The organism is Pantoea sp. SGAir0175, from assembly GCF_043547855.1.
In genome coordinates this window covers 692,060-749,730 of record NZ_CP028081.1, presented here as the reverse complement: position 1 = coordinate 749,730, position 57,671 = coordinate 692,060, and the positions used below count along the sequence as shown (strand labels likewise).

General features: G+C 58.1%; 48 protein-coding genes and 3 tRNA genes (2 of these 51 running past the window's edge). 12 read left to right on the top strand and 39 right to left on the bottom strand.

The window, feature by feature from the left end; genetic code table 11:
* The 3 genes from nadR to serB form a co-directional block, all read right to left on the bottom strand.
* A protein-coding gene (nadR, locus tag C1N56_RS03425) for a multifunctional transcriptional regulator/nicotinamide-nucleotide adenylyltransferase/ribosylnicotinamide kinase NadR (RefSeq protein ID WP_394517127.1) crosses the window boundary here: on the bottom strand, nt 1–316 show its 5' portion. It extends 911 nt beyond the left edge of the window; 316 of the gene's 1,227 nt are visible here — the first part of the coding sequence; it begins with the start codon at nt 314–316; its stop codon lies beyond the left edge, outside the window.
* 221 nt (nt 317–537) lie between these two features.
* Entirely contained in the window at nt 538–1,920 is a 1,383-nt protein-coding gene (gene radA, locus C1N56_RS03420; protein WP_021506810.1) for a DNA repair protein RadA, read from the bottom strand.
* A gap of 13 nt (nt 1,921–1,933) precedes the next feature.
* The gene (serB, locus tag C1N56_RS03415; protein ID WP_021506809.1) at nt 1,934–2,911 is read right to left on the bottom strand and encodes a phosphoserine phosphatase; all 978 of its coding nucleotides are present in this window, start codon (nt 2,909–2,911) and stop codon (nt 1,934–1,936) included.
* Nucleotides 2,912–3,018: 107 nt separating this feature from the next.
* On the opposite strand from serB, the gene C1N56_RS03410 reads away from it, so the two are divergent.
* A complete protein-coding gene (locus C1N56_RS03410; protein ID WP_021506808.1) occupies nt 3,019–3,693 on the top strand; it encodes a YtjB family periplasmic protein in 675 nt (224 codons plus the stop codon).
* A gap of 492 nt (nt 3,694–4,185) precedes the next feature.
* On the opposite strand, the gene C1N56_RS03405 is transcribed toward C1N56_RS03410, so the two are convergent.
* From C1N56_RS03405 to C1N56_RS03265, 29 genes are all read right to left on the bottom strand, one after another.
* Nucleotides 4,186–4,674, bottom strand: coding sequence for a hypothetical protein (locus C1N56_RS03405; RefSeq protein ID WP_394517126.1), 489 nt, complete (start codon nt 4,672–4,674; stop codon nt 4,186–4,188).
* A 4-nt stretch (nt 4,675–4,678) separates the two neighbouring features.
* Nucleotides 4,679–9,082, bottom strand: a complete 4,404-nt coding sequence (locus C1N56_RS03400) for an RHS repeat-associated core domain-containing protein (RefSeq protein ID WP_394517125.1) — start codon at nt 9,080–9,082, stop codon at nt 4,679–4,681.
* Between the two features lie 2 nt (nt 9,083–9,084).
* Complete coding sequence (locus C1N56_RS03395) at nt 9,085–9,525, bottom strand: DcrB-related protein (RefSeq protein ID WP_058771505.1); 441 nt, start codon at nt 9,523–9,525, stop codon at nt 9,085–9,087.
* A gap of 281 nt (nt 9,526–9,806) precedes the next feature.
* Nucleotides 9,807–10,373, bottom strand: a complete 567-nt coding sequence (locus C1N56_RS03390; protein WP_206543655.1) for a hypothetical protein — start codon at nt 10,371–10,373, stop codon at nt 9,807–9,809.
* A 13-nt stretch (nt 10,374–10,386) separates the two neighbouring features.
* Nucleotides 10,387–13,086 (bottom strand): type VI secretion system tip protein TssI/VgrG, encoded by a 2,700-nt coding sequence (tssI, locus tag C1N56_RS03385; protein WP_394517124.1) that lies wholly within the window; start codon nt 13,084–13,086, stop codon nt 10,387–10,389.
* A 16-nt stretch (nt 13,087–13,102) separates the two neighbouring features.
* Nucleotides 13,103–14,560 carry a serine/threonine protein kinase gene (locus C1N56_RS03380; protein WP_058780950.1) on the bottom strand — a complete coding sequence of 486 codons (1,458 nt, stop codon included), beginning with the start codon at nt 14,558–14,560 and terminating at the stop codon, nt 13,103–13,105.
* Nucleotides 14,561–14,589: 29 nt separating this feature from the next.
* Nucleotides 14,590–17,199: a type VI secretion system ATPase TssH gene (gene tssH / locus C1N56_RS03375; protein ID WP_394517123.1), complete on the bottom strand. Its 2,610-nt coding sequence runs from the start codon at nt 17,197–17,199 to the stop codon at nt 14,590–14,592.
* Between the two features lie 54 nt (nt 17,200–17,253).
* On the bottom strand, nt 17,254–18,300 hold the full coding sequence (tssG, locus tag C1N56_RS03370) for a type VI secretion system baseplate subunit TssG (protein WP_058771453.1): 1,047 nt from the start codon (nt 18,298–18,300) through the stop codon (nt 17,254–17,256).
* Nucleotides 18,297–20,171, bottom strand: a complete 1,875-nt coding sequence (gene tssF, locus C1N56_RS03365) for a type VI secretion system baseplate subunit TssF (RefSeq protein ID WP_262264594.1) — start codon at nt 20,169–20,171, stop codon at nt 18,297–18,299. Before tssF ends, tssG begins: the two co-directional genes overlap by 4 nt.
* A gap of 2 nt (nt 20,172–20,173) precedes the next feature.
* Nucleotides 20,174–20,749 carry a type VI secretion system baseplate subunit TssE gene (tssE, locus tag C1N56_RS03360; RefSeq protein WP_021506795.1) on the bottom strand — a complete coding sequence of 192 codons (576 nt, stop codon included), beginning with the start codon at nt 20,747–20,749 and terminating at the stop codon, nt 20,174–20,176.
* Entirely contained in the window at nt 20,739–21,563 is an 825-nt protein-coding gene (locus C1N56_RS03355; RefSeq protein WP_264441994.1) for a type VI secretion system accessory protein TagJ, read from the bottom strand. Before C1N56_RS03355 ends, tssE begins: the two co-directional genes overlap by 11 nt.
* 16 nt (nt 21,564–21,579) lie before the next feature.
* Nucleotides 21,580–22,557, bottom strand: a complete 978-nt coding sequence (locus tag C1N56_RS03350) for a hypothetical protein (RefSeq protein ID WP_394517122.1) — start codon at nt 22,555–22,557, stop codon at nt 21,580–21,582.
* Nucleotides 22,558–22,567: 10 nt separating this feature from the next.
* On the bottom strand, nt 22,568–23,359 hold the full coding sequence (locus C1N56_RS03345) for a PP2C family protein-serine/threonine phosphatase (RefSeq protein ID WP_021506792.1): 792 nt from the start codon (nt 23,357–23,359) through the stop codon (nt 22,568–22,570).
* On the bottom strand, nt 23,356–25,176 hold the full coding sequence (gene tagH, locus C1N56_RS03340) for a type VI secretion system-associated FHA domain protein TagH (protein WP_394517121.1): 1,821 nt from the start codon (nt 25,174–25,176) through the stop codon (nt 23,356–23,358). Before tagH ends, C1N56_RS03345 begins: the two co-directional genes overlap by 4 nt.
* A gap of 516 nt (nt 25,177–25,692) precedes the next feature.
* Nucleotides 25,693–26,106: a hypothetical protein gene (locus C1N56_RS03335; RefSeq protein WP_021506789.1), complete on the bottom strand. Its 414-nt coding sequence runs from the start codon at nt 26,104–26,106 to the stop codon at nt 25,693–25,695.
* Complete coding sequence (locus C1N56_RS03330; RefSeq protein WP_394517120.1) at nt 26,103–27,095, bottom strand: hypothetical protein; 993 nt, start codon at nt 27,093–27,095, stop codon at nt 26,103–26,105. Before C1N56_RS03330 ends, C1N56_RS03335 begins: the two co-directional genes overlap by 4 nt.
* Nucleotides 27,096–27,244: 149 nt before the next feature.
* Nucleotides 27,245–27,727 (bottom strand): Hcp family type VI secretion system effector, encoded by a 483-nt coding sequence (locus C1N56_RS03325; protein ID WP_021313206.1) that lies wholly within the window; start codon nt 27,725–27,727, stop codon nt 27,245–27,247.
* 314 nt (nt 27,728–28,041) lie between these two features.
* Complete coding sequence (gene tssC, locus C1N56_RS03320) at nt 28,042–29,538, bottom strand: type VI secretion system contractile sheath large subunit (RefSeq protein ID WP_021506787.1); 1,497 nt, start codon at nt 29,536–29,538, stop codon at nt 28,042–28,044.
* A 2-nt stretch (nt 29,539–29,540) separates the two neighbouring features.
* Entirely contained in the window at nt 29,541–30,068 is a 528-nt protein-coding gene (tssB, locus tag C1N56_RS03315) for a type VI secretion system contractile sheath small subunit (protein ID WP_021506786.1), read from the bottom strand.
* A 79-nt stretch (nt 30,069–30,147) separates the two neighbouring features.
* Nucleotides 30,148–31,158 carry a type VI secretion system protein TssA gene (tssA, locus tag C1N56_RS03310; protein WP_394517445.1) on the bottom strand — a complete coding sequence of 337 codons (1,011 nt, stop codon included), beginning with the start codon at nt 31,156–31,158 and terminating at the stop codon, nt 30,148–30,150.
* Nucleotides 31,159–31,175: 17 nt separating this feature from the next.
* Nucleotides 31,176–31,889: a type VI secretion system-associated protein TagF gene (tagF, locus tag C1N56_RS03305; protein ID WP_021506784.1), complete on the bottom strand. Its 714-nt coding sequence runs from the start codon at nt 31,887–31,889 to the stop codon at nt 31,176–31,178.
* Between the two features lie 14 nt (nt 31,890–31,903).
* Nucleotides 31,904–35,533 carry a type VI secretion system membrane subunit TssM gene (gene tssM, locus C1N56_RS03300; protein WP_394517119.1) on the bottom strand — a complete coding sequence of 1,210 codons (3,630 nt, stop codon included), beginning with the start codon at nt 35,531–35,533 and terminating at the stop codon, nt 31,904–31,906.
* 3 nt (nt 35,534–35,536) lie between these two features.
* Entirely contained in the window at nt 35,537–36,778 is a 1,242-nt protein-coding gene (locus C1N56_RS03295) for a DotU family type VI secretion system protein (RefSeq protein WP_021506782.1), read from the bottom strand.
* Between the two features lie 19 nt (nt 36,779–36,797).
* Nucleotides 36,798–38,138 carry a type VI secretion system baseplate subunit TssK gene (gene tssK, locus C1N56_RS03290; RefSeq protein WP_058757167.1) on the bottom strand — a complete coding sequence of 447 codons (1,341 nt, stop codon included), beginning with the start codon at nt 38,136–38,138 and terminating at the stop codon, nt 36,798–36,800.
* A gap of 8 nt (nt 38,139–38,146) precedes the next feature.
* On the bottom strand, nt 38,147–38,644 hold the full coding sequence (gene tssJ, locus C1N56_RS03285) for a type VI secretion system lipoprotein TssJ (RefSeq protein ID WP_021506780.1): 498 nt from the start codon (nt 38,642–38,644) through the stop codon (nt 38,147–38,149).
* Between the two features lie 22 nt (nt 38,645–38,666).
* Nucleotides 38,667–39,263, bottom strand: a complete 597-nt coding sequence (locus C1N56_RS03280; protein WP_031279568.1) for an SH3 domain-containing protein — start codon at nt 39,261–39,263, stop codon at nt 38,667–38,669.
* Between the two features lie 865 nt (nt 39,264–40,128).
* Complete coding sequence (gene yjjG, locus C1N56_RS03275; RefSeq protein ID WP_058771442.1) at nt 40,129–40,809, bottom strand: pyrimidine 5'-nucleotidase; 681 nt, start codon at nt 40,807–40,809, stop codon at nt 40,129–40,131.
* 20 nt (nt 40,810–40,829) lie between these two features.
* The gene (gene rimI, locus C1N56_RS03270) at nt 40,830–41,270 is read right to left on the bottom strand and encodes a ribosomal protein S18-alanine N-acetyltransferase (RefSeq protein ID WP_058776442.1); all 441 of its coding nucleotides are present in this window, start codon (nt 41,268–41,270) and stop codon (nt 40,830–40,832) included.
* Nucleotides 41,242–41,652, bottom strand: coding sequence for a DNA polymerase III subunit psi (locus C1N56_RS03265; protein ID WP_031279565.1), 411 nt, complete (start codon nt 41,650–41,652; stop codon nt 41,242–41,244). Before C1N56_RS03265 ends, rimI begins: the two co-directional genes overlap by 29 nt.
* A 106-nt stretch (nt 41,653–41,758) precedes the next feature.
* On the opposite strand from C1N56_RS03265, the gene rsmC reads away from it, so the two are divergent.
* From rsmC to C1N56_RS03245, 4 genes are all read left to right on the top strand, one after another.
* Nucleotides 41,759–42,790: a 16S rRNA (guanine(1207)-N(2))-methyltransferase RsmC gene (rsmC, locus tag C1N56_RS03260; protein WP_058757169.1), complete on the top strand. Its 1,032-nt coding sequence runs from the start codon at nt 41,759–41,761 to the stop codon at nt 42,788–42,790.
* Nucleotides 42,791–42,934: 144 nt separating this feature from the next.
* Nucleotides 42,935–43,021: transfer RNA gene (locus C1N56_RS03255), tRNA-Leu, on the top strand.
* A gap of 31 nt (nt 43,022–43,052) precedes the next feature.
* Nucleotides 43,053–43,139: transfer RNA gene (locus C1N56_RS03250), tRNA-Leu, on the top strand.
* A gap of 28 nt (nt 43,140–43,167) precedes the next feature.
* A tRNA-Leu gene (locus tag C1N56_RS03245) sits at nt 43,168–43,254 on the top strand.
* 89 nt (nt 43,255–43,343) lie between these two features.
* Here C1N56_RS03245 and C1N56_RS03240 read toward each other — a convergent pair.
* A complete protein-coding gene (locus C1N56_RS03240) occupies nt 43,344–43,628 on the bottom strand; it encodes a DUF1435 domain-containing protein (protein WP_058757170.1) in 285 nt (94 codons plus the stop codon).
* A gap of 229 nt (nt 43,629–43,857) precedes the next feature.
* On the opposite strand from C1N56_RS03240, the gene C1N56_RS03235 reads away from it, so the two are divergent.
* The 3 genes from C1N56_RS03235 (at nt 43,858) to C1N56_RS03225 (ending at nt 46,454) form a co-directional block, all read left to right on the top strand.
* Complete coding sequence (locus tag C1N56_RS03235; RefSeq protein WP_021506772.1) at nt 43,858–44,952, top strand: GGDEF domain-containing protein; 1,095 nt, start codon at nt 43,858–43,860, stop codon at nt 44,950–44,952.
* 147 nt (nt 44,953–45,099) lie between these two features.
* A complete protein-coding gene (fhuF, locus tag C1N56_RS03230) occupies nt 45,100–45,894 on the top strand; it encodes a siderophore-iron reductase FhuF (protein ID WP_222951628.1) in 795 nt (264 codons plus the stop codon).
* Nucleotides 45,895–45,989: 95 nt separating this feature from the next.
* Nucleotides 45,990–46,454: a YbaK/EbsC family protein gene (locus C1N56_RS03225; protein ID WP_058757173.1), complete on the top strand. Its 465-nt coding sequence runs from the start codon at nt 45,990–45,992 to the stop codon at nt 46,452–46,454.
* Here the strand turns inward: C1N56_RS03225 and C1N56_RS03220 are convergent.
* The 4 genes from C1N56_RS03220 to C1N56_RS03205 form a co-directional block, all read right to left on the bottom strand.
* Entirely contained in the window at nt 46,451–47,671 is a 1,221-nt protein-coding gene (locus C1N56_RS03220) for an MFS transporter (RefSeq protein WP_152390457.1), read from the bottom strand. The two genes, C1N56_RS03225 and C1N56_RS03220, sit on opposite strands and share 4 nt — an antisense overlap.
* A gap of 229 nt (nt 47,672–47,900) precedes the next feature.
* Nucleotides 47,901–48,884, bottom strand: coding sequence for a nucleoside hydrolase (locus C1N56_RS03215; RefSeq protein WP_166711096.1), 984 nt, complete (start codon nt 48,882–48,884; stop codon nt 47,901–47,903).
* A 12-nt stretch (nt 48,885–48,896) separates the two neighbouring features.
* The gene (locus tag C1N56_RS03210; protein ID WP_371221564.1) at nt 48,897–49,919 is read right to left on the bottom strand and encodes a LacI family DNA-binding transcriptional regulator; all 1,023 of its coding nucleotides are present in this window, start codon (nt 49,917–49,919) and stop codon (nt 48,897–48,899) included.
* Nucleotides 49,920–49,994: 75 nt separating this feature from the next.
* Entirely contained in the window at nt 49,995–51,383 is a 1,389-nt protein-coding gene (locus tag C1N56_RS03205; RefSeq protein ID WP_211725794.1) for an MFS transporter, read from the bottom strand.
* A 585-nt stretch (nt 51,384–51,968) separates the two neighbouring features.
* Here C1N56_RS03205 and C1N56_RS03200 point away from each other — a divergent pair.
* Entirely contained in the window at nt 51,969–52,523 is a 555-nt protein-coding gene (locus tag C1N56_RS03200) for a histidine phosphatase family protein (protein WP_021506764.1), read from the top strand.
* Between the two features lie 15 nt (nt 52,524–52,538).
* Here the strand turns inward: C1N56_RS03200 and C1N56_RS03195 are convergent, their stop codons facing one another.
* Complete coding sequence (locus tag C1N56_RS03195) at nt 52,539–53,492, bottom strand: YncE family protein (RefSeq protein ID WP_021506763.1); 954 nt, start codon at nt 53,490–53,492, stop codon at nt 52,539–52,541.
* Nucleotides 53,493–53,907: 415 nt separating this feature from the next.
* Between C1N56_RS03195 and C1N56_RS03190 the strand changes: the two genes are divergently transcribed.
* The gene (locus tag C1N56_RS03190; protein ID WP_021506762.1) at nt 53,908–54,927 is read left to right on the top strand and encodes a glycosyltransferase family 32 protein; all 1,020 of its coding nucleotides are present in this window, start codon (nt 53,908–53,910) and stop codon (nt 54,925–54,927) included.
* Here C1N56_RS03190 and C1N56_RS03185 read toward each other — a convergent pair.
* The gene (locus C1N56_RS03185; protein WP_394517118.1) at nt 54,901–55,824 is read right to left on the bottom strand and encodes a LysR family transcriptional regulator; all 924 of its coding nucleotides are present in this window, start codon (nt 55,822–55,824) and stop codon (nt 54,901–54,903) included. The genes C1N56_RS03190 and C1N56_RS03185 overlap by 27 nt on opposite strands.
* Before the next feature lie 120 nt (nt 55,825–55,944).
* On the opposite strand from C1N56_RS03185, the gene C1N56_RS03180 reads away from it, so the two are divergent.
* Both C1N56_RS03180 and opgB read left to right on the top strand, forming a co-directional pair.
* Nucleotides 55,945–56,334 carry a tautomerase family protein gene (locus C1N56_RS03180; RefSeq protein WP_021506760.1) on the top strand — a complete coding sequence of 130 codons (390 nt, stop codon included), beginning with the start codon at nt 55,945–55,947 and terminating at the stop codon, nt 56,332–56,334.
* Between the two features lie 210 nt (nt 56,335–56,544).
* Nucleotides 56,545–57,671: the 5' portion of a phosphatidylglycerol--membrane-oligosaccharide glycerophosphotransferase gene (gene opgB, locus C1N56_RS03175; RefSeq protein ID WP_127834570.1), read on the top strand. The gene runs 1,174 nt beyond the window's last position; 1,127 of the gene's 2,301 nt are visible here — the first part of the coding sequence; it begins with the start codon at nt 56,545–56,547; the stop codon falls past the right edge of the window.

Here is a 57,671-nt window from a genome sequence, read left to right as displayed (position 1 = left end):
GATCGCGCGGATCGTCATGGCCCATGATGATGTGCAGCTCATCGACCTGGCTACAGGCGCGCTGGATCAGGTAGATGTGGCCAGTGTGCAGCGGATAGAACTTCCCGAACACCACGCCCACGGTTTTGTCGCGACGCGGGAATTCCAGTCCGAGAAAACGGTGCAGCGCTTCCAGCTTCTGCGCGCTCGGGCTTTTGATTTTGGCATTCAGCAACTGGCTCAGATAGCCTTTGGTCATCCCGCTGGCATCAGCCACCTGCTGCAATGTGTGTCCCTGCTGGCGAATCGCGGTTTTCAGATAGTCAAACGATGACATGTGGTGCCTCCTGCATGGAATTAGAGGGATGGTGCGCGCGGGCCCTCACCCCGGCCCTCTCCCGCCAGCGGGAGAGGGGGAAAATCCTGAACAGAGCGATAAATGGCAGATCAACGCCGTACTTCCCGCCTCTCCGATCGGTTCCCTCTCCCGCAAGCGGGAGAGGGTTAGGGTGAGGGAAAAGGTGGAGCCACAAGCCAAACCTCCCCCAACAACCCGCCTTACAGCTCGTCCAGAATCGCCAGCGCATCCGCCAGCTTCTTCGCGCTATACACCTTCATACCGTCAATGGCCTTCTTCGGCGCATTCCCTGCCGGCACAATGGCGCGCTTAAAGCCGTGCTTGGCCGCCTCGGAAATGCGCTCCTGGCCGCTCGGTACCGGACGAATCTCCCCGGCCAGCCCGACTTCGCCAAAAATCACCAGATCCTGCGGCAGCGGGCGATCGCGCAGGCTCGACACCATCGCCAGCAGCAGCGCCAGGTCTGCACTGGTCTCGGTGACTTTGACGCCGCCGACCACGTTCACAAATACATCCTGATCGGCCATCTGCAGACCGCCGTGACGGTGCAGCACCGCCAGCAGAATCGCCAGACGGTTCTGCTCCAGTCCAACCGCCACGCGGCGCGGGTTGCCCATCATCGAATGGTCCACCAGCGCCTGAATCTCAACCAGCAGCGGGCGCGTGCCCTCCCAGACCACCATCACCGAACTGCCGGAGGTGATCTCATCGCCGCGTGACAAAAAGATAGCAGACGGGTTACTGACTTCGCGCATGCCCTGCTCGGTCATGGCAAAGACGCCCAGCTCATTCACCGCACCAAAGCGGTTTTTGTGGCTGCGCAGCGTGCGGAAGCGCGAATCGGCATCGCCGTCCAGCAGCACCGAACAGTCAATGCAGTGCTCCAGCACCTTCGGCCCGGCCAGCGAGCCATCTTTGGTGACGTGACCGACCATGATGATCGCCACGCCGCGCGTCTTGGCGAAGCGCGTCAGGTAAGCGGCGGTTTCCCGCACCTGCGCCACGCTGCCCGGCGATGACTGGATCTCCGCCATGTGCATCACCTGGATCGAGTCGATCACCATCAGCTTCGGCTGCTCCTGCTCGGCGATCAGGCAGATCTGCTCGATGCTGGTTTCCGACAGCATATTGAGGTTTTCCGTCGGTAATCCCAGACGATGGGCGCGCATCGCTACCTGCTGCAGCGACTCTTCGCCGGTGACGTACAGGGTTTTCATCCCTTCCGCCAGCTTACACATCACCTGCAACAGCAGCGTTGATTTACCGGCACCAGGGTTACCGCCAATCAGTATCGCGCTGCCCGGCACCACGCCGCCGCCCAGCACGCGGTCAAACTCTTTAAAACTGGTCGAGAAACGCGGCAGCGCTTCCAGACTGATCTCCGACAGCTTCTGCACCCGGCTGGTGCCGGCGCTACCGGCATAGCCGCTCAGGCGCTCATTGCGCGCGGCCGCAGGCGAGGCGGCAATGCGCACCTCGGTAATGGTATTCCAGGCGTGACAGGCGCTGCATTGCCCCTGCCAGCGCGGATAGTCAGCGCCGCATTCGTTACAGACGAAGGCGCGTTTTGCCGCTTTGGCCAAATCAAGTCCTCAGTTAACGCTCTTCGTGAATCAGGCTGCCGGTGAGAATGCAGAACACTCCCATCAGGTCAGCGTGGCGGATAATCACTTCCGTCTGCTCATTCACTTTGGGTTTAGCATGATAGGCGATACCCAGCGCCGCAGTTTTAATCATCGGCAGATCGTTAGCACCATCGCCAATTGCCACGGTTTGTTCCGGTGCGATGTCAAAGCGCTGGGCCAGACTGTTCAGGGTATCGGCTTTAAATTGCGCGTCGACGATTTGCCCCAGCACTTCGCCGGTCAGCTTACCGTCACGCATTTCCAGTTCGTTGGCCACCGCAGCGGCCAGATGCAGCGTCTGCCGCAGGTGATCGGCATAGAAGGTGAACCCGCCCGAGGCTATCGCTACCTGCCAGCCCAGCGCCTGCAACTTGTGCACCAGCGTGGTCAGGCCCGGCATCAGCGGCAGCGTGTCGCGTACCTGCTTCAGGATGTTGGCGTCAGCGCCGGCCAGCTTTGCCACGCGCTCACGCAGGCTGGCTTTAAAATCCAGCTCGCCGCGCATCGCGCGTTCCGTCACTTCCGCCACCTGCTCGCCACAGCCCGCCAGTTTGGCGATCTCATCGATGCACTCGATCTGGATGGCGGTGGAATCCATGTCCATTACCAGCAGGCCTGGCGTTTTCAGATGGGGGATTTTGCCGAGCGGCGCTACATCAAAGCCAGCCTCATGCGCCAGCTTGCTGGCACGCGGTGTCAGCGAGCCCGCCAGCCGGATTACCTGATATTCATCGACATTCCACGCGCTGACGATCACCATCGCCGCGCCCAGCTGATGCTGATAATCGGTCAGTTTTTGTTTATCGAGCCCGCGCCCATACAGTAACCAGCCAGTCCGACCGGCACGGTAATCCAGCGGCATCACTTCATCACCGCTCAGGGAAAGGGGTAAACCCGGCCAAAGAGAGACATCGGCGGGCAGATCGCACCAGGTAAGACGATTTGGCATTACAGCTCCTGTAGGGACAACAAAACCACGCAAGAGGCTACCTTGTCTGCGCGGGTTCTGGCAACATAATTGCCAGCCTTTCTGCTGTTACGTCACACGGGTTTCTGATGGTCAAAACCGCACTGAAATTTCGCCTGCATCGCACGGTGATCGTTCTTATCTCGCTGGCGCTGTTAGTGGTGCTGATGCAGGGCGCGTCATGGTTTAGTCTTGGCCATCAGATGGCCCGTTCCGAACAGGTCGAGGAACTGGCGCACACGCTGACGCGCCAGGTGGCGTTCAGCCTGAAACCGCTCATGGATAACAGCGACGATAACCGCACGCAGATTGAAGCCATCCTGAATCAGATGACGGATAACAGCCGTGTGCTGGACGCTTCGGTCTATGCCGACGACGGCAGCCTGGTGGCCCACAGTGGCGAGAGTATTAATGTGCGCGACCGCCTGGCGCTCGACGGTAAACGTGCCGGTAGCTATTTCAATCATCAGATTGTCCAGCCGCTGGAAGGGAAAGAGGGTCCGCAGGGTTTTCTGCGTATTACGCTGGATACCCATGTGCTGGTGACGGAATCGCGTCAGGTAGATAACACCACCAATATTCTGCGCCTGATGATGCTGCTGGCGCTGGCGATCGGCATTATCCTGACCCGTACCCTGCTGCGCGACCGCCGCACCCGCTGGCAGCAATCACCGTTCCTGCTGACGGCCAGCAGAACGGTGAAAGAGGATAAAGAGGAAGAGACGGCGGCGGAGAGTGTGGAGACGGAGAGGAAAGAGGGTTGAGTTCATTTGGGCAGTGCGGTCTGATCGCTTGCTGAAACGAGGTTTAACACCGGTCGGGCGATGACAGTCGGGATAGAGGCGGCTGCCTGATCCTGACGGCGGGAAGTTAAAACAAAAAAACCGGAGGATCGTTAAGAGCTCTTTCGGCTTATTCTAATTTTTTCTTATTTTTTCATACCGATAGGCAACATCGACTAATACCTTTATCACTCCATCCTCATCTGGCCAATAAAAAATGAAAAGTGGATAACCTGGCATATAAACCTTTGGCTCCTTTATCTTAATCATTTCTTCGCTCAATAGTGTCATTAGAAAAGGTCTATCTATAAAATACTGCATTCATCGTATTACCGTCATCATCTCTAATCAGCTTATTCATTTCAAATTATTAAAATAAATAATATTTTTTGCAGAAGCCGAAATCATCCGTTACATGATGAATGCTATGGTGATGAAATAATTTTTAGCCACCTTACTTCAGGAGCGAATGGATTAATCCCCCTTGATGTTATTCCATTCGCAATACTCAACCCATTTTTTATCTTCAAACCCTTTTCGATAATTACAGACAATCGTCCCTGTACGATTATGAGGATCATAAGCAGCATCAACGTGCCCCCATGCCCCTGACACTGGAAGCTCAGCCGTAAATTCATCACTAAACCATTTTCTTAACCCTCGGGTAACATTACCTTCAGGTTTTTTTTGTTCACCCATCAAAAGCTTTTCAGGTGAGAATCGCCAACTACTAAGTTGAGAATTAATGTCATTAGGCTGCAAAAAATCAACTATAATATAAATATCACCAAACTTCCTGTCACCTTTAAGTATGGTTCTATACGATACAGTCTTATTTTCTTTTTTTTCAGGCCACCCCTCCCACTTTACATGAAAGTTATCAAATAAATTTTTTTTTGTTACCTCTGGACCCAACATCAATGAGTTTTTAAATGTAATAATTCCCTTCTCTAAGTCGAACATAATTTTACACTCCAATATCAAATGGTAAACCTATGGGTTCCAGGACTGTTTTATAATTAGATATAAAGAATTGCGTCCCACCACCGCTCCCAAATCTTCCACTATCCTGGGATAGCGCTTGTCCTGTACCAGCAATAGCGTCTCTTTTAACTCTATACATCTGGATCTTACTTCTAAAACCATATTTCTCATGAGGCAAAACTTGCAAGCTTTCCCATAAACTTTGTCGACTATTTCCAGCCGCATCTAAAGTTGCTTTATCAAAATAAAAACCAGACTGCCCCGGAGCTCCTCCATATATAATTTCACCTTCCTTCAACATCGTATTTGACCACGAGTCCCGACCTTTATAAATCCCTCTTCCCTGCCACTGTCGACCAAATGCAGCCTGATTATGGTCGTTAGCTTTAGTTGGCCGGTTGGGTTTGCATTTTCTCAACCCCCATGGATCAACCCACCCCAGCGCATTCGGCGCATACTGGTACAGATTCAGCCCACCCGCCAGCCCTATCGGGTCCTGCTGCGTAAACCGCGCACTGTCCGGGTCGTAGTAACGAAACAGATTGTAGTGCAGTCCGGTTTCACGGTCCAGGTACTGGCCCTGCATACGCAGGTTCTGGTCGTAGCCGGGCAGTTGCTGATGAGTTTCGCGCAGCAGCTTGCCCCATGCGTTATTGATGCCTTCCCAGCTGATGCGGCCTTCGCTGTCTGTCAGGCGTTCCGGCATGCCGTTAGCGGCATTGTGGAACCAGAAAATCTCCGCGCCCTCATTGCCGTCAATACGCGCCAGCGGTTCATAGCTGTTTGCGTCGCTGTATACGTAGGTCAGTGGCACTTCGTCGTGTATTTCCTGCAGCAGACGAAAACCGTCCCAGACGAAGCGGGTGAGGGTCGCTGCTCCGGCCGGCTTGCCGTGCAGCAAACGCTGCACGCGCTTGCTGATGCGGCGCCCGAGCGGATCGTAGCGGAAACTCACCTGCACCTGAGGCTTGTTGCGATCGCGCGGTTCGCTGACGACTTCGATCAGGCGATGCTCGTCATCATAGCGGTAGCGCCAGCGCGTCTGACCATCATCCTTTTCACTGGTGCGGCCGTGCACGTCGTAGCGCCAGCGGATGCCGTTCATCTGCGTAACACGATTGTGCGTTACCGCTGCTGCCGCGCTGCCGTCCAGCGGATTGCCCGCGCCATCCCAGCGCCACGTATCATTACCGGGCTGTGCACCTTCCTGCGCCAGCAGACGGCCCGCACTGTCGTAGTGCCAGAGCGTCTGGCTGAAAGGATTGTCGTCGCGCTGTTCGCGGATCAGGTTGTTGCCGTAGTCGAAATCACGCCGGCGCGAACAGCGGCGCGGTGCCGGGCGCTGTGCTTCGCCGTCGAACACATCGCGACGCACCAGCCGACCCAGTCGATCGTAATCGCTGCGCGTGGTCAGTCCGCCCTGACTGCGGCTCAGCTCGCGGTGCAGTGTATCGCGCGTAAATTCGCTGACCGGCAGGTTATCCAGCGCGATGCTCAGCAGATGGCCGCTGCCGTAATACAACTGTTTCAGCTGGCGGCCATCCGGCAGCGTCAGCGCAGTGCAGTTGCCCAGCGCGTCGTACTGCCACGCCAGGCTGCCCTGATCGCCCTGCTCCGCTATCACGCGACCAGCCTTGTCATACGCAAAGGTAATCGCCTGCTCGGCTTCACGGCTCCACTGGTTTTCCCCCAGCGGCAGATGCTGCGCCACGCTTGCCAGCTGGCCCGCCGCGGTATAGTCATAGCGCGTCTGACCTTCCGGGGTGATGCGCGCCATGAGTTGCCCTGCCGGGCTGAAGGCGAAGCGGTGCGTAATGGCCTGCGGGTGATCGGCGGCGAAAGTGCGGGCAACTGCGCGTCCGGCGGCATCGTAGTCATAGCGTGTTGCCACACCGTCCAGCCCGACCTGCGCCAGCAGCAGCGAATCTGCGCCCCATTCGAAGTGGTAGCTTTCACCGTTCTGATTTTGCAGCGAGATTAAACGTCCACGGCTGTCCCAGCGGCGCTGCACCTCTTCGCCCTGCGCGTTTCGCGAGAGAGTCAGTCTGCCGGCCTGGTCGTAAGCGAATTCGCTGCGTTTACCGTCTGCCGAGGCATACGCCACTGGCAGACCACGTTCGCTCCACTCCAGACGTTCTTCCCAGCCTTCAGCACGTTCCATCTGCCGGGGCCGCCCGGCGGCATCATAGTAGTATCGCGTTTCTTCGCCATCGGCTGCTGTAACACAACTCAACCAGCCCAGCGGATGATAACGGTAACGCGTAGTCTGGCCGGAGCAGTCCGTCTCGCGAATGACCTGCCCGGCATCGTTATACTCACGGCGATAGCGATTGCCCGCCGCATCAATCTCTTCTGTGATCAGCCCAAACTCATCGCGCAGATAACGCGTGCTGTGCCCGAGCGCATCGACCACCCGTTCCAGTCCGTGATGAATGTCGTAGTAATAACGGATGGCAGCGCCGCCAGGCTGGGTGATGACGCTGGGCAGGGCACGATGCGTTAACCACTCTGTGGTCTGCGCATTGCCATCGGCATCCTGCTCTTCAATGCGGTTGCCGAGCTCGTCGTAGGTAAAGTTCACCGCATGGCCGAGCGGGTCAATTCGGCGCGTCAGCAGTTCATTGTCATCCCACTCGTAGCGCCATTGCTCGCCGCGCTCGTCGATGAAGCAGGTAATTAATCCCTGTGCATTCCAGTGATGCTCGCGCTGCTGCCCATCGTAAGTAGAAACGCGGGTAATGCCCGCCGCGAGATCGTACTGCATACGGCAGCCATCGCCGCTGCTGGTGCGGTTTTCTATCACCCGCCAGTGATCAAACAGCTGCCAGCGATACTCGCTCTCCAGCCCGCCCGGCAGGCGGTGCCATACCATCAGGCCATCCACGTTATAACGGAAACGGCGCGTCTCAATGCCTGCCGCATCGGTGACGCTGGCCAGCTGGCCGTGATCATCAAAGCTCCAGCGCATCAGCGGCCAGTGCTGTTCACCGTCAAAGTGACTGGCAGCGGTAACGCGTTGCGGATGGCGTTCGTCGTTGTAGTGCAGCGTCACGTCAATCGCCAGCGGTTCATCATGGATGCGCACCAGCCGGCTCTGCTCATCCCAGCCCATCTCCAGCGCGTTGCCGTACTCATCACTCAGCGAGGCGAGACGCAAGAGCTGCGGGTTTCTGGCGGTGGGTTTGTACAAGCGCCAGACCGCGCCGTCATCGTCAGCGATTGCCACGTCACCGTGCGCATTGCGTCGCACCATCAGCCCTTCGCTGATACTGTAAAGCACCTCTTTTTCACCGGGCAAGGCAAAACGCAGTTCGCGGCCGTTGTCATCAAACCAGGTGGCCTGATTGCCTTCCAGCGTCAGATAGCTGTCGAACACCGTCGACCAGCCACGGCCAAACAGGCCGACGCGCTGCGTCAGACTGTTATAGCTGCGCTGCCAGCGCAGGGGAAAACGTCCCGGCAGCGAGAAATCACGCTCGGCATCATCATTCAGCACTTTCACGCCGGTAGCGGCATGTACCGGGTGTAGCGCGGAAAATATCGCGTTGATAGACATATCGGCCAGCATGCCGCCACCCGCCATTGCCAGCGCACACGGCATATTTTTCAGGATCTGACCAGGGCGACCGCGGATCAGCGACAGGCCGATCATCGCCAGCGCCAGTCCCGGCTGTTTGCCGCTTTTGATATCCCGCACCGTTAGCGTTTCACCGCCAATGATGACGTTGGCTGAAACATCATCGCTGATGGTCGCGCCACAGGTGGTGCGATCTTTAGCACGTGCCGCCGGCTGGCCGTTGATGAATACGCTTTTAGATCCTTCAGCGAGATACTGTGGCCCGCTGTGTTTCTCGCACGCAACTTTATCCTGTTCCAGCGGCGAGGTACCTGCGGCAGCGGAGGCAATCGTCGGCTGCCACATCGCCCCGGCGAACTGGTCGGCAACCGCCAGCAGTTTGCCGGCATAGTCGGCAAAAAATCCGGCCGACTGCGCTTCCGGTGGTGGCGTATCGCCTGCCGTCAGTTCGCCTGCCGCGCGAGCCGCCGCTAAGCCATTGATGATCACATTATCCGAACCGCTGGCAATGACACCCGCAGGCGACGGCGGAAACAGCATGTCGCCAATACCATCCGCAGCCGCGCTGATGTCGTCCGTGATACCTGCCACATTCGCCACCGCACCCGCGATGATACCGCTCAGCAGACAGCTACTGCCTACCGCCGCCAGCGCACCCACGCCAACCAGCGGAGCGGCTACGGTAGCCACACCGGCAACAATCGCGCCCATCGCGGCGTAGACCGCACCTTCAGCGACGATACTGGTGATATCGGCGAAAATACTGGAATGAATGATGTCATCGCCCTGGCGGGCCGCGTGCTTATCCATAATTATCCCTTCCGTGGGGCGTTCAGTGTCAGGCTCTGTTTGAAGGCATGCCAGCGTGCCCCGTCTTCTTCATCAAAAGGCCGCATGGCTGAAAAAGTAAATATCATCAACGTATTGGTTTCAGGCACGTTTACTGCCAGCTGACGTTGCCACAGTGCCTGCCCGTTGCGATCAAAAGCCGTTTCCACTTCGATGGCGCGCAACGTGTTGTCGGCTCCCGCCAGCACGCGTGTAAATTCGCTCTGCTCTACATGGCCCATCTGGCTGCGCAACGTATCCCACTGACGATGAAACTCCTGCTCAAAATCGCTGCCTTCAGCGATTGGCCCACGACTGACGATCAGCGCCAGCCCGGTGGCTTCATCGCGCAGAATATTCATGCTGGTGTCCTGCCAGCCAGCCGGAAACAGGGCGAACGCGCCCTCGTTGAATTGGTAGTGCATGTTGGATATCCGTTAGAGGAAATAAGTAGAAGTTGTGGGAAATATTGGCTGGTGAGTTTTGGAATACTCAGCTTAACGTTTATTTTTCGAAAAAATATACTTCACCATAAATGGAAAGCAAAGAGTAATCTAAAAAGATTAGAATAAGGCTGGATGTTTGAGCACATCTTTCGATTATTTTACTCACACCTCAATTTCCTTGTACCTAAAAAGACACCGCTCGGTTTGCACAAGCAGCGCCTTTATTCTCAACTCACTGATAAAATGCAGGAAAATGAAATTCAGTCATCTATATTAAAGACCATCATGATATGACTAACTTTGCCGCGCTCAATTTGGAATAAAATACGTTTTCCATCACCGTCATAATAGAGCCAGTATTGATTATCACTATCATCCACCGCGCCACTTCCATACTTACTTTCCAACTGCACCTTGCTATCGCCAACTGAAATGCCTCTGGCCGTTTTGACACCCGGCTTATTAAGGGTTATCTGTGCAATTATGTAACTATCTATATCACGATTCTGCTTATCCCATAGTAAATTAGAAGAATAAACATCGTAACCATCGTAATGGTGTTGGTAATATTTGTAACTACTTTCGCCGGAAGGTATTTCCCCCGTAAAGCTCTCGCTGAGTTGAACCCCTGCATTTTTCTTTGCAGATTCATTCCACGTAGCCCCTAATGCAAAAGGATGATTGTTAATTTGCACGGTAAAATCTGAAGATGAGATAGGTGAAATTGCACTTGCATGATTAATAGTTGTCTCAGCAGCATTTGCAGTGAAGATTGATGCTGACGCAATAAAAATCAGTAAATACATTTTTTTAAAAAAAGAAATCATCCAACCATCCTTCTTATTTAAATTCCGGAACATCATATGAGAGATTTGCATTCGGAAAACTATCAAACATTCTCTTCATACTTTTAGTTTGCGCTGTCGCCCAGTTAACATCAGTTGCATATTGGTGTGTACCTGGAGATGCAGGATTCCAGCGCATTTTATACAATGTATTTTGACCTGATCCAACAAATTTATCTGATATCCACTTTGCGCCGCCATCAATAGCTTTTTCTGGAGTTGTCCAACCTTGTTTATACGCGTAATTTGCTCCTGTATTTACAGCGTTACCATCAAGCGCACCAATGCCATACATATTGTAAACTTTGGTACCATTAACCATTACACCTTTAGCAAGCTCACTTGTGCCATTACCGGTTTCCAGTGCAGAGTGTGCTGCCAGGTAAGCCTCGTTTATATTATATTTTTTTGCCGCGTCAAGGTAAGTTTGCTCCTGTCCGGCAAGAGTTCCTTTGCCTTTAAGGAAATTACTCATATCATCTTTACTAATCCCAGAAGATGATGATAAATCAACAAATTGATATTTGTCTGTTCCATCCATATGGTTGGCAGGATCGACATACTTTTTGATGTCAGCTTCAGTTGCTGGGACAAAACCTTTTTTGGTATTGCTCCACTTAACTGGGGTTGCTTTAAGTCCCTTTTGTTTCTTGACCATATCATCTACAGAATAATCATACTTACTCTTTTTATCGGTGGAACCCTCTGTTTTACCTACACTAGTATCTTTAGATTTTTCTGCAGCTTTCGGCGCAGCCGGAGCCGCCTGTCCTTTCTGTTTAGGGGGGAACAGATTCTCCACCGCTTTACTGATATTCTGTTTGTGATCGGCACCAGGCGCACCGGTGCCGGGCTTTGCACCGTCAGTATTCAGGTTCAGCTTGCCGCCGGACGTTGTAATGTGGCCATCGCCCTGCACGAAAATATTGAAGCCTTTACCGACGATATTAATGTGGCCGTTAGCGTTGAGTTCAATGGCGCTTTCACCGCACTCCAGACGCAGCTTGGTGCCGGATCCCAGAACATAGGTATCAACTGCCGCGTCCAGCTTGCCTTGTCCGGTCAGGAGCTCCTCGCCGCCTTTGATACCGTGTACACGGTTGGTCTCAACGCGGTACAGCTCATTACCGCCAGCATAATGGCTGTGGTTGTTGGCGACCGAGTGGCTGGCATCGTTTTTAACGTGCGTATCCATGTTTTTCTGCGCCTGGATCCAAAGATGCTCCTCGCCCGCCTTGTCCTCGAAGCGCAGCGCGTTTGCCGTGTCCGCCGTGCCGTCCTTCGAACGGCTTAAAAACCCCATCTGCGTCGCCGCCGCCGGCAGCGCCCACGGCGGCATGCTCGCCTCGTTGTACACGCGACCGATGATCAGCGGCCGGTCCGGATCGCCGTTGATGAAGTCCACCACCACCTCGTCGTTCACGCGCGGGATCTGCACGCCGCCGAAGCCCTGGCCCGCCCACGCGCTCGACACCCGCACCCAGCACGAGCTCGTGTCGTCGCCCTTCGCCAGGCGGTCCCAGTGGAACTTCACCTTCACCCGGCCGTAGCGGTCCGTCCAGATTGACTCTCCCGCCGGGCCCACCACCTTCGCCGTCTGCGGACCGTGCGTCTTCGGCCACGCCGTCGCCGGCTCCGCCCGGTACGTCACCGACGACGGCAGCACCGTGAACGCGATGTTGTGCCGCGCACCGCCGCCGCCGCTCGCGTACCCGTTCTCCTCGAAGTCGTACCGCGCCGACGTCACCAGGTACTCTCCGTTGTCGCTGAAGTGCGGCGCGTTCACGATGCCGAACCGGTACCCCGGCGCGATGCCCGTCGCCGTTCCCGTTCCGCTCACGCTGTGGTGCGCCACCTGCCACACCTCCTGGCGGATGCGCGTGTAAAACTCCCCGTGGCTGTGGTCGACAAAATGGCCCGGCCAGTCGTACACGTCCACCGCCCCCGGCACCGGCGACACCGGATTCTGCCGCGCCTGCAGCATCCACGCGTTCGGCTTGCGGAAGTCGTAGTCGTCCGTGCTGTACATTCCCGGCGTCACGCTCTCGCACAGCGACCACTGGCTGATGCCCTCCTCCGTCACGCTCCCGCCCGACGCCGTCACGTGGTACGGTATCGTCTCATAGCCCGCGAACGCCTCGTGCTGGTCCGCCCCGTCGCACAGCACCATCACGTGGCGCTCCGCCTCGTGGCGGAACCAGTAGTAAATCCCCTCCAGCTCCATCAGCCGGCTGATGAAGTCGAAGCTGCTCTCCTGGTACTGCACGCAGTACTCCCACACCCGGTAGCTGCTGCCCAGCCGCGTCTCCACGTTCACCCCGTTCTCCTGCAGCAGCGTCTGCACTATCTGCGGCACCGTCTGACCCTGGAATATCCGCAGGTTGCGGTCGCGACGCATCGGCCACAGGTCCGGCTCCACCCGCAGCTGGTACACCGCGTAGCGCGTCCCGCTCAGCTCCTCGTTGCGCACCGCCACCCGCGTGATTTTGCCGTTGAGGTAGCGCGGCGACAGCAGGCTCTGCGTCGGCAGCGTGAACGTGACCGGCTGCCCCAGCAGCGCGTGCCGGTCGATGCGCGCGTCCGTGGCCAGCAGCTCGGCGTTCAGCTCAAACGACTGCGACAGCGCCTCGGCGCCGGTGAGTTTCCAGAACAGCAGGCCGTCCATCGGCAGCTGCGCGGTGATGCGTGAGAACATAATAAATCCCTGATGATTAACTGTGTGGATCGAGCAACCAGACGCCTTCTTCGCTGATGGTCAGCGTTTGCTCGCGCGTGCCGCCCTGGCCGCTGATGGCAAAGGTATAATTGCCTGGCGCCAGCTGCAGCGCGGCAAAACCGTTGGCGGCAGGCACCAGCGCCTGCGGTTTGCCATTCACCTGGACGCGTTCGCCCTGCTGCAGCTTGATGTAAACCTGCGCAACCGGCTCCGGCGGCGGAGCAGGCTGCGCCTCCGCTTCGCGCGGTTTTTCCGGCGTTACCGCTGCCGTTGCGGCTGGGGCTGACGACGCTGAAGGTGAAACTGCCGGATCAGCAGCTGGCGCGCTGTTTTGCACCGTCTCTGCTGGCGCCGCAGGCTCATCGCCCCCGGACATCAGCAGCCCCACGCACAATCCAACCAGCACGCCCGCGGCCACCAGTCCCGGCAGCGCAAAGCGATGGCGCAGCAGCGATTTCACCGGCGAAAGCGTTTCGGCTTCGTTCGCCTCTTCCACCGGCACCAGCATGGTGCCCGGTCCGCTGATTTTGGCGCTCAGCAGCGGTTCCGGTTCGCGCTCTGGCAGCGCCATCAGCCCGGCAAAAGCATCAATATCCTGCGGCCGATCTTCCGGTTTGAGCGCCAGCGCACGGTCCACCGCCGTCAGCAATGCCTGGGAGTAGCCCGGCAGGCGGCGCGCGGCCAGCGGCTGGTAGTTATCTTCGATGCTGCGCACCACGCTCACCGGCGGTGGCGCCCCGGTGATCAGCGTGTGCAGCACCGCGCCCAGCGCGTAAATATCCGTCCACGCGCCCTGTTCGCTTTCGTCGTTATCGCTGTATTGCTCGATGGGCGCATAGCCCGGACGCAGCATGGTTTCGCTCTCATCCGACAGGTTACCAATGGTTTTACGCGCAGAGCCAAAATCCAGCAGCACCGGCTCGCCGCTGCTCTGAATCTGGATGTTATCCAGCGAGATATCGCGGTGCAGGTAACCGGCGTCGTGGATGGTTTTGATCGCACCCAGCAGCGGCGGCAGCAGGCGACGAATCCAGGCTTCATCCACCAGTTGCGGATTGCGCTCGCGCAGGTTCGATAAGGTGGTGCCGCTGTAAAACACCGTGCCCATGTAAGCGGTGTCGTTCTGCACCCAGAAACGCAGCACGTGCAGCAGATTTGGATGGTTGAAGCGGGCCAGCAGGCGCGCCTCCTGAATAAAGCTGTTCAGCCCGGCATGAAAGGTTTTGCTGAAGCGTTCGCTGCGCAGCACCAGATTCAGGTCATCGCTGCGCACCGCCAGCGAAGCCGGCATAAACTCTTTGATGGCGATATCACGCTCCAGCTGATGATCCCAGGCACGATAAACAATGCCAAAGCCGCCACCACCGATCACTTCTTTAATTTCAAACTCATTGAAACGGTAACCCACCGGCAGAGCGTTGGGTACGTTGAGGGGATTATCGTGTTCCGACATTTTCGAAAACTCTCTGATCACTAACGGCTTTAGACATCGAACTGGCAAACAAACTCGCCCTGCTCACAGCGTACCTGCACGCGACGATAGCGTTCATCGCGGGCGTGGGCGCTGAGCAGCATCTGGCTCATCTGCGGCAACAGGGTATTGGTAAGGATGGCGTCGACCATGCGGCCACCGGACTCCACTTCCGTGCAGCGCTGCACGATCTGGCTGATGACCGAATCGTCAATCTGCGCGCTGATGCCGTGGTTATCGGCGAGGCGCTGAACAATGCGGCCCAGCTGCAGCCGGACGATTTCCGCCAGCATCGCGTCGCTCAGCGGGTAATACGGCACCACCAGCAGGCGACCCAGCAGCGCTGGCGGGAAGACCTCCAGCAGCGGTTTACGCAGCGCGGTGCTCAGCGCTTCCGGATCCGGCATCAGCTCCGGATCGGCGCACATCGCGCTGATCAGCTGCGTACCGACGTTGGAGGTCAGAATAATGATGGTGTTACGGAAGTCGATATGGCGCCCTTCACCATCCTCCATCCAGCCTTTATCGAACACCTGGAAGAACAGTTCGTGCACATCCGGATGCGCCTTCTCAATCTCATCCAGCAGCACCACGCTGTAGGGACGACGCCGCACCGCTTCGGTCAGCACGCCGCCTTCGCCATAGCCCACGTAGCCCGGCGGTGCGCCTTTCAGGGTAGAAACGGTGTGGGCTTCCTGAAACTCGCTCATGTTGATGGTGATGATGTTCTGCTCGCCGCCGTACAGCGACTCGGCCAGCGCCAGCGCGGTTTCGGTTTTGCCGACGCCGGAGGGACCGCACAGCATAAAGACGCCGACCGGTTTGTTCGGATTGTCGAGGCGCGCGCGTGAGGTGCGCACGCGTTTGGCGATCAGATCGAGACCGTGACGCTGGCCAATCACGCGCTGGTTGAGCGTATCGGCGAGATTGAGCACCGCGTCGATTTCGTTTTTCACCATGCGCCCCAGCGGAATCCCGGTCCAGTCTGCGACCACGGCGGCCACCACGCTGGCATCCACGGCGGCAAACAGCAGCGGCGCTTCGCCCTGCACCTGCTGCAGCTGCTGTTGCGTCGCGTCCAGCTCATCGCGCAGCGCGGCTTCGCCCTCCGTCACGCAGCGCGCCCGCAGGGCAATCAGCTGATCGACCAGTTCACGCTCCTGCTGCCAGCGCTGCTGCAGCGCATCGCGCTCGGTTTCCAGCGTCGCGCGCTGCGCGGCAACCGCCTGCGAACGCGCCGCATCGCCCAGCCCGACTTTGCTTTCGCGCGCAATGATCTCCGCTTCAATCTCCAGCGCGGCCAGACGATGCAGGCAATCTTCCAGTGCCGCAGGCTGTGCGCCCTGGCTCACCGCCACGCGTGCGCAGGCGGTATCCAGCAGCGCCACCGCTTTGTCCGGCAGCTGGCGCGCCGGAATGTAACGATGCGACAGCTTCACCGCCGCGCTGACCGCCTCATCCAGCAGCAGTACCTGATGGTGCTTCTCCAGCGCGCTGACGGTGCTGCGCAGCATCAGAATCGCTTTGGCTTCATCCGGCTCCTGCACCTGCACGGTCTGGAAACGACGCGTCAGCGCCGGATCTTTCTCAATGTACTTTTTGTATTCGGCCCAGGTGGTGGCACCGATGGTGCGCAGCTGGCCGCGCGCCAGCGCCGGTTTCAGCAGGTTAGCGGCATCGCCGGTGCCCTGCTGGCCGCCGGCACCGACCAGCGTGTGGATTTCGTCGACGAACAGCACAATCGGCGTCGGGCTGGACTGCACTTCATTAATCAGCGCCTGCAGGCGCGCTTCAAATTCGCCTTTCATGCCGGCACCGGCCTGCAGCATGCCGATATCCAGCAGCCACAGCTGCACATCCCGCAGCGGAGCCGGTACGTCGCCAGCGGCAATACACAGCGCCAGGCCTTCAACCACCGCGGTTTTGCCAACACCCGCTTCGCCGGTCAGCAGCGGGTTGTTCTGCCGGCGACGCATCAGAATATCCACCATCTGGCGGATCTCTTCATCACGGCCGGTGACCGGATCGATGCGTCCTTCGCGCGCGCGCGCGGTGAGATCCTGCGCGTACTGCGCCAGCGTGCTGGTGCTGGCTGCCGGTGCGGCACTCTCGGTGCCCGGCTGTGCCACCAGCGCCTGCTGTGCCTCTTTACTGCTGGCGAGCAGCGTGTCGAACTGCTCCAGCAGCGCATCAGCATTGATACGGCCAAACTGGCCGGAGATGCCTTTCAGCACGCTGGCGAGGTTGAAGGTTTTGAGCATGCCAATCAGCAGATGGCCGCCGCGAATGCGCGTCGCACCGTACTTCAGCGAGGCGTAGACCCAGGCGCGCTCGACGGCGCTGTCGATGTGTTCGGCGAGATCGGAAACCGCGCTCGCACCGCGCGGCAGGCGGTCGAGCGCCGCGACGATATCCCGCGTCAGCGCGTTTTCATCCAGTGAAAAATGGCTGATCACCCGCTGTAAGTCGCCATCCTGCTGCTGCATCAGCTGGTGCAGCCAGTGCACCAGCTCAACATAAGGATTACCGCGCAGTTTACAAAAGGCGGTGGCGCTTTCCAGCGAGGTAAATAACAGCGTATCCAGTTTGCCGAATAACACGGCACGGCTGATTTCTGACATATCGGGTCTCTTTAATGAAAGAAGCAGGCTGTGTAACAGGGAAAAGCGATTGGGCTAGCTTGCGGCTGCCTCAACCTCAAACATGAAATCTTCGCGATCCTGCGGCTGTGGCGCGTGTCCCAGCCAGCTGGTGTAGCCCAGCCGGGCATTGCCTCCCAGCGTGACGCTTTGCACCTCTTCCGCCGCCAGGATCAGACTGAGGTCCCACTGCATCTCGATGCCGAGATAGTGACGCACCCAGTCGCGCACTTCCCGCGCGCCCGGCGCATCTGGCAGAAAGTGGGCATACTGCTGCGCGCTCAGCGGACCGAGCCGCAGGCGAAAACGGTGCTGCACATCGCGCACCGCCACACCCAGGAACGCCGATTCGCCCAGCCGCGGCATCTGGCGTCCGGCCCCCAGCCGCGCCTGATCACGCGCGTCCAGCGTCAGCCACTGCGGCACGTTCTGTGCCAGCTGCACCGGTACGCCAAAGTAGTGACGCAGAATGCGCACCAGCCCTTCAGCGTCGTGACCGTGGCGGCTAAGATGGCCGACCAGCATCAGCCGCGCATGCAGGCTGAGCGAACTGGCCTGCTGCTGCGCCGGTAAACCGATGCCGGCCAGACAGGCGAGGTAATCGACAAAGCGGCGGTTATCGGCGCGATCCAGCGAGACGGCCGGCTGCGCATCGGCCCAGGCGCGATAAAACAGCAGCGTGGCGCGATGGTGAAAGATGTCGGCAAACGCCGCCAGGCTGTGATCCTGATGGTGCACGATGCGCTCATGCACATATTCCGTCAGGTGGGTCGGCAGCGGACCGTTGGGGCCAAACAGGCCAAAGCTGTAAATCGCCACGTCATGGCGCGCGTCCTCTGCGCGCGGCTGCACGCTGGCCAGCGTTGCCGGGGCAAACGCCAGCGACGGTTGCTGACCAATGCGCAGCGCTTCGAATTTCGGCAGCGGCGCGCGTCCCAGCGGATAACGCTGGCCGCCCTGCGCATCCAGCCGGCGCAGCAGCTGAAACAAATCGTAGCGCCACGGTGCCGCCATCACTGCCTGCCAGAAATCGTCCGGCAGCCGCTGAGCGCGCTGCAGCGGAATGATCTGCGCCTCGCTCATAGCAGCGCCTTCCTGCCCATGCGCGGCGGCCAGTAGCCCACCTCGCCGCGCTGCTGGCTGTTGAGGGTGAATTCGGTAAAGCTATTCAGCGCCACCAGCCGGCCGCACACCCGCTCCAGCACGCTGCCAAGCAGCCACGGACTGGCACCGGAGAACGCCTGTTCGTCGACCTCCAGCGTGATGCTGACGCCGCGCGCAAACACTACCGGGCCCGGTTCCGGCACCCGGCGGTTGACCGCGCTGAGCTGGCAGTGGCGAATACCGTCAATCTGGCGCGCCACCGCCGCTTCGGCGAGATTAGCGTACAGGCTCAGCAGCTGGCGCAGCGCGGCGGCGCCCTGGCCGTCGCTGCTGTCCATCAGGCTCAGGTAGTTCATCTGCAGGTGGCTGATCAGACGCCACGCGGAGAGCCCTTCGGCCAGCGCCGGACGCGGCGGCGTCGGGCCTTTACACAATTTCAGCTGACCGACCGGGATCGAATCCGGCATGACGAAATTGCCCTGCTCCTGCTGCAACAGCATCAGCGGCAGATCGCGGCTGGTGCAGAGCACGTCTGCCGACAGGTAGCGCATGTCGTCGCGCCACGGCGTGTGATGCTCATCCACCAGCGACAAAAACACTTCCGAGCCGATATAGCCGGTGCGCGTGCCGTAACGCTGCGCCTGCTCAGACAGCGTGCGCTGCTCACGGCGCAGCGAGAAATAGGCACCGTAATCGCCGTCGTCGCCGCTGAAGGTGCTCCAGAACGGGCGGAATAACTGCTCTTCGCGCTTGCCCTCAACGGTGGCGAACAGCCGCTGCACCGAGTGCACTTCGTAGTCCAGCGGCCGGATGTTATCCACCACCAGATGATATTCGTGCTGGCTGTCGCTGACCTTCAGGCGCTCGGCCGTTTTGGGAAACAGGTTGATCACCGGCGTGCAGTGCAGCGCCAGATGGCTGCTGTCCACCACGCTTTCCAGCGCGCTGTCAGCCTTATCCAGCAGGATGATAATGTCGAATTCCTGCGCGTTATCGCAGCGGCGCAGAAACGGTGCCAGCTGGCTCAGGCTGATGAACTGGAAGCGCGCCGGAAAGGCAAAATACTCCTGCAGCAGCCGGTAGCCGTCGAAGTTACGCAGATCGTCCGGCAGCAGCGCCTGCTCTGGCGCAAAGCCTTCCTGCTGTAACGCGTCATCCGGCAGCACCTGGCGCAACGGTTTCTGTTCGACCGATTGCAGCACGATGCCGACGCGGTGCTGCATCAGCAGCTCCAGCAGTTTCTGCGCCTGAATGTCCGGGCCGCTGAGATACAGCATTAAATCGGCGACATTCAGCTGGCTGAGCGACGAGATGCCTTCGCAGGCGATACGCACGCGCAGCGCGCTGGCGGCACCGCGACCGCTGAGCTTCAGTTCGCCCAGCGGCAGATCGCCCGGCACGCCGCCGAGTGAAACGTCGCTGATGCGCAGCGGATGCAGCGTGACATCGTGCGCCGTGGTGTAACTGCAGGTGACGCCGCTTTTTTTCAGGTGCTGGCTCTCCATCATGGTGCCGCGCGGCACGTGGAAGCCATTGCTGATGTCGCCTTTGCGGCTGTCCGGCGTGAGCTGTGCAATCGCCATCGACGGCGTAGGTGACAGATAAGACGGCGCAATCATCTCCAGCAGCCGCTGCGAAAAGCGCGGGAACTCGGCGTCCATTTTGAGCTGCACGCGCGACGTGAGGAAAGCAAAGCCCTCCATCAGCCGCTCAACGTAAGGATCGGCGACTTCGATGCCGCGCATTCCCAGCCGCCCGGCGACTTTCGGATAGCGCGCAGCGAACTCCGCGCCCAGCTCACGCAGATAGGCCAGTTCGCGGTTGTAGTAGTCGAGCAGTTTGCTGTCCATGATTAACCTGCATCCAGTAGTTCAAAATGACCGCTTTCCAGATCAACCTGGGTGCGGAACAGAAACTCCAGCGGATAAGGCACGCACCACAGGCGGCCTTTGATCTCAATCGATAACACGTTGTGCAGGCTGAGCGACTTCAGATCGCTGACGCAGCGTACCTGCAGCCCCTGCGGCAGAATGCGCGGCTCGAAATGCAGAATGGCATCGGTCATTTTGCGCTGCATATCCTGCCATTCGATGTCGGAGATATTCTGTCCGGCCAGCGGCGCCACGCCAAAATTCCACACCGAGCGCTGCACTTCACCAAAGGCGCTGAGATCCTGCTGGGCTTCGTTGTTGATGGTGTTGAACAGCCACTGCAGATCGCGCAGCACGTGGCGGCGCAGCGTGCTGTGGGAAATCAGCGTGGTGTTGCTGGCTTCGCTCTGCTTGTCCGGCGCGTTGTCAGTCAGACGATCGAGTAACGAGGATTGCAGCTTGTCGCGCGCGGTTAGCGCATCGCGATTTTTACGCGCGCGGAAACCGCCATGCAGCTGGGCATAGCCATCGTTGTGCGAGCTGTTATCACGGCTCATCGCTGCCGCCTGGCTGGAACGCCAGCTGCTGCAGCGTCAGCAGCGGATACTCGCCGCTGTCGCTCAGCCACAGCTTCTGGCCGTGGCCGGTAAACTGGCTGTCATCGTGGCCCAGCGGCTGCCATTCCGTAACGCTGGCGCGCAGGTAACACTCATCCGCCCCCGGCAGCAGCGGATAGCGCACCGGGATCTGGCAAATCTGCTCGCTGCCATCCACCAGCTGCACGCGCGTATGGCGCCAGACCAAATCGGTCACGCTGGCGGGTGCCTGAAATTCCATCTCGCGGATCGCGGCGAACGGAATCCAGTAATAGCGGCCGTTGGCGATGGCTTCGCACACCGGCCCGAAGCGGCTGTCGCCGTCCATCAGCCACGCGAAGTCTGTCGTCTGTTCCTGCTGCTGCAGCTGGCCCGGATTGGCTTCGGCCTGCGCCAGCGCGGCGGCACGTTGCTCCGCACCCAGCGCGAAGTCACCGCGGATGTCGGCGGTCAGCGCAGCCAGCAGGCTTTCACACCACGCCCACGCGCTGCCCGGCAGTTGCGGCTGCGCCTCGCCGCGCAGTACCGCTTCACGCTGCTGCTCACCGGCAATGGCCTGCTGCAGTAAGTTGACGGTCGGCTGCGCCTGGGGCGTCAGCGCCAGCCACGATTGCAGCTGGGTTTGCGCGCGCGTCCAGTTACCCGCCAGGCACAGCAGCTGCACAAACGCCGCGCGCAGGTCGGCATTGGCCGGGCTGGCCTGAATCTGGCGGGTGATATCGGCGAGGTTCTCGGCCAGTGAGGCACTGGCCAGGCGCGATTGTAACGACTCCATGCAAACTCCTTTTGCGTCAGTTAATGGTGCGATAAACCGCGGCGGCGGGATCTTTCAGCTCCGGATGCAGCTGCTCTACCAGCTGGACTTTCAGCGGTGCACTGGCGCTCAGCCACGGCGACCACACTTTGCGCACTTCCTGCAGCCGTGCGCGCAGTGCGCTCTCATCGGCGGCATCGCTGGCGGGCATCTGCACCACCACCTGATCCGGTGCCTGCCAGCCGTTGAACTGGCTGCTGAACGGCAGCACCAGCCAGCTGTCTGGCGACTTCTCGTTGCTCAGCACCATGCGTTCGCTGTTGACGGTAGTGATGCTGAGCTCGGCGCTCTGCTGTTTGTTATTCAGGCCGGCAATCGGGAAGCCCTGCAGGAACGTCACCACTACGCTTTTCGCCGCGCCGTTGCCCATCTGCGTCAGGCTGCTGCGGCCGCTCAGCCAGCCATCCTGACCGCAGCTCAGCCCCTGTTTTGACGGCACGAACAGCGCGCTGGTCTGCGCCGGATGCTGCCACCAGGTGCGGAAGTGACAGCCGTCGAGCAGGCTGAACTGCAGCCACGGCGTGGTATCGGCCTGCGGCGAGTTGAGCACCGGCGCGGCAGGGGCAACCGCAGCGGTCTCAGGCGGCTGCACGGGCGCGGGCGGCGGCGTTACCACCGTTTGCCACTGCTGCGCTTTGGCCGCGCTGCCGCTGGCGATCGGGTTGCCGTCATCATCATTGAGCGCCCAGTTGAGCTGCTGCAGCGCTTTACACTGCGATGCCATCAGCCCGGCGACGCGCGGCAGAAAATCCTCCAGCGCCGCGACGTTTTTCGCGCCGTGGGTGACGATGCGCAGATCAACATTGCGCTTACACCAGCTCGCCAGCTGGTTATCTTTCACGTCATCAATCCAGACATCCAGTTTCTGTGCCGGGGACTGCACGATGCGATAGTTCTCAGCAAATGCGTGCGTGCTGAGCAGCAGCGCAGCCAGACCCAGTAATCCATGTTTCATGTTGGCGTTCTCAATCTCGAAGAGGGAAAAACTGCGCCGCTTCGGACAGCGAGTGCAGTAAGGTGGTGTCCTGCGGTGAGCCAATCCAGACGGCCAGCGCGCTGAAGTTATCCTGCTGACCATTATCCGGCTGACCGTTGCGGATGATTTGCTGCATCAGCGTCAGCCACTCTTCCGGCGTATTGACCATGTGCAGCGACTGCTGCATCTGCTCCAGCGTCACGCCGTGCCAGAAGCCATCGGTGCACAGTAAAAAGGCGTCGCCGTCTTCTATTTCCACCACATCGCTGTAGCTGGCGTCGCGCTGCTCATCGCCCATGCCGAGGGCAAAATAGAGCAGGTTACTGTTGATACCTTCGGTCTGGTGACCGGCATCTTTCATCTGCTGCACCAGGCTATGGTCGGTAGTCACGTGGTAGAGGTAGCCGCGGCGAAACAGATACAGCCGGCTGTCGCCCGCGTGCGCCCAGTAGGCCAGCTCGTAGTCACGGTCGACAAACAGGCTGACCAGCGTGGTGCCCATGCGGCTGTGCTCGCTGCTGGCTTTCTGCTGCTGGCGAATCGCGTGATTCGCGTGGTTGACGTAGTTGCGAATCGACTGCGCATCCAGGTGCGCGTTACCGTCGAACGCCTCCATCAGGCTGCTGCGCGCGATGCGGGCGGCCACGTCGCCGCCGGGAAATCCTGCTACGCCGTCGCACACCACGAAGCAGGCTGAGCGTTCACCGATTACCTCACCGGTTTGATCCTGATTGCTGGCGCGGTCGCCCTGATTCGACGTGGAAGCAATGGTGATATTCATGCGTCATCCGTGTGGGTTTGTGAATCTTTGTACTGATTAACTTCCAGGTCGTAGGCATGCAGGAAAGCTTCGCCGAACAGGGTATGGAAATCGTCCTCAATCTCGCCCGCCGTCTCGCCGTAGCGCTCAACAAAATGCTCCCACAGCGCGGCTTTGCGGCTGCCCGGCAGGCCGAGGCGCGACAGCGATCCCGCCTGGCGTGCTTCCTCTTCCAGCTGATCCGGATTAAAGGATTGCAGCATCGAAGCGATAATGGCGCGGATCCCGGCGATCATGCCGAGCTGATGCGCCTGCAGATCGATCAGCGCATCACGCACCGCCTGACGCGGCGGCATGAAGCCCGGCATACGGCTGCCAAACATCTGCATCAGCACGGTTTTGCCGGACGGCAGCAGTTTGAACGGGTTGTTGGCGTCATCAAGGATCACCGTCATATCCGCTTTGACGCCACGCTTAAGAATCGAGCGTGACGACAGCAGCGCAACGGTGCCCTGCGAGAACATGCTCAGCATCTGGCCAAACTGCAGCATCTGCTCACGGTCGAACTGCGGCGTGGGTTGCAGATCGCGCAATCCCATGCCTTCCAGCAGTGCATCCAGCAGTTCGCCTTTCAGCGCGTCGCCGCTGCTGTGGCTGGCTGTCGCCTGGCTGGCGGGTGCCGCGTTCTGATGGCTGGAAGCCACCGGATCGATACGCAGCCGCCCTTTCGGCGTCGGCGACGGTACACGTTGCACCGCCTGCGGCGTGGGCAACGTAATACCGCCGTAATCCATCTGCGGCGCAACCGTCTCCGGCTGCTCCGCCTGCGGTTCGATCAGCGGCGGCGTGGCCTGGGTTTCGGTGTCATCAAACAGTGGCGAACTGCTGAGATCCGCCAGCCCGACCGGTGCCGTCTCCGGCGAGGGTTCACTGGGCGTTTCCGGCTGGACGTCGGGCTGCGGCTGTACCGTCTGTGTCGGCGCAATCTCCGGCTGCGCGAGCGGAACCGCATTACCCATCATCAGGCCAAGCGGATCGTCGTGGTTGCGCACGTCGCTGCTGCTCTGGCTGCCAAACAGGCTGAGCGGATCGAGCTCGGTAGCACTTTCGACCTGCGGCTGCGCGGCGGCATTCTGCTGCGCCGACAGTGTGCTGGGGGTGCGATCGTCGAAGATACTTTCCTGCGCGAACAGCGCATCGCCTTCATCGAACAGGCTGGTGTTTTTCGGCTGCTGGCCAATATCCAGCGGCGCATCGTTCACCAGCTGAGCCAGCGGATCCTCCGGGTTGCGATCGAGGCTGGCCGGCGCGGTGAGCGGATTGGCCTCCGGCAGCACCTCGGCCGCTGCTTTGCGCTTCGACAGATCGTCAGAGATCGAGAACTCTTTGGCGAGGCTGTCCCAGATCTCGCTGGGGATCGCGGCGGTGCTGGCATCTTTTTCCGCTGGTGGCGCATCAGCCATTACCGCCGCTTGCACCACCGGCTGCGGTGTCAGCGTGGCGGCCTGCGGCTGCTGCGCGCCGTTGAGATCGTTGACCAGCAGCTGGTAATCATCGATGCCCAGCACGTCGCCATCCTGTAATTCCACCTGACGCCCGCGCTCCAGCGGGATGTCATTGAGCAGCACGCGCGTCACGTTGCCCCGGTTGGTGAGGCGGCATTCGCCAGCGGCGGTGATGTGCACAATCGCCTGCAGGCGAGAAATGGTGCGATCGTCATCCGGCAGCACCAGATTGTTGTCTACTCCGCGGCCAATGGTGCCGCCGGGCGGCATAAAGTCACAGCGGGTTTGCGGCGGCTGGTGGCCGGGTTTAGTCGTTATTATCGTAAAGCGCATAACGGGTTCCTGCGGTTAGCGGTTCGGCATCTATATTGCGCGGCTCTCGGGGAAAGACGCGAAATATAGGAAGCGGGTGATACGATACTGTGTGCGATATAAGGTGAATGACGCTGTACTTTATAGCGCGATGCGCTGTGTTATATTTGTCATTTAGTCTTTGGGTGAGCTTTGAAATGATTGCAATTTTGTAGCGGCACAATGTATTGCGCGATAAATCGCGCCGCTACAATATGTGCGCGGTGCAGTGTCAGTACACCGGCTCAAGACAATCAGCCGGGATGTAGCGACAACTGATTTATTCAATATTAACAATGAAAGCAGACATATATAATTCTGAAAACTCCATTCAGCATCCTGAAGAAATCAGTTTATATACTTATAAATTCAAATAGTCGCAGCACCCATAGATAACACCAGCAAACCTGTTATTGATAGTAATTTATCTACAGTGGTTTCTATAATCATTGTCTTCGCAACTTCAGAAACTATGCTCATCAAAGATGCTGCAAGTGATTAACTATAATAGTGCCTCCAGATTATAAACCCCACGCCTCCACCAATCATGAAAAAGGCAGTAACCAGGTTTAAAGTATGCAGACGTAGCAACCAGTTTATTTTTTCTTTAGGCAGGGACTGAATGAAATCATAGGTTTCCTTGTTTACCCTTTCATTCCTTTTATGATAGAGCATGACACCTTTATAAAGATAAGCAAAATAAGCTATTTTAAGCGGATGAAAGGATGCGCTAAAGTAAGAGGAAATGTTCGTCGTGATGTCTAGCTGAAGATTTCTCTGTCGAAATTCAGACAAAATAACTTCGAATTTTTTGATATTTCTTCTAAAAATCACATAGCCAGAAATTTGTAAAACGATCGATAAAAGAAAAGAAAATACAGATAGAAAAATTAAAGCATCAGGAAAATTCATAAAATTTTATCCATTGTAAATCCTGTTAGCCAACCACCTACCTCGCCAGCAACATATCCACCTACAGCAGCTCCAACCAGTGAGCATGTAAGATAACCTATCGGTCCAGTACCTATTCCCAAAGCAACGCAAACAAACTGACCTGAGGCTGCACCAAATGTACCACCATAAACGCTTGCCATTGTACTCGCTGCAAATTTAGCGTATTCGGTTACGGCAACTTTAGCACACTCATTTTTCCGGTCCACCGTACAAGCCTGATAGACCTCATTCGTCGTATTTAAGGCACCAAATCCTACAGCTACCAACCCCCCGGCTTTCATAAACTTAGCTGCTTTCGCTGCACCATCTACGTAGGTTGAGTAGCCACGAATTGCTCCCACTCCAGCGGTTTGCCAGTCGTGCACAATGGATGAACTGGACAAATTCAATGCATGTTTAATTTTATCGTAGGGTCTCAAATTCAGAATCAATCGCGAAGCGCGATTGAGCAGCTGTTCGAGTTCGCCAAACAGACGGCGACGCTCAATAAAAAACTGCTCACCAAATAGCGTGCCTGCCGTCAGGTACTGATTGCGATAGGCATTTTCAATTGCAGTAAGTTTATTTGCTATTTCTGAGAAGTATTTCTCGCCTGCATCACCGATCAGACCCGAAGCTTGATCCATATAATTGGTAATAGCAGCGATCGAAGCATAATGCCGGTTGAAAAAGTCAGCCTCATCCACGGATAGATGTGCAAGACTATTGTTGGTTGTCGCTTTTGCCGTTGCCAGGGCACTCATCGCCGCAGGATGATTGTTTCCTTCCGGATCAGCAACGATCAGGATTTGTCCCGGTTTAGCCCATGCGACATCAGCATTTAACTGCAAAAAGTAATTTGCCGCCGGCATGTTGCGCGTACCGTACAGCCACATCGCTTGCTCGGTGAGGCTTCCAGGGCGTTGCACTACACAAAATCCCGGTTCGATGGAAGTTTTACCTGTCATCACAATCTCCTTTTGCAGTTAAATATTTATTTAGTTAAAAGATAATCTTATTAACATCTCCTCTGTAAGTTATATCCCGCTCAATTATATTTTCAGATAAGCATTCTGAAATATTTATAGCGGCCCCACAGGGCCGCTTAATAAAGCAATTATGCTTCTTTATTTTCTTTGATGTTCCAGCCAGCGCTGCTTTCAGCGCCTTTACCACCTGAAGAGCTCTGCTCCCAGTATTGCTGCTTCACTTTGGCAGCCTGGAACGCGTAAGTCACGCTCAGGGTATCGCCATTAGCAGCACCGGTATAATCAACTTTTGACACCAGCACATCTTCCAGTGTGATACGTGCGTATTCAATCTGTGTGCCGCCTGCTTTGCATACGGACAGCTCTACTTTGCTGATATGCTTACCGCTGGCGCAATTTTTCAGGATTGCAGTGGTGGATTTGTCAATCAGTGCATTTACGCTCAGGTCAGCAAAATTTACTTTACCTGCACCACCGCCGCCGCCAACAGACATATTACCCGGCTGGTTAGCACCCCAGTTGAAAGAGGTAATATCAGTCCAGCCGGTGTGGTTGGAGTCTTTAGACTCGCCGGTCACACCATCAACTTTTAAAAACATATCAATAGCCATAATTATCTTCTCTTGCTTGATTTACGTTCTGCTTTGATAAAGCATCGTTATGGCAAACAGGAAAGCATGGGGCTGAATAAAACAGTCCATATTTTACCTCTGCCTCGTTTTCTGAATATCGCTACATGGTTTATTCAGAGAGTGTTTTTATTGTCCCACTGGATGGAGCAATAAAAAATAGTGAATCCTTTAGTTCCTCGATATTAATATCGAAACGTGGAGCCGGCTCGCAAATAAGCGTTTCGCGTCTGCACGGTAACTGCAAAGCTTTGTGAGAATTCAGGCCGCCATACATGACGGCCTGATACAGTCAATCAATTCTCATTCGATTTGAGTGAAGGCAGTTTCGATACCAGACGCAGTGACACCGTCAGGCCTTCCAGCTGGTAGTGCGGACGCAGGAAGAATTTTGCGGCGTAGTAGCCCGGGTTATCTTCCTGCTCTTCCACGCTCACCTCGGCGGCAGCCAGCGGCTTGCGCGATTTGGTTTCCTGTGACGAGTTCGCCGGGTCACCGTCGACATAGCTCATCACCCAATCGTTCAGCCAGCGCTCCATTTCATCACGCTCGCGGAATGAACCGATCTTGTCGCGCACGATACACTTGAGGTAGTGCGCGAAGCGGCAGCAGGCAAACAGATACGGCAGGCGTGCAGCCAGACGTGCGTTGGCGGTTGCATCGGCATCATGGTATTCCGCAGGCTTTTGCAGCGACTGCGCACCAATAAAGGCAGCAAAGTCGGAGTTTTTGCGGTGCACCAGCGGCATAAAGCCGTTTTTCGCCAGCTCGGCTTCACGACGATCGCTGATGGCAATCTCCGTCGGGCACTTCATGTCTACGCCGCCGTCATCACTCGGGAAGGTGTGGCACGGCAGGTTTTCAACCGCACCGCCAGACTCGACGCCGCGAATCGCAGTGCACCAGCCGTACTCTTTGAACGAACGGTTGATGTTGGCTGCCATGGCGTAGGCGGCGTTGCTCCAGGTGTAGCCGTTGTGATTTGAGCCATCGGTCTGCTCTTCAAAATCAAAGCTATCCACCGGATTGGTGCGTATGCCATACGGCAGGCGCGCCAGGAAGCGCGGCATGACCAGGCCGAGATAGCGGGCATCTTCCGATTCACGCAGGCTGCGCCATGCGGCATATTCGGTGTTCTGGAAGATTTTGGTCAGATCGCGCGGGTTCGCCAGCTCCTGCCATGACTCCATCTGCATGACGGTCGGCGCGGTACCGGTGATGAACGGGCAGTGTGCCGCCGCGCTGATACGCGCCATTTCGCCCAGCAGCTCCACGTCCTGCGGGCTGTGATCGAAATAGTAATCGCCCACCAGGCAGCCAAACGGTTCGCCACCGAACTGACCGTACTCCTGCTCATAAATCTTCTTAAACAGCGGACTCTGATCCCAGCCAGCGCCTTTAAAACGCTTCAGGCTGCGTCCCAGCTCCTGCTTGGAGATGCTCATGAAACGGATTTTCAGCATCTCGTCGGTTTCGGTGTTATTCACCAGGTAGCTCAGACCGCGCCACGCGCTTTCCAGCTGCTGAAACTCTTCATGATGAATAATCTGGTTGATCTGCTGTGACAGCTTGTCGTCAATCTCAGCGATCAGCGCCTGGATGGTGCGATAGGTATCATTCGAGATGGTGACGGTGTTTTCCAGCGCCTGCTGCGCCAGCGTCTTCACGGCACTTTCGACGGCTGCACGCGCCTGATCGCTGGTTGGACGAAATTCTTTGTTCAGCAGGGCGCTGAGTTCATTCTCGCTGTAGTGCGAAGCGCCCTGTTGCTGCTGATGCGAAGACTGGGTCATGATTACTCCTCCTTACCTTCAGCGCTTTCATCCTGCTTCGGCAGATGGGTCAGCGCTTTCAACAGCGTTGGATCCTGCAGAATCTTACCGATCAACTCTTCCGCACCGTTTTTGCCGTCCATGTAGGTCAGCAGATTCGAAAGCTGGGTACGCGCTTCCAGCAGGTTGCTCAGCGGTTCGACTTTGCGGGCAATCGCATCCGGTGAGAAATCGTCCATGCTCTCAAAGGTCAGTTCGACGTTAAGTTTGCCTTCGCCGTTGAGCGTGTTATCCACCTGAAACGCCGCGCGCGGCTTCAGCGCTTTCATGCGCTCATCGAAGTTATCGATATCAATTTCCAGGAATTTACGCTCATCAAGGCTCGCCTGCGGCTCGAGTGGTTTACCGACCAGGTCCGCCATGACGCCCATCACAAACGGCAGCTGAATTTTGCGTTCCGCGCCATAAATTTCCACGTCATATTCAATCTGAACGCGAGGCGCGCGATTGCGGGCAATGAACTTCTGCCCACTGGATTTCGTTGGTGCCATGGTTTTCTCCATTAAGGGTGCGCGGGTAAAGTTTCGCAGGAGGCGCGCAGGTCTCGCTGCGTTGAGTTGTTACGCTCGCTTAGTCGCGGCGTCCAAAGATATTTTCCAGCTGATGCACGCCGTCTGGCGCCAGATCGCGGATGATGTCCATAAAATCGAGCTCAATCAGCCGCTGTACGCGGTCGATCATCAGCGGTGCCGGATGGCTGGGTTCGTGCTGAGCAAAGTAGTGCTTCACCTTCTCCAGCATCAGCTGCGCATCGGCGCGCGAACTGAGCTGCACGCTGCGCCAGTCAGCCGTGCGAACCGCTGCGGCGGGCGCGGCGACGCTCGGTTCCGGCGGCTGTTCTGTTACTCCGGCCGGCTGCAGCGTGCTGAGGTCAGTAGCCTGACAGCGTTCGGCGATCATGGCGATCTGCCTGCGCAGCTGCGACAGCTCCGGCACCGCCGCTTCACCCAGCTGTTCGGTCAGGGTTTCGGTAATAGTTTGCAAACGCTCACTTATCTGTAGCACCGCTTCAATAGCGGGCTGCTCGCCGCGCGCCAGCTCATCGGTCAGGCGCGGCAGACCGCCAGGATAGTCCGCGACTTCGGTCTTGCTGCCGTCGCACAGCGCGGCGGCATCGCGCAGCGTGATGCCATCCGAGGCGTAGCGCAGCAGCCAGCTCTGGCGTACCGCGCTGCTCAGCGCTGATTTATCGCCCAGCAGCGCCACCGCGTTGATGCGGTAAAACGGATCCTGTTCGCCGTACTCTTCCAGTCGCGGCCACAGCGGCTCCCAGTACAGCAGCAGCGCCTGCTCAATCAGCTTCAGCCCCTGCGCATAGCCCGGCAGCCCTTTCAGCTCGGTCCAGGCATGAGTAAGCGCTAACATCACTCGCAGGTCTTTGCTGCGGCTGAGCAAGTCAATCGCCAGCTTTTCGACTTTATTCCAGTCCGCTGATTCAGCCGGGATAATGGTCTCGCCAAACTGCTGTTCGGCTTTACCGGTACTGGCCTGCTCCATCGCCTGGTAATCCGCGTGATACTCCAGGTTGTCGCCGCAGGGGTTATCACTGCTGACCGGCGCCAGCAGCGCGTCAATATTCATCGTCATAGCGGTTGGCCTCAGGATTCAAACATCGGAGGATAAAGTCCGTTTCGTCCGGGTTTTGCCCCGCCGGCCGGGTCGAACAGCAGTGAGAACAGCTGTGCGGTGAAGTTGCCGCTGTGCACCTGGGTGTAAAGCGGGAAACCGTCGCTCTGGTTTGTCCACCAGAAGCTGGTGTAAAACTGCGGGTCGAAGCTGTCACCCGGCAGTTTCCAGTTGAGCGTTGACGGCTCGCCGTCGCCAATCACCTGTAAAATGTCCGATTGTTCGCCGTCAGTTTGCGGCTGCTGGGGCTGCGGAATACTCAGCAGCGCCTGGTCGAGCTGCTCTGGCGTACCGCCGTTTTGCACCACGCGCAGCAGCATATTGCCGACCTGCTGATACCACTCGCCCGAGCGGGCCAGCAGCGCCGGTGACCACTCGGCAGGGGTAAAATGGCGCAGCGCGCACAGCGGGTAGTTGCGGCCGACGCTGTCGCGGGCGGCAATCAGGCAGCCCATCTGGATCAGCTGACTGCCGAGCATTGGCGGCACGACAAAATTCCACACCGGCGCTTTGAGAAAGGCGCGCGACGGGGCGTTTTTACTCTCTTCACTGGTTTGCCAGTGATGCAGTCCGACCTGAAACCAGTTCGACCACTGCCGGTACAGCACATCGGGGAAGCGTCGCTTCACAAAGTCACCCGAGCTGGGCAATTTGCCGTACCAGCCGGGTGCTGCGTAATGAGTCATTATCAGGTCCTGTTTCAGGGGCAGCTAAAGCCGGGAAGCTGGAACGGGTTACGAATACTGCCAGGGGTGAACGACAACGTGACCTGATGGCCATCGACGTTAAAACTGGCCTCGCGGGTCAGGCCACCGACCGCGGTCAAACGAGCGCGATCAAAGAAGCGGTTCAGCGCCCACGGACCGCTGGTCACCAGCGTTGAGGTGGTGCCGTTGGTCAGACTAAGCTGCATGCGCACCTGGCTGGTGCCGCCCGGTCCGGGCCAGCTCACCATCTGCACCGCCTGCGGGCCATGGCTGTAACGCAGAATCTGGCCATCGACGTCGAGCGTCAGGTTGAGAATGTCGTTATCCATCTTCACCGTACGCAGCGTGACGCGGAACGACGGCGTAGTCGCCCCGTTAGCAAAGAAGGCATCACGAATCGACTGCGCCTGCTGGAACGGACGCAGCAGCGCTTCACCGCCCGGCAGCGTTTTGCCGTCGATGCCTGGCGTGAAACGCCACGCCGCGTTGGTGGTATCCACTTTGCTGGCCAGATTGTCGCGGAAGAAGCTGTCCATCAGCCCGCTGCCCGGCGCGAACATGCGCGCCAGATCGTCCGGCGTCACTTCGCTGCGCGCATTGCGCACCAGCGGATACCGGCCGGCAATCGCCTGGCGGCAGAAGCTGCCCACTTCCATAGTGATGCGCTTGCGCACGTTATCCATATCGCGGCGCTGTGCATCGCTGCTGGCGCCCACGGCCATGCTGGAAACCATATTCTGCAGCGAGCCCGGTAAGCGGCCGGCGCTGGCCTGCAGACGACTGATGGCATCGCCGGAAGGCGGCGGCATGCCACTGTTGGCGGCGTCCTGCACCGCCGTCAGATAGCGGTAGAGATCGTCGATCTGATGGAGAAAATCATCCACCGCCAGCACTTTACTGCCCTGCTGCAGCGGCTGTGCCAGCTCCAGCACAGGCGCGAAGTGCACCGCCACCGCCTGCTCCGGTGCCTGCTGGGCGGCGCCCTGGCCCAGCGCCGCGCTGGCTTTGGAGGAACTGAACAGCGCTTCTAAAGTGCGCGTGGCGCTGTTGCCCGTCGCCGGCTGTGCCTGGGTACTTTGCTCATCCGGCTGTGCGCGGTTCAGCGTCAGCAGCTTACTGAGGTTAACCACCAGCTGGCGCAGCGGCGAGTGGTTGCCCGACAGCAGACGTGCGGTGTTGATGCGCTGCGACAAATCCGCGCTGCTGTTGAGCTGGATATCGCTGAGGAACTGCTCCCACTGCCGGATGTAATCCTGCACGTAGAGCTGGCGTACCGCGAGATCGGTCTGCTGACTGTTCTCCGGCGACGCAACGCCGCCCAGCACCCAGACATCGTCCTGGAACAGCGCCTGCGTGACCGGTGCGATTTGTTTATCGACGTGCTGCCAGTAACCGTCTGGCGTGAACAGGCCGGCCACGCCGTCATTGACTGATTTGCCGCTTTTGCGTGAAAACACCAGCTCACTCTGCGGCCCGCCCAGCGCCGCGAGGGTGACCGGTTGCAGGCTGCCGTCACGCTGCAGCAGGCGCTTCAGACGTCCGTAGACGCGCTGCGACAGCGGCATTTGATTAATCAGCGCCTGCTCGCGCTTTACCAGCGCGTCATCCTTCGCGTACGGCGAGGACTGAATCTGTGTCTCCAGCAGCTGCTGCAGATGCCACGCCAGCTGTTTCACTTCCTGCTGCGTCACGTTTTGCGGCAGTTCGCGGCTAATATTCAGCATCAGCCAGGCATGCAGGAACTTGCCGTCATAATGTTTTGGCTGATACAGCATCTGGTAAGCTTTCAGCGCTTCGTAGCTGTAATCCGCATCGCTGCCGTTGTCGTTGCGCAGCCAGCGGGTGATGTTTTGCGCCACCTGCGGCAGCAGCAGCTGTTTTAGCGCTTTGTCATACAGAGTGCGCGTGGCGTCGCTGACTTCGATACCGCGATACAGCCCCATGCGGCGCGTCAGCGGGGGATCTTCCAGCGAGAAGTCGGCGCTTTTTGGCAGCTGCAGCAGCGTGTTGAGATACGGCACCAGCGCAAACAGATCGCCATTGCCCTGGCGTTCCAGCTGTTGTCCCAGCTGTTCCACCTGCGGCGTTTTACCCGCCATCTCCTGTAAATAGGCTTTGTTTTTACTGTAGCTGGTGAGCCACAGCGCTCCGGCAATCAGTACCAGCACCAGCAGCGCCAGATAGCCGGACCACAATCCGGCGCGATTGCGCAGCTCCCACCAGCGGTTACTGCCCGCCAGGCCCGACTCCTGGAAGATGACATTTTCCAGCACGCCTTTCAGGAAGAAGCTCTGGCCTTTGTTCGGCGGGATCGGTGACGCTTTGTCGACCTGGTCCCAGCTACCGGACTCGCCGCTGCGCTGTCCCGGCAGATGCAGGGCGCGGCTCAGCTCGCCCATCACGCGGTCAAACGGCAGCCCTTCCTGAGTACCGCTGGCGAAATAGATACCGCGTGGCGCGAACTGGGTTTCGAAATCAGAGCGGGCAAACAGCGTATCCAGCGCCTCCGCCAGCAGCGGGCGTAGCGCGGCGAACTCCTGCGGGAACAGATAGCTCTCCGCCCGCGCCTGCGCATCGCTTTCCGCTAACAGCGTATCGGCCAGGCCGGCATCCAGACGCTGCTGCAACAGTGAATACTCCTGCTGAAACTGACTGTTGAGCTCAAACTCTGCGGTCGACGCCTGCGCCCACGGAAAGGTAAATCCCCAGATTTGCTCGCGCTGGGTTTTATCCAGCGCAGCGAAATAGCTGCGGAAACCTTTGAGCAGGTCGGTTTTGGTGACCAGCACATAAACCGGGAAGCGAATGCCAAGGCGATCATGCAGCTCCATCAGCCGCTGACGCAGTGCGATCGCCTGATTGCGCTGCGCTTCCGGCGATTGCGTCAGTAAATCGGAGACGCTGAGCGTGACAATCACGCCATTGACGGGCTGACGGCCGCGATATTTGCGCAGCAGGTCGAGAAAGTGATGCCACTCGCTGGCGTCGCGCTCCTGCTGGCTCTCCTGAGTGGTATAGCGGCCAGCGGTATCCAGCAGCACCGCTTCGTTGGTGAACCACCAGTCACAGTTGCGCGTGCCGCCGATGCCGCGCAGCGCCGCTTTGCCGAACTTGTCCGCCAGCGGGAACTGCAGCCCGGAGTTGACCAGCGCAGTGGTTTTACCGGCACCCGGAGCGCCAATGATCATGTACCACGGCAGCTGGTAGAGGTATTGATGGCTGAAGCGCTGCGCCCAGAAAGGCGCGCCCTTGCTGCTGGCGCGCTGGAAGTGCGCTTTTTTCAGCATGTCGGTGGCTTCGGAGAAACGGCTCGCCAGCACCTGTTCTTCATTGGTCAGGCGTTTGCGGTCCTGCTCCGGCGCATCGCTTTTGCTGGTTTCGAGGCTCGACATCAGTTTGCGGTTGAGCCAGAAGTTATACAGGCGCGGAATCGCCTGGCTCAGCCCCCACACCAGATAGAGCAGCGCAATACTGATAATGCGGTTCTGCTCTGGCTCCAGCGGCCGCGAGTCGACAATGGAAAACACCGGGCCAATCACCCAGATGATAAAGGAGAGCGCGGTAATGCCGACAAAACCCCAGGCGAGGCGGCTGGTCAGCACCGCAAAAAGCATATTCAGCATGGATTAGTTCCCTCTCGCCAGGCCGTTGAGTTCCGCTTGCGTCGCATCCGGCGCGACCAGCAGAGTAATTTCTACGCGACGGTTGCGGGCGCGATTCTCCGCGCTGGTGTTCGGCACCAGCGGATGGCTTTCGCCACGCCCTTCGGCTTTAACCCGCGACGGTTGTGCCAGCTGCTGCTGCAGCAGGGTTTGCACCGACTGCGCGCGCGCCAGCGAGAGTTCATAGTTGGAGGCGAAGCGGGCACTGCGAATCGGCACGTTGTCGCTGTAGCCAATCACCAGAATCTTCCCGCTGACGTTATTCATCGCGGCGGCAATGCGCTGAATCACCGCATCGTAGCGACCACGCACTTCGGTGGATGCCGAGGCGAACAGGCCATCGCCCTTCAGGGTGACCACGCTCTGGTCGGCTTCATCGCGCACCGCCACCAGGCCGGCATCAATTTCCGGCTTGAGGAACGCTTTCAGGTTCAGCGTGGCGGGCGGCGGCGGTGCCGGATTGCTGATTTTGACTTCCGGCAGCGCGGTCTGATAGATGCTGGCCAGCACCGGCGAGGTGTAGTCGCCGAGACGCCAGTTCAGGACGATGTAGAACAGGCAGGCAGCAAAGCCGGCCACCGCCGCACAGGCCCACAGTGGAATCATCGGCCGCCACAGCTTGCGCAGCACCGGCTGATCGGTGGGATGCGGTGACAGCGCCGCCGGGTAACTGCCGCGCACGCTTTTGATCATCTGCAGCAGACGCTGTTTGATGGTTTCCAGCTGCGAACGCCCGTTATCCAGCACGCGGTAGCGCCCTTCAAAGCCGAGCAGCAGGCAGAAATAGATCAGCTCCAGCAGCAGGATGTGCTGACGCGGGTTTTGCGACAGCTTGGCCAGCAGCTGAAAGAACTTCTCACCGCCCCAGGTTTCATTGTGAAACGTCACCAGCAGGCCGTTGCTGGTCCACACGCCGCGGCTGCCCCACGGCGTCAGCGCCGCCGCTTCATCCAGCGCGGTGCACAGGCAGTAGCGCGCGCCGACGATCACTTCATAACTCAGCCCCGACTGCTGGCAGCTGAGCTCAAAGCGACGGATCTGATCGATCAGCTGCTGGCGCAGTCGCGCCGGATCGTCGTGCGAGACGGAGTGGCGAATCTGCGGGATCGCGTTAATCAGCGGATTCGCCGCGGCGACCAGCACATTCTGATGGCTGACATCCTGCTGAGTGACGTCACTGTTCGGTTTCTGTTGTTCCTGCATCATGCGGCGTGCTCAGTTTTGATTATTCTGACTGACTACGAATGGCCCAGAACTCCATGTTCAGGCCCGGAAACTCACCGGCCAGATGCAGCGCAAAGGCACCTGAGCGCTCCATCTCCTGCCACAGCTCGCTGTTCTTATCGAGCTCAAAATAGCTGTAGCCGGCATGCCACGGAATTTGCGGCGGCGCGCCCGGCATGGCTTTCAGCGCCAGTCCCGGCAGCTGCAGCTGTACCAGATCGCGGATTTTGGTAACGGGCGCGACTTTCATCTGCGCCGGGAAGTGGGTTTTCAGCGCCTCGGCCGGCACGCTGGCTTTGACCGCCAGCACAAAGCCGAACTCGCGCACCATGCTGCTTTCCGGCACCGTGGCCACGTTGAGGCCGTGCGAGCGCTGCGTCAGCGGCAGCTGGATGGCGCTCTCTTCCATCACCTGCGACAGTCCCTGGCGCAGCAGCAGCGTTAAGCGGGCAAAGCAGCTGTACAGATCGTCATGGTCATACAGCGGCAGCGCGTCCGGGGTGCGCGCCGGCATCCAGCTGCTCAATTCAGCGGCCAGCTGCAGCCAGTGACTGTAGAGCGTTTCCGGGTGCAGCAGCGGCAGATGCTGTAAGTGCGCGTGCAGGCCAAGCTGACGGTTGAGTAAGGTCAGCAGCATAAAATCGACCATGTCGGCACTGTTAAAACGGCCGGTACCCGGCGTGCGCTGGCTCAGCTGCTGGCTGCGCTGCTGAATCAGGCCGTGCAGGTCATTGAGCATGCTTTGCAGCGGCCGGCTGGCGTTGAGCGTCAGCATCGGCGGAATGTAATCGGTGTCGAGGCGCACGTGGTTATCGCTGCGTTTTTCAATCACCTGGGCCACGCCCATCGCCGTCCACTCCGCGGTGAGATCCTGTTCCAGCATCAGGCGCAGGCGCAGTTTGCCGAACTGAACGGTGGCAGCGCCGACCGCCTGAGCATTGTCATCTTCGACTTCGGCTTCCCACGCCAGATAGCGCGCCAGTGAATCCTGTGTCTCCTGAAACGCCACCGCTTCACGCCCGTTGCGCCGGGCCGGGATCGCCAGTACCACTTTGCTGCGATCGACATTCGCCGGCAGATCCAGCGGGGCCGGACCGTGCTGTGGCTGGCTGAAAGAGAAAAAGGTGCCGTCAGGCAGACATCCGCTGGCGGCACTCAGCGCCAGTTTTCCCTGGCGGAGCAGCGCTTCATCAAATTCGAGATCAAAAAATCCCCAGGTGTAGGCGCGCTGCGACTGCCCCCACTCGCGCAGGGTGCTGTGTAGAAAATTTTCCGACTGCTGGAAATGGTGAGGGCGCAGGAACATCCCCTCGGTCCAGACAACCTTTTCGGCTCGGTTCATAGGCATCCTTACTGCTTAACCACGCGCAGGCCGTTGATATCCGCCACGACGCGGGCATTCAACTCACCATCGTTATTTTTCCAGAACTGCCAGAATGCGCTGTCGTCGCCATCCGGGAAGGGCAGCGCAAGACGCCAGACTTTACCGTCCAGCGCCTGATATTCGGCCATGATGCCGATGAAGCGCGCTTCCGGCAGGCTTTTCGCGCTGAGGGTTTTACTCAGCTGACCTGACATCAGGAAGAACTGCTGATTGTTGAGCAGCGTGCTGCCCAACGCGGTGGCGGGCTGGTTCTGCAGGGAGTAGAAATCAGCGGACATGAATTCCGCATCGGAGGTCAGCAACATCACCCGGACTTTGAGCGGCGCACCCGCGTTGATCTGCGGATGCGCCTGAAAGTCGAGATTGTAGCGTGCAACCGGCGCCGGACTGTTGCTGCTGCAGGCGGCCAGCAGGCAAGCCAGCAGCAGTAATCCGGCGCGGCGGAGAGAAATCATCGTCATCATTCAGCCCTCCCTGCTTACCGTGTTAGTTGATGATCCAGGTGCCGCTGTTGCTGTTCTGGCACGCTTTGCTGTCGCCATCCACCGCGACGCAGGTCTTTTTCTTGCTGCTGGCGCGGGCGCGACGCTTCGGCTGGTCCGCTTTGATGGTCTGCTCATACAGCGCGCTTTTCACCACCGCGCGGAACGGGACATAACCGATCAGCTGCACCGCAGGCTGAGCCGCCGGCTGCTGCGCTTTTTTGTCATCGGCCGGTGCAGTCTCAGGCTGCGCTTCGTCTGCGGCCTGCGCCGACTCGCCAAGTGCCAGCCAGTTGTTTTCAACCTGGCCAATCACGGTGTAGGTTTCACCGCTTTTCAGCGTATCCACCACTTTGCCGCCGAAGCTCGGGCGGGTCATGATCGAAGCCGGATAGAGCGCGCGATAAGCCTCGTTCACCGGGCTGAACTGTGCCGGCGGCTGGACGGCATAACGGTGCGACAGCGTGACGCCGTCAACGGTGCTGCTGACAATCGTGTCGTCTGTCATCTTTGGCGGTGCTTTACAGCCAGCCACTGCGAAAACAAACATCAGGCCCAACGCCATACGGAGATTCACCATTTTCTTCATGTTTAGTTCCATTAACGCCTAAAAAGTGGCCAGAGGCCGGTTAAGAGCAAAATGAACCGTGCGCACGGCGGGAGCCGGCGTCGATTCAGTACCAGTTAAAAAGTTGACCCTTTAATGAGTGCGGCTAACGCATCGCGCCAGCGAAGCAAAAATTGATCAGTCTGAATTAAGTATTAAAAATGCAACATTAGTGACAGGGATGATGTCGGAAGAATTCTGATCGTTTCACAAACGATCAGCAACATGATCAATTTTTGCTAAGCGAAGGGGTTGGCCACAGCCAAACCTCGGTTTCTCTTATGCCATCCCTGGTATAAAAACTATCACGTTCAATGAATCTGGTTAATCGGTAACGATTAAGAGGATAACAGCAACAACTTACGGCATTCGCTGGCAGCATTGCTATTTATTGAGATATATCAAAAACATATAAAAGACTGGAAACATCATAGCTACCGCACGAGCCAGGTAAAACCTGCCCGTGAGCATGCAATCACAATCCATTTGTTAATGTCTGACGGAAGTTTACAGAAGCCTGACAAAATTTCAACGCGCCGCTAGCAGAGGAAATTAGTTCAGTAAAGGTTAACAAATATTTTTAATGCAAATTTGCGTCACCTTTGCCCGTAAACCTAAGACTATTCTTAGCAATCCATTAAAAATGTGAAAGATTGTAAATGAAAGATGAAATTTTGCTCGCGCGATCATTAAAAATTGTCATAAAAAAAATGGCGCTGAGCGGCGCGCATTTTGTCTGCGCGCGATAAAACCCAGGCAGGCGGTAAAAAAGGGGTGATAAAGGCAAACTAACAGTTAAAAAAACCAGCCAGGCGAACCAGGCTGGTTTAATTCGCTAAAATAGCGGGTATCGGGATTGTTAAGCAGTCAGAATAGATTGCAGCTCAGGCAAGGTTTTCACCTGCCAGGTGGGCGTGATGTGCGCCGGCAGCGGACGCGTGCCGTGATCGATCCAGCAGGTTTTCACGCCGGCATTCATACCACCAAGAATATCCGATTCCGGCGTGTCGCCGACCATTAATACCCGGCGGCGATCGGGATTGCCCAGCAGCTGCAGCGTATGGTCAAAAATCGCCGCGTCCGGCTTGGGTACGCCCACCTGTTCGGAGATCACCAGCGCGTCAAAGTAGTCACGGAAGCCGGTGCGTTCAAGGCGCGCCTGCTGCAGCGCCGTAAAACCGTTGGTGATGATGGCGATTTTTACCTTGCCCTTGAGCGTATCCAGCAGGCGGGCTGCGCCATCCAGCGGCAGGCAGATCTCGGCCATCGCATTAAGAAAGTCGCTGTTCAGCACTTCCGGCGCCACGCTGAGTTTTTCACCCCACAGCGTGAAGCGGCGCGTCTGGAGCTGCAACGCTGAAATGGTGCCGTTCTGGTAATCGACCCACAGCGGTTTATTCACCGCCTGATAGTCAGCGTAATCCTGATCGCTAAAGTGCACGTCGTAGCTGGCAAACATGCGCTGCAGGCCGGCGAAGGCGTCAAAGTGGAAAAGTGTGTCATCCGCATCGAACAGGATGCAGTCCCAGTCGTTTAACATAGTGCCCCTTTTGAATAACGTCAGAGCGTGAGCGCCATGATGATGGCATCCTCGCGCCCGCTGGCGGTGGGATAGTAGTTTGGCCGCACGCTGACCTGATGAAAATCCAGCTGCTGATACAGCGCAATGGCGGGCTGATTGGAGGCGCGCACCTCCAGCCACAGCGTCATTACCGCACGCTGCTCCAGTTCGGCAATCAGCTGCTGTAGTAACTGACGCGCATAGCCGCGGCGCTGGAACGCGGGATCGACCGCGATGTTGAACAGCGACGCTTCATCCAGCACCACCTGGGTGATGGCGAAGCCGGCCAGCTGGCCGTCCGCGTGCAGGCAAAGATTGACGTAACGTTCGCCCTGATTGCTGGCAAAGGTCTGCTCGCTCCACGGAAACGCATGCGCGCGGCGCTCGATCTCCAGCAGCCGCGGCTGTAAATCAGGGGTGATGAAAGAGATGGCTGTCATGGTTACACATCTGTTGCCACAGCGCGCGTTTGGCCGCGCCGCTGCTGATTAACTCATTGAAAACGGCGCTGGTGAACGTGATGCCGTTAAAAGGATGATCGCTGGTCACGCCCAGCAGCCAGCCGGCACAGTCGACCTGCTCCGGCAGCATCGGCAGCTGTTCTGGCGTCAGCGTCATTACCTGCCCCGGCTGAATGCTCAGCGTCCGCAGTACGTCACGCACCAGCGGCTCCTGCAGATCCGGCGCCTGCTCAGCGACCAGCACCAGCCGCGTGTCCGGCGTTAGCGTGACGGCAATTTCGCCTTGCAGCACGCGCGGACGTCGCAGCTGATACTGCGTAATCCCCATTTGCTGTAGAAGCCAGTCGCGCCTTGTGCTCATGCTGTTACCTGTAATCCTGCCAGAATGCGACGCTATGCTAGCAAACCCATCGAACATGCGCCAACAAAGCACTATAATCGCCGCTCTGATTTAACAGGAGCGTTCCATGTCTGCTTTTACCCCGGCCAGCGAAGTGATTCTGCGCCACAGTGATGAATTTACCGCCCGCCACGTACTGTTCGCCGGCGACCTGCAGGATGACCTGCCCGCCCAGCTGGAGACCGCGTCGAGCCGCGTGCACACTCAGCAGTACCATCACTGGCAGAACCTCAGCCGCCGCCTCGGTGAACGGGCAGTGTTCGGGCTGGTGGCCGGTGCGGCCGACGTAGCCGGTTGCGACACGCTGGTCTATTTCTGGCCGAAGAACAAACCGGAAGCGCAGTTCCAGCTGCAAAACCTGCTGTCGCTGCTGCCGCTGGGCTGCGATATTTTTGTCGTCGGTGAAAACCGCAGCGGCGTGCGCAGCGCCGAAGGCATGCTGGAGAGCTGGGCCACGCTGGAGAAGATCGACAGCGCGCGCCGCTGCGGGCTGTATCACGGCCAGCTGACGCAGCAGGCCAGTTTTGACGCCAGCGCGTTCGGCAATCGCTATCAGCTGGACGATCTCACCATTCATACCCTGCCGGGCGTGTTCAGCCGCGACGGGCTGGATATCGGCAGCGATCTGCTGCTTTCCACCCTGACGCCGCACACCAAAGGCAAAGTGCTGGATATCGGCTGTGGCAGTGGCGTATTAGCCGCCGCGCTGGCGCAGCATTCGCCGAAAGTCCGGCTGTGGCTGTGCGATGTGCACGCCGCCGCCATCGAGGCGAGTAAAGCCACGCTGGCCGCTAATGGCCTGGAAGGCGAAGTGTTTGCCAGTAACGTGTTCTCGGACGTCAGCGGCCGTTTTGATCTGATCATCTCTAACCCGCCGTTCCATGACGGTCTGCAAACCAGCCTTGATGCCGCCCACACGCTGATTCGCGGTGCGGTGAAGCATCTCAACAGCGGCGGCGAGCTGCGCATCGTGGCCAACGCCTTCCTGCCTTATCCGCAGGTGCTGGATGAAACCTTCGGTAACCATGAAGTGCTGGCGCAGACCGGCCGCTTCAAAGTGTATCGCGCCGTATATGGCCGCGGCGCGAAAGCGCGCTAAGCGTAGTAAAATCCGCGATGCGACGGGGAAAACGTTGCTTTTTGCAGCAGTCGTTTCACCGTCGCAAAATATGTGTTGACGCAATGAGTAAAATCTCTAAAATGCGCCTCCGTGGTTAGCAATACTGTAATGTATTGCAGGTAGGCGAAGGTGGCGGAATTGGTAGACGCGCTAGCTTCAGGTGTTAGTGTCCTTACGGACGTGAGGGTTCAAGTCCCTCTCTTCGCACCAATAATCACAGAGTTTATATCGCGTGCACTGCGCGAAGGTGGCGGAATTGGTAGACGCGCTAGCTTCAGGTGTTAGTGTTCTTACGGACGTGAGGGTTCAAGTCCCTCTCTTCGCACCATGCGGTGATATAAACAGACAACTACGATGCGAAGGTGGCGGAATTGGTAGACGCGCTAGCTTCAGGTGTTAGTGTTCTTACGGACGTGAGGGTTCAAGTCCCTCTCTTCGCACCAACGTTGTCACACTTCTTTTGCAGTACATCCCCATTGATTGTTACCGCTGCTATCACGCCTTTGCGTGACATTGTCGTTTCTGCTCGCCGTTAAATGACGTGAAAATTCACCGAGATAGCCGCCAGACCGCCCGCCAGCGCCAGGCAGGAAGGCAGCAGCAGATAATGCCGCAGACGATGGTGGAACAGCATCACCACAGTAAGCAGCAGCGCGACAATCATCACTAAGCGCCACTGGCTGAAACTCGGCTCCCACAGTGCAAACACCGGCATGGCCGCACAGGGCAGCAATACGCCCCAGCCGCTATCCAGACGTTTTCCCATCACCCAGCTTACGCCCCACAAGCCGCAGGCGGCCATCATCGCCATGATCATCGCGCAACCCTTCAAATGATAAATATTCCCATTATCATATGACAATACTTCTCATCTTGCAGCGAATTTTTTGCCCTGCCCGCGCCGGATGACAGAATTACTGGAAAATGATAGATTGCCGCCGATAACTATTTTGATAACACAGCAAAAACGTGCTCACTATCCGCGTTGTGGGATTATTTCCTGCGGGTAGCGCTTTGATATTTCAGGGCTGTCACGAGTAATAATAATGAAATTACAATCTTATGATGAGTTGAAACACAGCAAGTATCGGCTGTCGCTGATGCTATTTTTGTTTTTGAATGTCGCCGTTTCGCTTTTTTGTCTGCTGCCGTTTTTCGGCACGGATAATCCCATCAATTCGCTGCCGGTAACACTGGTGGCGGGCTTTAGCACCACGCTGCTGGCGCTATGTTTAATCGCGCCGAATCTAAAATTCCCGTTATTAAATCCTGTCGCATTGCTATTAGGCGCGCTGTGGGCCTGGCATATCAATCATCGTTACCATCTGGTGTTTTATTTTGACGGTAGCTTTTTAATAATCAGTCTGCTGAGCGTATTTTTTATCAGCGCGATTGCCCTGAGTGATTATTTGCTTGCGTTCTGTTTACATATTACGCCACCGGTATTAACCGTACTGTTACTGGACGATGGTCAGCATTTAATGACCATTCTGTTCACCATTACGCTGCCGCTGATCGGCTTCTCGCTGCACCACTTGATGCGCCGCCGCTTCGACACCTTCACCCTGCGGCTGGTGCGCCAGCTGTATGAGGAGAAGCAAAGTTTTAGCGATTTGAGCATGCTTGATCCGCTCACTGGCCTGTATAACCGGCGCGGGCTGAAGAACCGGCTGGACACTATCATGGAAAATCATGCCGGCAGCCACTTTGTGCTGCTGCTGGATATCGATCACTTCAAGGCCTACAACGATAACTACGGTCATGCCATGGGCGATCAGGCGCTGGCGCGGGTGTCGGTTGCGATTCGCGATGCGGTGCGCTCGCGCGATGTGGTGACGCGCTACGGCGGCGAAGAGTTTCTGGTGCTGATGACCAACGTTAACGCCTCGATTGCCATGAAGCTGGCCGAACGCATCCGTCAGTACGTGGTTGATCTGGAAATTCCCCACCGCTTCAATGATAAAGTCTCGACCCACGTGACCATCAGCGCCGGTATCGCGCCGATTTTCGCAGAAGACTTCGACCAGGCGGTGGCCAACGCCGACCGCGCGCTGTATGTGGCGAAGAATCAGGGACGTAACACCATTCTGGCGTGGGAGGATTTACCGAAGCTGGCGCCGGTAAGCAGCGATCTGGTGTAAGCGGTGCGGTGACAACGCCGCACCCTCTCCGGGGGATTTCACGCAAAATGCACGGCGGTCTGGCAGTGAGCGCTGCTGGCATCTTGCTCAGTGAATCGGGAACGATTATCATTTGTTTTTCGCTTCCCGTTTTCACTCAGGAGCCGCATGGCCATCATCACGCGTCAGGATCATCGCTTTAGCGCGCATCCGCTGATCTTTATGCAGAGCGATCGCAGCTTAGCCAGCGCGCTGGAAGATCTGATGTGCGACCAGCGCAGCTACATGCGGGAAAACGTGAAGCTGGGCCAGCCGGCCCCCGCAGGCACCCTGACGCTGGCCGAATGGTCCACGCCGTTTCACTATCGCCGCCTGACGCAGCGTTACAGCGACTATCTCTATCGCCACCATCCTGATGTTCCGCAGGAAGCCAAACCGCTGCAGTCGCTGTGGGCCCAGTGGTATTTTGGCCTGCTGCTGCCGCCATTAATGCTGGCGCTGCTGCAGGAGCCGCGCGCGCTCGACTGCTCGCCGCAGCGCATTCACGTTGAGTTCCACGAAAACGGCCATCCGTGTGCCTTCTGGATTGATGTGCAGGAGGATGAGGATGCGCGCTATCTCACTCCGCAGCAGCGTATCGAACGCCTGATTCAACATAGCCTGATCCCCGCCGTTAACGGCATGGCGCAGCACGGTGACATCAACGCGCGGCTGATCTGGAATAACTTAGGCTTCTCGTTTTACTGGTTCCTTGGCGAACTGCAGCAGCAGCTGCCTGCGGCTACCCGGCATCAACTCGAACAGGCGCTGTTTTTCAGCAAATCCCTGTCCGACGGCAGTGATAATCCGCTGTATCGCACCATGATCCCGCGTAACGGCGCGATGGAGCGGCGCAGCTGCTGCCAGCGCTATCGCATTCCGGACGTCGAACGCTGCGGTAACTGCACGTTAAATGCCGTGTGAGCGCGGCGTATTCTGTTACAGATTCTCCGTTTCTCCCGTTTACAGCTTTCCCGCCTTATGGCAGCTTTTACGCTCTGTTTTTACCGGAGAAAAAAATGAGCCTGGAGTCGGTACGGCACTTCTTTGCCGAACACGCACCGGATATCGACATCATCGAGATGCCGGAAAGCACTGCCACCGTAGAACTGGCCGCACGCGTGCATGGCGTGACGCCGGGGCAAATCGCCAAAACCCTGTCGCTGAAAGTGAAAGAGAGCGTGGTGCTGATTGTCACGCGCGGTGACGCCCGGCTGGATAACCGCAAGCTGAAGGCGGCGCTCGGGGCAAAAGCGCGCATGCTGAGCGTGGATGAAGTGGTGAACTGGACCGGCCATCCGGTCGGCGGCGTGTGCCCGTTCGGGCTGGAAAATCCGCTGACCGTCTATTGCGATGTGTCGCTGCGCAGTTTCGATGAAGTGTTACCTGCGGCCGGTTCGATTCACAGCGCGGTGCGCATTTCGCCGCAGCGCATGGCTGAACTCACGGCGGCGAAATGGATTGACGTCTGCGAGGCGCGTTAACGCGTCTCTTTCGCCACCGCCCCGGATATTTCGATGCCGCGCGTCTCGCGGCCAAACGCCACGAACACGCAAATCAGCACTGCCACCGTGCCGGCGACAATCGCCATGCCCAGCCCGTAGTTACCGCCGTGGGCTTCGGCGATGCGTGACTGCAGCGTGGCGTTGACCGAAGCAATTAAATTCCCCAGCTGGTAAACGAAGCCCGGCAGTACCGCACGCGCATTGGCCGGCACCAGCTCGGTCAGGTAGGTCGGTACCACGCCCCATGCACCCTGCACCATAAACTGCATCAGGAACGCGCCGATACCAATCGCCCAGGAACCGCTGGAGAACGCCCACAGCGGCAGCACCGGCAGCGCCAGAAACGACGCCAGCATGATGGCTTTTTTACGCCCGATACGCTCGGACAGCGAGCCGAACGTAATGCCGCCGAGCATTGCCGCAATGTTATAGCTAATGGCGATAATACTCACCGTGTGGGCGTCAAACTGGTGCTGCACTTTCAGGAACGTCGGGTAGAGATCCTGCGTGCCGTGGCTGAAGAAGTTAAAACAGGCCATCAGCAGCACCATGTAAATACAGATTTTCCAGTGCTGGCGGATGATGGGCAGCAGCGCGTGATTCTCTTTACGCTCGCGTGCCGCCAGCCATACCGGCGATTCCGGCACTTTAAAATAAATAAACGGCAGCAGCAGAATCGGCAACGCGCCAATCAGGAACATGCCACGCCAGCCCACCTGTTCGAAGAACAGGCCAAACACTATCGACGCCAGCAGATAGCCGCACGGATAACCGGCCTGGAAGATGCCGGACATCAGGCCACGCGAACGGTCAGGAATGGTTTCCATCGCCAGCGAAGAGGCCACGCCCCAGATGCCGCCCATCGCCACGCCGTAAATCACGCGGAAGGTCAGGAAGGCAGCAAAGTTGGGCGACCATGCCGACAGCAACTCAAACAGCGAAAACAGCACGATGTTGAGCATCAGGATCGGCCGGCGGCCATATTTTTCCGCCAGCCGGCCAAAGATCAATGCGCCTACCGGTCGTACGGCCAGCGTCAGCATAATGGCAATAGAAACATCGGAGACGCTGGTGTCGAAGTAGCGCGCAAGATCGCTGAGCACAAACACCAGAATAAAGAAGTCGAACGCATCCAGCGTCCAGCTGGCGAAACTGGCGAAAGCCACGTTGCGCTGGGTCGCAGTCCAGTTAAACATAAGGGTATCCTGTCTGATTGCTTCCGGCTCGCGGCCAGATTTTTATTGGAACGTTATCCAGCGAATGGTTGCACTGGTTATTATTGTGTTAACCATTTGTATATAGCATGTCAGAAAGGCGCCGCGCGGCGGGGAATTGTCAGCGAGTGATTCGCGATGTAAGGAAGCGTGTCGGCAGGAAAGCGGCGCACGGTACTCCGGCCGGGAGACCGCGCGCCGCAGCAAAATCTCAGCGTTTCAATCCGTTGAACGTCTGCTCAATCACTTCCAGCAGCAGCGGATTGTTTACGTTCTGCATCACATGCACCAGCGCGCCCGCGTCCGCCGGCACGCCGACGTCCAGCCGCAGCGGCGTGCGATAGCGCCAGGTCTTGCCGCGCGTGGCACCGGGACGCAGCTCGATATCGACGTGATAATCTACGCCGTCCGCCACGCGCTGGTTGAGCAGCCAGGCAATGACCAGCGCATCGTGGATCCAGCAACCCGGCAGATGGCGGGTGCGGATGGAGTAATCAATCCACGGTCGCAGCGTTTCGCGCACAAACTGCGGCAGTGGATGATCGCAGGCGGTCAGACGCGTGAGATCCTGATGGGTCAGCAGCGTCTGCGTGGTGGCATCCATCGGTACCAGCGTGATGGTGGCGCCACTGTGCAGCACCTGATGCGCCGCTTCCGGATCGAGGCCAAAATTGGTGTCTTTGATGTAGTCATCCAGCGCGAATACGCCGCCCATGATGACGATCTCCGCTACGCAATCCGCCATCTGCGGATAGCGCTGCAGCGCCTGCGCCACGTTGGTCAGCGGGCCTATAGCCACCAGTGTAAACTCGCCGGGATTGTCACAAATCAGCTGGCCCATCACGCCCGCCGCATCGTTGCCGTCCGCTGCCACCGTCTGCGGCTGACGCACGCCGCGCCACAGTTCGCCCAGCGCCGGGTCCGCGACGTTATCCAGCCGCGCGCGCCACGGCGCCGGATCTTCGCGCAGCGCCTGCAGCGCGCCCTGCACTACCGGAATGTTCAGTCCGAGCCGCTGCAGCAGATCTTTAGCCACCCGCGCTCCCACCGCGCTCGGCGTGTTGCCGCTCACGGTGGTGATCAGCTCAACGGCCAGCGCGCGTGACGCCAGCGCTAAGGCCAGCGCCAGCCCGTCATCGGTGTTAGCGCCAGCAATACCATTCCCCGGATCACAATCAATAATTAGTCTTTTCATAATGTTATATATTTATTTTTGTTGAGATAGCTGGCAGCCACAGGACTCACCGATCTCAAGATGGTGAGGAAATTCGGCCAGCTGCGCCTCGCCATGACCGTTTTTCAGCATGGCGATGGCGCTGCGTGCCATTTCGCGCAGCGGCTGGCGCACGGTGGTGAGCGTGGGCACATGAAAGGCCGACTGCTCGGTACCGTTGAAACACACCAGCGCGACATCGTGCGGCACGCGCAGACCGTGTTCGGACAGCGCGCGGATACAGCCAATCGCCTGCCCTTCGTTACTGGTAAACAGCGCGCGCGGCACCCGGCCGCTGGCAACCATGCGTTGCCCGGCGTCGTAACCGCCCTGGCGCGAATAGCCGGCCGGAAAAATCAGCGCTTCATCTACCGTCAGCCCGTGCTGCGCCATGGCGTCGCGCCAGCCCTGAATACGATCCTGCGCGTTAAGCATCTCGCGCGGACCGCTGATCATGCCGACCTGCTGATAGCCGTGGCTGAGCAGATGCGCCGTGACCTGGCGCGCCGCTTCACGTTCGTTAACGCACAGCATGCTGACGCCGGGACGCGGTTCGATGCGGTCCAGCATCACCAGCGGCGTTCCGCTCGCCTGGATGACATCAATATAGGGATGGCGATCGACGCTGGTGTAAAACAGGCCATCAACCTGACGATTCAGCAAACCCTGAATCAGCTCCAGCTCGCGCTGGCGATCGTCGCCGGCATCGCCCAGCAGCATTACGTGGCCGTGGTTCAGCGACTCCTGCAGCAGCACGTGCGCCATTGAGGCGACAAACGGGTTTGCGATATTTGGCACGATCAGGCCAAAGGTTTTGGTACTGCCGGAGGCCAGCGCGCGCGCCACCGCATTCGGGCGATAGCCGGTTTGCTGGATGGCGGCCAGCACGCGCTGACGCGTGGCTTCGGCCACCGGACGCGGTCCGTTGTTTATCACATAGCTGACCACCGCCACCGAGGTTCCGGCGGCTTTGGCGACGTCACTGCGTGTCACATTTCCGGTTGGGGATTTCGCCAATATTGCCTCTGTGTTAATGCCGCTGGCCGGGAGTACCGGCCAGCGTAATCAAAGAATGTTGTACGATCCTGCGCGTCAGATAGCATCCTCCGGCAGATTCAGATCGCGTCCGCGCGTTTCCGGTGCCACAAAGGTGGTGAGGAAACCGATGGTCGCCATGGCCGAGAAGTACACGGCAATCGGCCACCAGTGGCCGGTAAACGACAGCAACGCCGCCGCCACCAGCGGTGCGGTACCTCCTGAAAGGATAGACCCCAGCTCTTTGGCAACCGCCATTTTGGTGTAACGGTGTTTGACGCCAAACATCTCCACGCCCCACGCCGCCTGCACGCCAAAGATGCCCAGCGACGCCAGCGCCATCCCCACCACAATCACCGGAATTACGATGGCCGGCTCGCGGCTGTCCATCAGGCTAAAGGCGGGCCAGGCGTAAACCATCAGTAACAGGCAGAAGCCGCGATAGGTGATGCGTCGGCCAAAGCGGTCTGACAGCCAGCCGGCAAACGGGATGATCAGGAAACCGAGCAGCGAGGCGATGAACACCGCGGTGGTCGGCACCGATTTGTCCAGCATCAGCACTTTGGCGACGTAGCCGACGATAAAGCCCTGTGCCAGATAGGACGGGCCGTTCTCACCGATGCGCAGGCCCACCATGGTCCAGAAGGCGCGGCTGCGCTGCCAGAAGCTGCGGCTGTCGGGTTGCATCGCGCTTTGCGCCAGCGTTTCATGGCGCTGCGCCTGCAGTTCCGCCTGCTGACGCTCAAACACCGGCGTTTCACGCAGATGACGGCGAATCCACAGCGCGACCGCAGCAATCAGCACGCTGCTGAGGAACGGAATACGCCAGCCCCAGTCGAGCAGCGTGGCTTTATCCATCTGAATCACCGCCAGCCACACCAGCGACGCAATCAGCGTGCCGCTGTTGGAACCAAGCGCAATCACCGACGACACCAGGCCACGGCGCTCAACCGGCGCGTATTCACCCAGCATCACCGTGCCGCCCGAGAGCTCTGCGCCGGCGCCCAGCCCCTGTGTGAAACGCAGCAGCACCAGGCAGGCCGGCGCCCACAGACCAATCGTTGCATAGGAAGGAATCAGGCCGATCAGCGTGGTCGAAGCGCCCATCAGAATGATGGTGCTGATCATCACTACCTTGCGGCCCTTGCGATCGCCAATCCAGCCAAACAGCAGCGCCCCGATCGGGCGCGCAATAAAGCCGACCGACCAGGTGGCAAAGCTGGAGAGCAGCGCCATCGCCGGGGTGGCTTCGGGGAAGAACACATCGCCAAAAATGATGCCGGCAGCGAGGCCATACAGGGCGAAATCCGCGTATTCCATCGCGGTGCCCAGCCAGCAGGAGAAGGTGGCGCGCCAGAAATCTTTGCGCCCGGAGGTGGTTTCCAGCCGCGCATCGGCGGCGGAAGCGGGTGAACCTTGTTGCGTAACGGAGTGATGTACCGTCATAACCATTTCCCTGAAAGAGGTGAAAACAGTAAACGCCCATCCGTGGGTCGGTTCCCTGGCAACAAGCGGAACTCCCCGGTGGCGACGTTCAGTAGGCAAACCTGGATGAAAGGTCAGTAAAGAATTCCCTGGTGTTGGAATTCATCTATTTGCCTGATTTCGCCGATGTTTTTTTCATCGATCGCATTAGCACGGCAAATGTAACTGGGTCATCTCAAGGCCAACTTCGTCTCTGGCACCGTGAGTTGTCACTGTGAAGACAGTCTATCTACGCGCGTAGATAAATCAAGTGATCAACAGGAAAATAATTAACTTATCTTCACAATGGTGCATGAGAAAAAGATAAAAACGGCGTTAATTCATGACATTACATTACAGCCAGCGTCATTAAAAAATCCACGCACGCTGCGTGATTAACGACTATTGCTTATCATTGGCAAAAACGGCGACCAAACTTTCACCGCGCCGTTTTCGCACATTTCAGTTAAGTTTTGATGACACCCGGGCATTATTCTTAAAACCGCCCGGGCCGCGCGAAATCCTGCGTGCCTGCAGTAGACTGGATGACCTTCACTCAGGAGCATTATGACCATTATCCTCATGCGACACGGCAAGCCAGACCATCCGGTAAGCGGGCGCTTTACGGCGCGGGCGCTGGCGGACTGGTGTGAAGGCTACGACCAGGCGGTGATTTGTGATGCGCCGCCGCCGCGCAGTATGGCGATTGCGCGCATGGCCAGCGTGATTGCCTGCAGCCCGTTGCCGCGCGCGCGTTCGTCGCTGGCGCGGCTTGGCCTGCAGGCGCAGGACGTGGATGAGGTGTTCAGTGAAGTGGCGATGCCGCTGCTGCCGTTTGCGCGCCTGCATCTGCCGCTGACGCTGTGGCTGGCGCTGCTGCGCCTGCTGTGGCTATGCGGTTACGCCGGACGCGTGGAATCAGTGCAGCATGCCCGGCAGCGCGCGCAGCGGGCGGCAGACAAACTGATTGCCCTGTCGCAACAGGGCACGGTGCTGCTGGTGGGCCACGGTATTATGAACAAACTGATTGCGCGCCAACTGCGCAAGCGCGGCTGGCAGGCAGAAAAACACGCCAGCAGCCGCCACTGGAGCAGCGCGATTTATCACCGGCCGTTTATTTGATGGCGGCCGTCGCACTCAGGACGACAGCTGAAAGTAGCTCAGGACTTCGCAGCCGGTGCCAGCCTGCGGCGTGGCGATGACCTTCATCTGCGTCAGATCGATCAGGCTAAGCGAACCGTCACCCTGATTAGCGATCAGCAGGCTGCGGTTATCGGCGCTAAAACAGCCATCCATCGGCTGATTGCCGACCGCAACGTCACCCAACGGATTAAGCAAGTCGTCAAACAGCGTTACCACTCCTTCCCCGTCGCCAATCGCCACCAGCCGCTCACCGCTGGCGCTGAAGCGCACCACCTGGCACGGCTGCTGATGGCCGGGCAGCGTGATGCGCTGGCGGATACGATGGCTCTGACGATCCACCACGTACAGCAGCGGCGCGTCTGCCGCGCTGGCCACCAGATAGGGGTGCTTTGGCGAGGCGGCAATGCCGGCAATCGGTCCCGGCAGCAGGATGTTGTCAATGATGCGCCCTTCCGCCTCGCACAGATCCACCACCGTGATGCTGGCGTCCTCTTCGTTTTCAGTAAACAGCTTGCGGCCGCTGGGCGACAGCGTCAGCCGGTGCGCGTTGTGCGACGGCAGCCGGATGGTTTTCTCCAGCGTGTCGCTGTGCGGATCGATCACCGCCACCGCGGCACTGTGTTCACAGCACAGATACACTTTGCCATCGCGTCCCAGCTGGCCGCTGTGCGGCGCCTTGAGCGGTGACAGATCGATAAAGCCGCGAATCTGCCGCCGGCGCAAATCGATAATTGCCACCTTGTGCCCCGGATGCGGATTGTCGCCGTGGACGCCATCACCGTAGATCGGCACATACGCCTTCTCCAGCGCGGGCAGCATCAGCAGCTCATGCGGTCGCGGCGGTAAGGCATTCAGCTCCTGCTCAACGGCGAAGCTGTCGGGATTGAGAAACAGCACGCGGTTGCCCTGCTTATCAACCGCCAGTAACCCACGCTTGTGTGGCTGCATAGTGCCTCCTTTTTTTCGTTGCCTGCTCTAAGCGTAGCTAACCTGCTTCCGCGTTGGGCAAGCGGCGGCCAGGCCAGAGGAAAATACAGCGCGGTTAACGGACCGCCGATCGCTCATTTTTATTCCGCGCCGCGGCCTGCGCCTGCAGGAGGTTATTATATTAGGAATAATCTTAATCGATTAAAAATAAAAAACGCCGTACCTCATCATTTTATTGATACCTCTTTTTAGCCATCCCGGATCCTGGCGTTTCCGGTAAATCTGAAAGCAAAAAAAAATCGTAGCCTTGCCGCTGCGGATCGATTATTAAGCAAGGGTAGTCTTTTTACACACAGCCGTCAGGACACATAAGCGCGCTCAAGCCGCCAGCATCAGGGAATCCTTGCTCCCCATAATCACAATAATCAGGTGCATCATGACAAAAAAACGTCTCCAGCCAGCCCTTACGCTCTGGCAACACTGGCAGAGAATCGCCTTTACCGGCCAGACATTACTGCAGAAAAAACAGCATACTGCGCTCTGCGCGCCGGAATATGATCCCAGCGAAGAGGACAATATCGTGTTGCTTTCGGGTGAGAAAGCGCTGCCGGAAATACCCAAAAAAATCTGGATGTACTGGGACAATGAATATTTACCGAAATCGATGGCGTTAAATATCCAGCAGCTACGGCAGGATAATCCTGACCATCAGGTGTATGTATTAAACCGTTTAACGCTTAAAGAGGTCCTGCCGGATTTTATTTTTACCTCGACACAATTAAGCGAGCAGCAAAAAAGTGAAGTCATTCGCCTCGAATTATTATTACGCTACGGCGGCATTGCGATTGACTGCAGCACGCTGTTATTTGAAGATCTGAGCTGGGTGCACCGTGCGCATCAGGAACGCCGCATGGATGTGATTGGCTATTACCGTGAAATTGCCACCGTCAACTATCTGGCACCGGTGATTGAAAACTGGTTTCTTGCCGCTGCGCCCAATAATCCTTTTATTCGCGAGTGGCAAAAACAGTACGCGCCGATCAAGCATCTGGGGGCGCACAACTATTTTAATGAGCTGGCAAAGCGCGATGATTTTGCCCTGCTGACGCAGAAAATCGCCGAGCCGGCACAGCAGCTGGGTTCGCTGGCGCAGCAGGCGGCGATGCGCGAACATCGCCGCGTGAACCTGTATCTGCGTAAATGTGAGGCCAACGCCTATTACTATCAGCGGCTGAGCAACTGGCAAAGTGATGCCTTTGCGCACACGGTACTGTTCCATCAGCGCCCGCATACGCCGCCGCCGGTGATCAAGCTGAGCGGCATTGAGCAGTTGCATCTCGACTTCAATCTGCGTCTCGGTAACTATAACCGTCGCAGCCTGCTGGGGGCGATGATGCAGCCCACAGCACCGCTCAGCGCGCCGCTGGCCTCACCCATCAACAAAGCGCGTGCGTAGCCAGTGGATAAAGGTGGTGACGGCACGCGGTACCTGCGCTGCGTAAGGCCGCACCACCCACAGGCGGTCGGCAAAGGCATCGACCGCCTGCCACTCCGGCAGCACCTGCTGCAGCGTGCCGCTGGCCAGCGCCGCGCTGGCGCTGAAGTCCGGCAGCATAGCAATGCCCAGCCCCTGCAGCGCAGCGTCACGAATCGACTCGCTGTTATTAGTGGCGAAATTACCCTGAATCTTCACCTGCACCGTTTCGCTGTCATCGCTGTGCAGACGAAAGCGCCACTGCGGCGACTCCAGCCCGCGCGGATAATAGAGGCAGTTATGCTGCTGTAGCGCCTGCGGCGTATCTGGCGTACCGTGACGGGTCAGATAGTCCGGCGCGGCCACCAGCAGCGTGCGCGTTTCACACAGCGGCAGCGCGACGTGCGTTTCCGGCAGCTGCTGACTGTGGCGAATGGCGAGATCGAATCCTTCGCTGCCCAGCGACACCAGCCGATCGCTGACGTTGAGCTGCAACCGCACCTGCGGGTAGTCGCGCAGAAAGTCGCCGATAATCGGCACCAGCTGCTGCCGGGCAAACGCCACCGGCGCGCTGATGCGCACCAGGCCGCGCACCGGCCCGGCTTCGTCACGCACGCTAAAGAAGCTCTGCGCAATGCGCGAAAACGGCTCGCGCAGGTCGTCCACCAGCTTTTCACCGGCCGACGTCAGCCGCACGCTGCGCGTGGTGCGCTGCACCAGCGCCACGCCGGCCATCTGCTCCAGCTCTTTGATTTTCTGGCTCATCGCCGCTTTACTGACATCCAGGCGTTCAGCCGCGCGGGTAAAACTGCCCTGTTCCGCCAGCACCGTCAGCCAGTGCAAATGCACCCAGAGTGCATCGGTTTTAATTTCTTTCATCAGGATTGTTCAAAATAATAAATAATCATTTTAATCAGCGCGCTTTTTCTTTCCGGCAGCAAGCGGCAGCATAGCCTTTCATCCTACTCTTTCCGCGTGGGCAAAAACGAGGATTTATTGATGCCGTTACTGACTTTTGATGTTATTCAGGGCCGTTCTGAAGCAGAGATTCGCACCTTACTCGACGCCGCGCATCGCGCGGTACTCACGGCATTTAAGGTTCCGGCGCGCGATCGTTACCAGATTGTTCATGAAAACAAGCGTTATCAAATGGTCTTTCAGGATACCGGGCTGGGTTTTGCGCGCAGCGACAATCTGGTGATGGTGCGCGTATACACCAGCCCAAGAAGTGAAGAACAGAAAACGCACTTCATGGCAGAGTTAGCGCGCGAGCTGCGGGAAAATTGTGGCGTGCAGGGCAACGATCTGATGATCAGTTTTATCACCAACAGCAAAGGTGACTGGAGCTTTGCCGACGGCGAAGCGCAGTATCTCACCGGTAAGCTGTAACACCCGCGCCCGCCCTGGCTGGCAGCAGCGCGCCGGTTGCTGCCAGACTAAATCAGACTCCGCCTAAACCCGCCTTAAACGATTCGCAATGCATCGCACAAATCTGGTTGGATGTGTTGCAGCCCTGTGACAGCCAATATAGATTGACGCAAAACCCCCGCAGAGGGCCGCAGACGCAGGTAACGCGTTCTTTTTACTTAATGTGAGGATCTGCCGTTGGAGTTGCTTTCAATAGTGCTCTTTTTGGCTGCGATCGCAGTCTATTCGTATAAAGCCGGGCGAAATAAATTCTGGTTTATCCTGATCTTGCTGCTGCTCACCCTGTTCATCGTGCTCAACGCCACGCTGTATGCCAGCAACTATTTTACCGGCGATGGCATCAACGATGCGGTGCTCTACACCCTGACCAACAGCCTGACCGGCGCGGGCGTGAGCAAATATGTGGTACCGGCGCTTGGCTTGATCATCGGCCTGTTTTTACTGTTTTGTTTTCTCTCCTGGGTGTTGCGCCGGCATAAACGTCCGCATCATCTCGGCTGGAGCCTGCTGGCGATCGCCTGTGCTGCCGGCTCGGTGCAAACCACGCCGGCTTTTCGCCAGGTGAAAGAGCTGATCGCCTCCCACGCGCGCCAGGCCGACTCGGATTTCGAAACCTATTACAAAACGCCGAATAAGCAGATTAACGCGCCGAAGCTCAACCTGGTGTATATCTACGGCGAAAGCCTTGAGCGCACCTACTTCGATCAACAGGCTTTTCCTGGCCTGGCACCGGAACTCAGCCGCGAAAAAGATCACAGCATTGACTTCAGCAACACCGAGCAACTGCCCGGCACCGATTACACCATCGCCGGCATGGTAGCGTCGCAGTGCGGTATTCCGCTATTTGCGCCGTTCGACGGCAACGCCTCGGCTTCGCTTTCCAGCTTCTATCCGCAAAATATCTGCCTCGGCGATATCCTCAAACACTCCGGCTATGAGAACTGGTTTATTCAGGGCGCAGACCTGCGCTTTGCCGGCAAAGACACCTTTTTGCTGTCGCACGGTTTTGATGCCGCCAACATGTACGGCTCGCAGGAGCTGAAGAGCCGCGTCGCCGACCCCAGCTACCGTAACAACTGGGGCTTTTACGACGATACGGTGATGGATGAAGTGTTTGAAAAGTATGAGGAGCTGTCGCGTCAGCAGAAACGCTTTGCGCTGTTTACGCTCACCGTGGACACTCACCATCCGGACGGCTTTATTTCGCGCAGCTGCCAGCGCAAAAGTTACAGCTATGACGGTAAACCCAATCAGTCGTTTAGCGCGGTGGCCTGTTCCCAGGAGCACGTGGCGCGCCT

Coding starts and splice junctions, on each gene's coding strand:
- tssB (WP_021506786.1), bottom strand. CDS start 30,068: ATGGCACCAACGAAATCCAGTGGGCAGAAGTTCATTGCCCGCAATCGC.
- C1N56_RS03400 (WP_394517125.1), bottom strand. CDS start 9,082: ATGGATAAGCACGCGGCCCGCCAGGGCGATGACATCATTCATTCCAGT.
- C1N56_RS03335 (WP_021506789.1), bottom strand. CDS start 26,106: ATGAATTTTCCTGATGCTTTAATTTTTCTATCTGTATTTTCTTTTCTT.
- C1N56_RS03355 (WP_264441994.1), bottom strand. CDS start 21,563: ATGGAGTCGTTACAATCGCGCCTGGCCAGTGCCTCACTGGCCGAGAAC.
- C1N56_RS03350 (WP_394517122.1), bottom strand. CDS start 22,557: ATGAAACATGGATTACTGGGTCTGGCTGCGCTGCTGCTCAGCACGCAC.
- tssC (WP_021506787.1), bottom strand. CDS start 29,538: ATGACCCAGTCTTCGCATCAGCAGCAACAGGGCGCTTCGCACTACAGC.
- rimI (WP_058776442.1), bottom strand. CDS start 41,270: ATGACAGCCATCTCTTTCATCACCCCTGATTTACAGCCGCGGCTGCTG.
- tagF (WP_021506784.1), bottom strand. CDS start 31,889: ATGACTCATTACGCAGCACCCGGCTGGTACGGCAAATTGCCCAGCTCG.
- tssG (WP_058771453.1), bottom strand. CDS start 18,300: ATGAGCGAGGCGCAGATCATTCCGCTGCAGCGCGCTCAGCGGCTGCCG.
- tssI (WP_394517124.1), bottom strand. CDS start 13,086: ATGTTCTCACGCATCACCGCGCAGCTGCCGATGGACGGCCTGCTGTTC.
- C1N56_RS03280 (WP_031279568.1), bottom strand. CDS start 39,263: ATGGAACTAAACATGAAGAAAATGGTGAATCTCCGTATGGCGTTGGGC.
- fhuF (WP_222951628.1), top strand. CDS start 45,100: ATGGCCATCATCACGCGTCAGGATCATCGCTTTAGCGCGCATCCGCTG.
- C1N56_RS03190 (WP_021506762.1), top strand. CDS start 53,908: ATGACAAAAAAACGTCTCCAGCCAGCCCTTACGCTCTGGCAACACTGG.
- C1N56_RS03185 (WP_394517118.1), bottom strand. CDS start 55,824: ATGAAAGAAATTAAAACCGATGCACTCTGGGTGCATTTGCACTGGCTG.
- C1N56_RS03395 (WP_058771505.1), bottom strand. CDS start 9,525: ATGCACTACCAATTCAACGAGGGCGCGTTCGCCCTGTTTCCGGCTGGC.
- tssA (WP_394517445.1), bottom strand. CDS start 31,158: ATGAATATTGACGCGCTGCTGGCGCCGGTCAGCAGTGATAACCCCTGC.
- tssM (WP_394517119.1), bottom strand. CDS start 35,533: ATGCTGAATATGCTTTTTGCGGTGCTGACCAGCCGCCTCGCCTGGGGT.
- C1N56_RS03200 (WP_021506764.1), top strand. CDS start 51,969: ATGACCATTATCCTCATGCGACACGGCAAGCCAGACCATCCGGTAAGC.
- serB (WP_021506809.1), bottom strand. CDS start 2,911: ATGCCAAATCGTCTTACCTGGTGCGATCTGCCCGCCGATGTCTCTCTT.
- C1N56_RS03205 (WP_211725794.1), bottom strand. CDS start 51,383: ATGACGGTACATCACTCCGTTACGCAACAAGGTTCACCCGCTTCCGCC.
- C1N56_RS03180 (WP_021506760.1), top strand. CDS start 55,945: ATGCCGTTACTGACTTTTGATGTTATTCAGGGCCGTTCTGAAGCAGAG.
- rsmC (WP_058757169.1), top strand. CDS start 41,759: ATGTCTGCTTTTACCCCGGCCAGCGAAGTGATTCTGCGCCACAGTGAT.
- C1N56_RS03325 (WP_021313206.1), bottom strand. CDS start 27,727: ATGGCTATTGATATGTTTTTAAAAGTTGATGGTGTGACCGGCGAGTCT.
- C1N56_RS03225 (WP_058757173.1), top strand. CDS start 45,990: ATGAGCCTGGAGTCGGTACGGCACTTCTTTGCCGAACACGCACCGGAT.
- C1N56_RS03240 (WP_058757170.1), bottom strand. CDS start 43,628: ATGATCATGGCGATGATGGCCGCCTGCGGCTTGTGGGGCGTAAGCTGG.
- tssH (WP_394517123.1), bottom strand. CDS start 17,199: ATGTCAGAAATCAGCCGTGCCGTGTTATTCGGCAAACTGGATACGCTG.
- C1N56_RS03235 (WP_021506772.1), top strand. CDS start 43,858: ATGAAATTACAATCTTATGATGAGTTGAAACACAGCAAGTATCGGCTG.
- C1N56_RS03380 (WP_058780950.1), bottom strand. CDS start 14,560: ATGTCGGAACACGATAATCCCCTCAACGTACCCAACGCTCTGCCGGTG.
- C1N56_RS03220 (WP_152390457.1), bottom strand. CDS start 47,671: ATGTTTAACTGGACTGCGACCCAGCGCAACGTGGCTTTCGCCAGTTTC.
- C1N56_RS03345 (WP_021506792.1), bottom strand. CDS start 23,359: ATGAATATCACCATTGCTTCCACGTCGAATCAGGGCGACCGCGCCAGC.
- C1N56_RS03215 (WP_166711096.1), bottom strand. CDS start 48,884: ATGAAAAGACTAATTATTGATTGTGATCCGGGGAATGGTATTGCTGGC.
- yjjG (WP_058771442.1), bottom strand. CDS start 40,809: ATGTTAAACGACTGGGACTGCATCCTGTTCGATGCGGATGACACACTT.
- C1N56_RS03195 (WP_021506763.1), bottom strand. CDS start 53,492: ATGCAGCCACACAAGCGTGGGTTACTGGCGGTTGATAAGCAGGGCAAC.
- tssJ (WP_021506780.1), bottom strand. CDS start 38,644: ATGATGACGATGATTTCTCTCCGCCGCGCCGGATTACTGCTGCTGGCT.
- C1N56_RS03410 (WP_021506808.1), top strand. CDS start 3,019: ATGGTCAAAACCGCACTGAAATTTCGCCTGCATCGCACGGTGATCGTT.
- tagH (WP_394517121.1), bottom strand. CDS start 25,176: ATGCGCTTTACGATAATAACGACTAAACCCGGCCACCAGCCGCCGCAA.
- C1N56_RS03330 (WP_394517120.1), bottom strand. CDS start 27,095: ATGACAGGTAAAACTTCCATCGAACCGGGATTTTGTGTAGTGCAACGC.
- tssF (WP_262264594.1), bottom strand. CDS start 20,171: ATGGACAGCAAACTGCTCGACTACTACAACCGCGAACTGGCCTATCTG.
- C1N56_RS03295 (WP_021506782.1), bottom strand. CDS start 36,778: ATGATGCAGGAACAACAGAAACCGAACAGTGACGTCACTCAGCAGGAT.
- tssE (WP_021506795.1), bottom strand. CDS start 20,749: ATGAGCCGTGATAACAGCTCGCACAACGATGGCTATGCCCAGCTGCAT.
- C1N56_RS03390 (WP_206543655.1), bottom strand. CDS start 10,373: ATGATTTCTTTTTTTAAAAAAATGTATTTACTGATTTTTATTGCGTCA.
- C1N56_RS03405 (WP_394517126.1), bottom strand. CDS start 4,674: ATGTTCGACTTAGAGAAGGGAATTATTACATTTAAAAACTCATTGATG.
- C1N56_RS03265 (WP_031279565.1), bottom strand. CDS start 41,652: ATGAGCACAAGGCGCGACTGGCTTCTACAGCAAATGGGGATTACGCAG.
- tssK (WP_058757167.1), bottom strand. CDS start 38,138: ATGAACCGAGCCGAAAAGGTTGTCTGGACCGAGGGGATGTTCCTGCGC.